The organism is Microbispora sitophila, from assembly GCF_014892245.1.
GTDB lineage: Bacteria > Actinomycetota > Actinomycetes > Streptosporangiales > Streptosporangiaceae > Microbispora > Microbispora siamensis.
This window is the reverse complement of the sequence record NZ_JADBGC010000011.1, coordinates 170,927-225,625: the sequence shown is the minus strand read 5'-3', so window position 1 is coordinate 225,625 and position 54,699 is coordinate 170,927. Positions and strand designations below refer to the sequence as shown.

The window sequence follows — 54,699 nt, the reverse complement described above, 5'->3', positions numbered from 1 at the left end:
GCGCTCCAGTAGGTCCACCGCGTGCGGGCCGAGAGCCGGGCGCGTGACGACCAGGGCCGGAAGCCAAGGGTGCGGCGCATGATCTGCCGGGCCTGGCGGGCGACGGCGAGCAGATCGGCGTGCCAGTCCCCATCCGGCTGCGGCAGGTCGTACTCCGCTCCTCGGCAGGCGGTCGGCTGGAACGACCTGCAGTCGCTCACCAAGACCGGCAAGTACGCCCTCGGCCAGTACTACTCGGTCGACCTCAGCACGTCGGGCCGCAGCGGCCGGGCCGTGGTCTACACGATCTGGCAGGCCTCGCACATGGACCAGACGTTCTTCTTCTGCAGCGACGTGAACTTCACGGGCTGAACCACGGAGGCGGGCCCCGCCGGACGACGTCCGGCGGGGCCCGCGCGTACGGCTACCGCATGGGATTCACTGAGTGGACGTGCCGTGCGCCTCGCCCACGTGGGCCGCGGCGGCAGCCGCAGTGGTGCGCGCGGCGGCCGCGGTGGTGCGGTTGTCCGGACCGGGCAGGTCGCGGCTGAAGGCGTAGACGGCCGCGGCGGTGGCGATCGCGCCGGTGTTCAGCGCGAGCGCCTTGTCGTTGATGTTGGCGATGGTGTCGCAGGCCTGGTGGTAGCAGGAGTCGTACGCCTGGCCGGCGGTGCCGCCGAACATCGCCTGCTCCTCGGGCGTCTTGACGCCCTCGGCGCCGGTGAACGTCCCGCCGGCCGGGATCCCGGCGTCGATGAACGGCCCGTAGTCCGACCGCCCGTCGAAGTCGGTGCCGTTGTGGCCCTGACGGAGCGTGTCGAAGTACTTCTCGAAGAGCTTCTCGATCTCGTCGGAGCCCGCCGGGCCGGGACCGGCGCCGGTGGCGTCGGAGTCGTCACCGTCGTAGATCTTCAAGGCGTAGTTGGGCGAGGCGACCATGTCGAAGTTCAGATACAGCTTGATCTTCGCCAGGTCGGCGGGGGACAGGCTCGCGACGTAGTGCTCGGAGCCGAGCAGGCCGAGCTCTTCCGCACTCCAGAAGGAGAAGCGCAGCTTGTTCCTGGTCGGGATCTTGCCGAACGCGGTGGCGACCTCCAGGATCGCGGCGCTGCCGGAGCCGTTGTCGTTGATGCCGGGCCCCGCCAGCACGCTGTCCAGGTGCGCCCCGAGCTGCACCACCTTGTTCGGGTCGCCCCACCGCGAGTCGGCGATGACGTTGTGGGTCTTACGGATCTCGCTGGTGGTGTCCGTCTTCACCCGTACGGACGTCCCGGCGGCGGACAGTTCCTGGCCGACCGCGAAGCTCACGCCCACGGCGGGGATGTGCACGGTGGGCTCGCCCAGCGTGCCCTGCAGGGTGTCGGTGCGCCCGGGCTGGCCCTCGTTCATGATGATCACCGCGGACGCGCCCGCGGCCTGCGCGTTCTCGGCCTTCACCTGGAAGGTGCAGGTGCCGCGCTGCACCAGCGCGACGGCGCCCGCCGGGAAGCCGGCGAAGTCGGCGGCCTCGCAGCCGGAGGTCGACGTGCTGGGCGTGGGGCCGGGGGGAAGCACGAGGTCGACGTTCCGGACGGCCGCCGTGACGTCTCCCGACCCGGAGTAGGTCATCGTGGCGAAGTCACCGACGCTGCTGCCGTCCGGCGGGGTGGCCGCGTACGTCTTGGGGGAGGGCGCGGTCCGCTGCAGGACCGCGGTGGAGTTCTCCTTGAAGAACGGGAAGTCGAACTCCTGCAGGGTCACCGTGTAGCCGGCCTTCTTCAGCACCCCGGCGACGTAGTCGCGGGAGGCCGCGAAACCGGGGGTGCCGGCGGCGCGGGTGCCGCCGCTGGCGTTCGCGATGTCCTGCAGCTTGCGCAGGTGCTTCTTCACCGCCGACGCGACCACCGTCTGCGCGATGGCGGCGGGGTCGGGGTCGGCGTTGGCCGGTGCGGCCGGCAGGAGGGGAAGCACGAGGGCGGACGCCGCGGTGGCGACGGCGGCCCGCATGCCGAGCGAGGCGCGCATTGGGCTCTCCTTCGGGTCCAATGACGGTCCGAACGGTCCAGTGGTCAGTCAGCCCCCCGATGAACACTGATCGGGAACCTAACCGGGTTTGACCGATCCGGGAAGGCCCTGTTTTCTGGCCTGCCGGGGTATTGCGCGGGCCGCCCCCGCCGTACGCCTCAGCGGTCGGTCGCCCAGTCGAGCAGCGTCTCGGCGGTGTCCCAGCGGCGGCTGGCGACGTCCTCGCCGAGGATGATCCCGATCAGCCGGCGGCCGTCCCGGTCGGCCGCGAACGCCAGGCAGAACCCGGCGGCGTTGGTGGAGCCGGTCTTCACGCCGATCGCGCCCGGCAGGCCGAGCATGTGGTTGGTGTTGTACCAGTCGTAGCGGCCGTCCTCGGTCGAGTGCTCGCTGGTCGAGGTGATCTCCTTGAAGACCGGGTTCCGCAGCGCGATCTCCGCGAGCCTGGCCTGGTCGCGTGCGGTGGAGTAGCCGTCGCCGCGGGACGTCGGGAGCCCGTCGGCGTTCACGTACAGGGTGTCGTTCAATCCGAGTTCACGTGCGGTGGCGTTCATCTTGTCGACGAACCCGGGCACGCCGGGGCCGTACACGCGGGCCAGGGCGTGCGCCGCGTCCGCGCCCGAGGGGAGCAGCAGGGCGTACAGCAGTTCGCGGACCGGCAGGGTGTCGCCGGGTTCGAGGTCGGCGGTCGAGCCGTCGTTGTCCCAGGCGTACTCGACGTCCTCGCGCTTGATCCTGACCTCGTCGTCGAGGTTCGCCTCCCGCAGGACGATGTACGCGGTCATCATCTTGGTCAGGCTGGCGACGGGCATGCGCTCACCGGCGTGCTTGTCCAGCAGTTCCTGCCCCGTCGTGGCGTCCAGCAGATAGACGGCCCGCCCATGCACGTGCGGCGCCGCGTACGCGTGCGCGGAAAGGTCCTGTGTCAGGCCGGAAGCGGCCAGGGCGGGAGGGGCGAGACTTGGCGACGCCACCCCCGTGACCAGGGCAAAGGCGGCCATGGAGACACCAAGAGAAAGCTTCCGAGCGAACATGCGAATCAGCGTGCCATGACTATTCGGGCTTTTTTGGCGAAAATACGCAAAATCTCAGCAAAGCGCCCGGACTTATGTGACTAAAGAGGTTTGGAGTGGCTCGTCTGGTAACCGGCACGCGGCCTCTTTCCGGCTCCGCCGCCGGTTCCGCTGACTGGGACCGCGCTCCGCCGAGCGCGGGGCGGGGGCCACCATGACGCCGACACCCCTGTACGAGAACGGGAGAGCGCATGGGAACTCCGGTCATCGTCGATGCCGCGCGGACGCCGTTCGGGCGCCGGGGCGGATGGCTTTCCGGGCTGCACGCGGCCGAGTTGCTCGGCGTGGCGCAGCGCGGGGCGCTGGAGCGCCTCGGCCTCGACCCGCACCTGGTCGAGCAGGTCATCGGAGGCTGCGTCACCCAGGCGGGGGAGCAGTCCGGCAGCGTCACGCGTACGGCCTGGCTGCACGCCGGCCTCCCGGAGGAGACCGGGGTCACCACCATCGACAGCCAGTGCGGGTCGGCCCAGCAGGCGGTGCACCTGATCGCCGCGCAGATCGCGGCGGGGGTGATCGACGTCGGCTTGGCCTGCGGCATCGAGATGATGTCCCGGGTGCCGCTGATGGCCAACGTCGGCGAGGGCGTCGGCAGGCCCCGGCCCGACTCCTGGGACCGCGACATGCCCGCCCAGTACGTTGCCGCCGACCGGATCGCCCGCCGCCGGGGCTTCACGCGCGAGGGAATCGACGCGTTCGGGCTCCGTTCCCAGGAGCGGGCCGGGCGGGCGTGGGCGGAGGGCAGGTTCGACGGGCACATCATCCCGGTGACGGTGCCCGTCGACCTGCCCGGCGACGACGGGCCCGCGACCGTCACGAGGGACCAGGGGCTGCGCGAGACCAGCATGGAGGCGCTGGCCGGTCTCAAGCCGATCCTGGAGGGCGGCCTGCACACGGCGGGCACCGCCTCGCAGATCTCCGACGGCGCGAGCGCGGCCGTGCTGATGGACGAGGAGCGGGCCCGTGAGCTCGGGATTCGCCCGCGCGCCCGCATCCTGGCCCAATGCCTGGTCGGCGCGGAGCCCGAGTTCCTGCTCGACGGCCCGGTCAGGGCGGCGGAGAAGCTGCTCGCCCGCACCGGCATGAAGATCGCCGACATCGACCTGTTCGAGGTCAACGAGGCGTTCGCCTCGGTCCCCATGTCGTTCGCGCAGGTCCACGGCGTCGATCCGGACCGGCTCAACGTCAACGGCGGCGCGATCGCGATCGGTCACCCCGTCGGGGCGACCGGCATCCGCCTGATCGCCGCCGCGATCGCCGAACTGGAGCGGCGTGACCTGGAGACGGCGATGGTCGCCATCTGCGCCGGCGGCGCGCTGGCCACCGGCGCGATCATCCAGCGCGTGTGAGGACGCGATGACCCTGCCCCACCAGGGCCTATACCTCGGATATACCGGCGTCTTCGATGCTCGGGCGAGCCCGCAACGAGAAGAGAAGGTGACCATGCGCCGGGGGCTGCCGGGGCAGGGCATGGCCGGGGAGGAGCCGGCGGGCACCTCGGCCGAGCGAAGCCTCGCCACGGCGACCGGCCTCGCGAGGGGTGACGGTGTTCGAGTTCGACGTTCTCGGGCCGCTGCGAGTGAGCCGCGACGGGGTGCCCGTTCCGCTGGGCGCGGCGATGCTGCGACGCCTGCTGGCGGCCCTGCTGTGTACGCCGGGCAGGCCGGTGGCGGTGCCGGCGCTGATCGAGGCCCTGTGGGGGAACACGCCGCCGCGCAGCGCGCACAAGACCCTTCAGATATACGTGCTGCGGCTGAGGCAGGCGATGGGCGAGCGCGACCGCGTCGTGCACGGCACCGGCGGCTATGCCGCCGCCGTATTGCCGGCGGAGCTGGACGCGCTGCGCTTCCAGGAGCTCACGGCGGCGGGACGGGCCGCCAGGAGGAACGCGGATCCAGCGAAGGCGCGCATGCTGTTCGAGCGTGCGCTCGGCCTGTGGCGGGGGCCCGCCTACGCCGACATCGGGGACGTGGCGCCGGTGGCCGACGAGGCCCGGCGGCTTGAGGAGGAGCGGCTGCTGACCTGTGAGGAGCTGGCCGTCGTCGACCTGGCCCTCGGCCGCCACACGGAGCTGGTCCCCGGCCTGATCGAGATGACCGAGCTGCATCCGTACCGGGAGCGGTTGCACGCCTGCCTGATGCTGGCCCTGAGCCGGGCCGGGCGCCAGGCCGAGGCGTTGCAGGTCTACCAGCGGACGCGAACCGTGCTCGGCGAGGAACTCGGCGTGGAACCCGGCCGGATGCTGCGGCGGGTTCACGAGGCGATCCTGCGGGATGAGGCGACCGGCCCGTTCGTCGACGAGATCCTCGCGCCGGAGGGGGCGGCCCGCGCGGACGAGCGCGCCGCGCGCCTCGAAGCCCAGAACGTCGCCGGGAACACCGCCGGGCCTGCGATGACCGTGCCGTGCCATCTGCCACCGGACATCGCGGACTTCACCGGCCGCCAGGACACGGCGGAGTCGATACGGCTGTGGCTGACCGGCGGAGACGGACACTCCGCCGCGACGCCGGTCGTGGCGCTGTACGGCGGGGCGGGCACCGGCAAGACGACGCTCGCGGTCCACGTCGCGCACCGCCTGCGGGAGACGTTCACCGGCGGCCGGCTCTACATCGACCTGCGCGGGACCTGCCCGCGGCCGATCGACCCGGCCGAGGTGCTGGCGCGGTTCCTGATCGCCCTCGGGGTGGATACGCGGGCGATGCCCGACGGGGCCGAGGAGCGCGGGAAGCTGTTCCGTACCGTCCTGGCCGATCGCCGCGTGCTGGTCGTGCTGGACGACGCCGCGGGCGAGGAGCAGGTCAGGCCGCTCCTGCCGGGCGGCGCGGGCTGCGCCGTCCTGGTGACGAGCAGGCGCGGGATCGCCGGGTTGAGCGCCCGCTCGGTGCGCGTCGGTCCGCTCGACCCGGCATCCGCGTCCGAGCTGCTCGGGCGGATCGCCGGGCCGGATCGGGTGGCGGCGCGGCCCACGGTCGCGGCCGAGATCGTCCGGCTCTGCGGTCACCTGCCCCTGGCGATACGAATCGCCGGGGCGAAACTGGCGCTGCGCGAGCACTGGCACCTCGAACACCTGGCAGACCGCCTGCGAGCGGAGCAACGGCGCTTGGACGAGCTCGTCGTCGGCGACCTGTCGGTACGGGCGGGGCCGGCCGCCGACTACGACAGGCTCGACGAGACCGCCCGGCGGGCGCTGCGGATGCTCGGCCTGCTCGACGTCCCCGACTTCGCCGCCTGGGTGCTCGCGGCGGCCCTCGACGTGACGGTGCGCGAGGCCGAGACGTACGCCGATCTGCTCGTCGACGCCCAGCTCCTGAGCTGCGAGGGCAGCGACGGGAACGGGCAGTTCCGCTACCGCTTCCCTGATTTCGTACGGCCCTTCGCGCGGGAACGCGCCGGGCTGGAGGAGACCGCCGGCGAACGGGAGAAGGCGATCGTCCGTGTGCTCGGCGCGCTGCTCGCGATGGCCGAGTCCGCGGAGCGCGGCCTGCCGGAACGCGTGGCCTCCGACATCCGTGGCACGGCCCCTCGCTGGTACGCCGACCCCGTCACCACCCGGACCCTGGTCCGCAACCCTCTGGCCTGGTTCGACAGCGAGCGGCTGACCCTGCTGGCGGGGGTGGCGCAAGCCTGCCGGCTCGGTCTGGACGAGGTGGCCTGGGAGCTGTGCGCCAAGGCGGTCGGTTACTACGCCTTTCGCGGCCACTACCGGGACTGGTCCTCCTCGCACGATATGGCACTGCGGGCATGCGCGCTGGCCGGCAACCATTGGGGCGAGGCGGTGATGGCACGCAACCTCGGCTACCTGCGCACGATCGGAGTGGAGGGCACGGTCCCGGAGAAGACCGAGGCGGCCCTCGCGGTGTTCCGCGCGGCGGGGGAACGGCACGGGGCGGTCGACCAGTTGTGCCTGCGGGCGTTCGCGCTGCGACGTGCGGGCGACCCCGACCAGGCCCGTGCGGTGGCGGACGAGGCCATGGCCGCGGCCGAGGAGATCGGCTACGAGCTCGCCCAGGGCCGTCTCTGGCACTTCCGCGCCGTCACGCACCGGGAGCAGGGAGACCACAGGGCGGCGGCCGCCTGCGCGGAACGCTCGCTCCGCCTGGCGATCCGCGGGGGCAGCGTCATGGCCAGAACCCTCGCCCTGCGGGAAGTGGCCGCCGCCTGCCGCGACGACACCGCGTTGACGCGCATCTCCCATCAGCTGTGGGAGGGACTGCAGACATGCCGGCGGCGGAGCGAGCCGCTGCTCGAGGCGTACCTCCTGCTCGCCCTCGGCGACCTGTCCCTGCGGTTCGGGCGCCGGAACCCGGCCAAGCTGATCGAGCAGGCGCTGGCCGTGTTCGACGAGTTCGGGGTCCCTTTCGGACAGGCCGCCGCGCTCCGCGTCCTGGGTGAGTCCCACCGTCTCGGCGGCCTGGCGGACCAGGCGGTACGCACGCTCGGCGACGCGGTGCGCGCGGCGCGCGGACTGCACGACCTCCACGAGCAGGCGCTCGCGCTGAGGGCCCTCGGCTGGGCCCAGCACGACCGCGGCGACCAGGGGGCGGCCGCGCGGTCCTGGTCGGCGGCCCGCCGGCTGTTCCAACGGCTCGGCAACACCGCCGAAGTCGCCCATCACGACAACCTGCGGATGACCACGCCCAGCACCTCGCTCGCCGGCAGGTAGCCCCAGTGCCGCGAGTCCCGGCTGGTGGGTCCGTCGCCGAGGACCACCAGCCGGCCGGCCGGGACCACGTCGCCCGGCGCGGCCCGCACGCCCGGCGCGACCTGGTCGGGCACCGTGTCGCCCGGCATCGCGGCGACCCGCTTGATCAGCCACGGCGTCCCGCGCAGTCCGGCCGGCCGTCCCGACCGGCCCACGCCGTCCGGCGGAAGGCGCCGGAAGACCACCACCTGGCCGCGCCGCAGGGCCGGGCGCCCGCCGCGCCGTACGAGCACCCGGTCTCCCGGCTGGTACGTCGGAACCATGCTCATCCCGGCCACCCGTACCACGACGAAGCGTCGCCGGGCCGCGACCATCCCCGCGGCCACGGCCAGCGACAGCAACAGAATGACGAAATATCGCATGATCAACCCTTCGGCCTGGTCAGCCGATCGCGATTCTGAACGGCTCCGGTTGCGCCGTGGTAGCGCGACGCCTGCGGCATATCGCGCAACCGGGCGCAACCGCGGCGAAGGTCGCGCCAAGCATCCTCACAAAGCGGGCGGCCTCAACGCCCGAACCCAGTGAAGGGAAAACGCATGATCAGCAAGCTGAACCGCCTGGGAGACCGGCTGCTCGACAAGCTCCTCCCCGGCGCCGAAGCCCAGGCCGACACGTGTTACTCGGCCGGCCGTGACAGCCTCGGCTGCTACTACAACTGCTACCCCAACCCGAACGGCAGCATCTGCGTGCGATACCGCGACTCGAGCTGCCACGGCTACAGCTGGGTCAACGTCGGCAGTTGCTGACGCGGAGCAAGGAGTAACAGGTCCCATGGTTTATGCCGTGCTGACCGCCCGGCTCGTGCTGATGGGGGTCTTCCTGGTCTCCGCACTCACGAAGCTGCGGACGCGGCAGGCTTTCGGCGAATTCACCATGGCGGTACGGCGACTCGGCGGCCTTCCCGCGCCTCTCGGGGTGCCCGCCGCCGTGGTCGTCGTCACCGCCGAGGCCGGAACCGTCGTCATGCTGGCGGCGCCCGGTCTCGACGGCGACGGCAGGGCGGGCCTCCTGCTCGCGGCGGGCCTGCTCCTCGGGTTCGCCGTGGTCCTGTTCGCAGCGCTGCGACGGGGAACGGCCGAACCGTGCCGGTGCTTCGGCGGATCGGACGAGCCGATCAGCCGCCGGCACGTGGCCCGCAACGCCGTGCTCGCGGCCGGCGCGGTGGCCGGGGCCGCCATGACCTCCGCGGCGGGCGACACGCCCGTCGCACTGCCCGTCGCCGCGCTCTGCCTGGTCGGGGCTTCGGTCGCCGTCGGCGCCGTCGTGCTCCTCGACGACCTGCTCCATCTCCTCCGCTGACTCTCTCGAACCGAAGGGAACGCCCATGGCCGTCCTGGTCGCCGCCGTCATCCTCCTCGGCGGGCTCGTCCTGGTGAACCTGCTCCTCACGACGGCGATCATCCGGAAACTGCGAACGCTCGGCAAGGCCTCGCCCCCCGGCGGGGAAGTTCCCGCGCCCGGACTCGCCGTGGGCGCCGAGGTTCCCGCCTTCTCCGCGCTCACGGTCGCGGACACGAAGGTCGACTCGGACGGCTTCGCGGGGGAGCGTACCCTCGTCGGGTTCTTCAGCACCGACTGCAGGCATTGCCTTCCCAAGGCGCCCGCCTTCCTCGCGACCGCCCGCGACGCCGCCGCCGACGGCGTACGGACCCTGGCGGTGGTCGTCGCCGGCAGCGAGGGACCCGCGAAGCTGCTCGCCGCGCTGACGGACGACGTGAGCGTGGTCGTGGAGGACGAGGGCGGGGCGATGGCGGACGCGTTCGCGATCTCGGGCTTCCCGGTGTTCTTCCTGGTCGGCCCCGACGCCACCGTGGCCGCCAGCGGCCATGAGCCGGAGCGGCTGCTGGCCGCGTCGTCCCGCATCTGACCGGGGTGAGGTCACGGCTCGGGCCACTGCGGCTCACCCTGGCGCTCGTCTGGCGCGCCGGACCCGTACTCGCCCTGTCGCAGCTCGCCTTGGCGATCCTGAACGGCGCCTTCCCCGTCGCGATCGCATGGCTCACCAAACTCCTGATCGATCGCCTGACCATCGGGTCGGGCCCGTCGACGACAGCGCCCGCCGCCGCGCTGGCGGTGCTCGGAGCGCTGACCGCGCTGCTGCCCCACCTGTCCGGGTACGTCCAGAGGGAACAGCAGCGCCGCATCGCCTGGCACACCAGCGACGAACTGTTCACCGCGGTGTGCCGCATGCAGGGACTGACCAGGCTGGAGAACCCCCGGTTCCACGACCGGCTCCAGATGGCCCAGCAGTCCGCCCAGACCACCCCGCAACTCGTCACGGAGTCGGCGCTCGGGGTGGTGCGCAGCGGTATCACCATCGCCGGGCTCCTCGGCGCGCTCGCCACGCTCAGCCCGCTCCTGGCCGCCGTCGTAGCCGCCGCCACCGTGCCCGAACTGATCATCCAGCTCCGGCTCAGCCGTCACCGCGCACACCTGCTCTGGGAGATAGCCCCAGCGGATCGCCGCCGGGTGTTCTACCAGATGCTGATGCTCAACCACCAGGCCGCCAAGGAGATCAGGCTCTTCGACATCGGCGGCTTCCTGCGCCGGCGGATGCTTGGCGAACTGGGCGCCGCGCAGCGGGCGGAACGCCGGGTGGACATGACCGCCATCCGCTACAACGGCGCGCTGACCGTCCTCAGCACGATTATCGCGGGCGCCGCACTGATCATGACGGTCTCCCGGATAGCGGCGGGCGAGGCCGGCATCGGCGACCTGGCCATCCTCACCGCCGCCGTGGCGGGCACGCAGTCCTCCCTCTCCGGCGTGGTGATCCAGCTGGCCCACCTGAACGAGGCACTCGTCCTGGCCGGCCACTACGCCCACGTCGTCACCGTCGGACCCGACCTGCAGGAACCCGCCACCGGCGGCGACGTGCCACCACTACGGCACGGCATCGAACTCCGCGACGTGTGGTTCCGGTACGACGCCGACCACCCGTACGTGCTGCGCGGTCTGAACCTGACCATCCCGTACGGCCGGAGCGTGGCCCTGGTCGGCCTGAACGGCGCGGGCAAGAGCACCGTCGTCAAGCTCCTGTGCCGCCTGTACGACCCCGAGCGCGGCAGCGTCCGCTGGGACGGCGCCGACCTGCGCGAGTTGCGCGTCGACGACCTGCGCCGCCGGATCGGAGCCGTGTTCCAGGACTACATGGCCTACGACCTCACCGCGGCCGAGAACGTCGCCGTCGGCGACCTGGCCTCCCTCGGCCGGCCGGAGCGGATCCACGAGGCGGCCCGCCGGGCGGACGTCCACGAGACGCTGGCGAGGCTTCCCCGCGGCTACGACACCGTCCTGTCGCGGTTCTTCGCCGACGAACAGGGCGAGGACCCCGGCCAGGGTGTGCTCCTGTCCGGGGGGCAGTGGCAGCGCGTCGCCCTCGCCCGCGCCCTCCTCCGCGCGGACACCGCCGACCTGCTCATCCTGGACGAGCCCAGCTCGGGACTCGACCCCGATGCCGAGTACGCCATCCACCAGCGGCTCCGCGACTACCGCGGCGGCCGTACGAGCCTTCTCATCTCGCACCGTCTCAACACGGTGCGCGGCGCGGACCACATCGTCGTCCTCGCCGGCGGCCGGATAGCCGAACAGGGCACCCACGACGAGCTGATGGCCCTCGGCGGCGAGTACGCCCGCCTGTTCACCCGCCAGGCAGCCGATTTCCAGCTCAGCCGCCGAGCACGGCGGGAGCGAGGCGGGCCCGGTGCCAGGCGGCGTCGCCGAACAGCTTGGCCGCCGAGTGGGCCCGCTTGAAGTACAGATGCGCATCGTGCTCCCAGGTGAAGCCGATGCCGCCGTGCAGCTGGATGGTCTCGGCCGCCACCGTGGAGAACGCCTCGGCGCAGTACGCCTGCGCCGCCGCGGCCCGCACCGGCAGGTCGGCGGCGTCCTCGGCGAGCGCGCGGGCCGCGTCGTAGCTGACCGACCTGGCCGACTCGACCAGCACGTACAGATCGGCCAGCCGGTGCTTGACCGCCTGGAACGAGCCGATCGGACGGCCGAACTGCTCCCTGGTCTTCACGTACTCCAGCGTCGTCTCCAGGCAGCGCGACGCGCCGCCGAGCTGTTCGGCGCTCAGCGCGGTCGCGGCCACGGCGAGCAGGCGCTCCAGCACGCGGTGCCCGTCGGCGGTCAGGAGCCGTGCCGGGGCGTCGTCGAAGACCACGCGCGCCTGCGGCCGGGTCCGGTCCAGCGTGACCAGCGGCTCGACTTCGACGCCCCCCTCCGCCATGTCCCGGGCGCCGGCTTCGACGGCGTACAGGCCGAGACCGCCCTCGGGGGTGGCGGCGGGCACGACGAACAGGTCGGCGCGCGCGCCGTCGAGCACGTGCTCCTTGACGCCCGTCAGCCGTCCGTCCGCCACGCGGGCGCGGATCGCCGCCGGGTCCCACGTCCCGCTCTCGGCCCAGGCCAGCGCGCCGACGCGGGTGCCGTCGGCGATGCCGGGCAGGTCGCCGGTCGCGCCGCACGCCATCAGCGCGTCGGCGGCGAGGACGGCCGAGCCCAGGTAGGGCACCGCGGCGAGCGTGCGGCCCAGTTCCTCGCACACCACGTGGGTCTCGGCGTAGGAGAAGCCCGCCCCGCCGTGCTCCTCGGGTACGGCCAGGCCGAAGGCGCCCACCTGGTCGGCGAGCAGCCGCCAGACGGTCTCGTCGTACTCCGGCGTCGCGTCGGGCGCCGGGCGGGCCGGGGGATTGCGCTCGAGCAGGGCGCGGACGGTGCGCCGCAGCTCCTCCTGCTCCTCGGTGGTGAACATAGCTTCATTCTAACAACTGTTTGGTAGAGTGCTAGTTGTGAACAGGAGCGAGACGTTCAGGGCAGAGGTGCGGGCCTGGCTGGAGGACAACCTGTCGGGCGAGTTCGCCGGCGCGCGGGGGTTGGGCGGGCCCGGCCGCGAGCACGAGGCGTTCGACGTACGGCTGGCCTGGGAGCGGCACATGGCCGAGGCCGGCTGGACCTGTCTGGGCTGGCCCGAGCAGTACGGCGGGCGGGGGGCGAGCGTCGAGGAGCAGGTCGTCTTCCACGAAGAGTACGCGCTGGCCGGCGCGCCCGCCCGGGTCGGCCACATCGGCGAGAACCTGCTCGGCCCGACGATCATCGCGTTCGGCACCGACGAGCAGCGCGCCCGCTTCCTGCCGCCGATCGTGGCCGCCCGGGAGCTGTGGTGCCAGGGCTACTCCGAGCCGAACGCCGGCTCCGACCTGGCCAACGTGCAGACCCGCGCCGAGCTGGTCGGCGACCGCTGGCGGGTCACCGGTCAGAAGGTGTGGACCTCCCTGGCCATGGAGGCCGACTGGTGCTTCGTGGTCTGCCGCACCGAGCCGGGCTCGGCGCGCCATCACGGCCTGTCCTACCTGCTCGTGCCGATGCGGCAGGACGGGGTGGAGATCCGGCCCATCGTCCAGATGACCGGGACGAGCGAGTTCAACGAGGTGTTCTTCGACGCCGCGGTGACGGACGCCGCGAACATCGTGGGCGCGCCCGGCGACGGCTGGAAGATCGCCATGGCGACGCTGGGCTTCGAGCGCGGCGTGGCCACGCTCGGCCAGCAGGTGGGCTTCCGCCGCGAACTGGAGGCGATCATCGCGCTGGCCCGCAGGACGGGCGCCGTGGACGACCCTCTGCTGCGCGACCGGCTCGTCCGCTCCTGGATCGGCCTGGAGGTCATGCGGCTCAACGCCGTCCGCACGATGGCCGGCATCGCGGCGGGCGCGCCCGGCCCGGAGTCGTCCATCTCCAAACTCGTGTGGGGCGTGTGGCACCGCGAGCTCGGCGAGCTGGCCATGGACGTGCTCGGCGCGGCCGGCATGGTCGCCGACGGGCCGCCGTACGACCTGGGCGACGAGCAGCGGCTCTACCTGTTCTCCCGGTCCGACACCATCTACGCGGGCTCCAACGAGATCCAGCGCAACATCATCGGCGAGCGCGTGCTGGGCCTGCCCCGCGAACCCCGGTAGCGGATACGTATTCCTGCCGATGTGCCGGACGGGCCGCGGTCTCTACCGTCGAGGGCGCCGACGAGACCCCGAGGTGAGCCATGCGCGTGCTGACCGCGTTCCTGTCCGCCCTTCTGATGACCTCATCCCTCACCGTCACCTCCACGGCCGCCGAGGCCGTGACCAAACCCCCGCCGTCCGCCGTCGACGTCGTCTACCAACGGGCCCACTTCGGCCCCGGCCTGCGGGAGGGCGTGAAGGCGGGCAACACCCTGTCCTTCGCCGCCCCCGTGGGCACGATCTCCTACACCGACGCGCTCGGCACGAAGACCTGGGAGTACGCCCGGTGGACCGGCCCCGAGCGGCCCATCGGGTTCGCCGCCACCGAGCTGGTGGCCTCCTGGAACGCCGACGTACCCGCCGGGAGCTGGCTGCAGGTCGAGATGCGCGGCCGCCACGCCGCCGGGCAGACGAAGTGGTACGTGCTCGGCCGCTGGGCGTACGGCGACGAGGACATCCGCCGCACGTCGCTGTCCGGGCAGCGGGACGCCGACGGCACCGTCTCGGTCGACACGTTCGTGGCCGCGGCGGGCAAGGCGATCACCTCCTATCAGCTGCGCGTCACCCTGTACCGCGCACCGGGCTCGGCGGTGACGCCGGTCGTGCGCGAGCTCGGCGCGATGGCCTCCGCGGTGCCCGACCGGGCGACCGTCCCGGTCAGCCCCGGCGGCATCGCCTGGGGCGTCGAACTGCCGGTGCCCCGCCGCTCGCAGAACGTCCACGAGGGCCACTACCCCGAGTGGGACGGCGGGGGAGAGGCGTGGTGCAGCCCGACCTCGACCACCATGGTCCTCGGCTACTGGGGCAAGTGGCCCAGCAAGCAGGACACCTCCTGGGTGGACCCCTCCGACCCCAACCCCGAGGTCGACTACGCGGCCCGGTACACGTACGACTACGCGTACGAGGGGGCGGGCAACTGGCCGTTCAACGCGGCCTACGCGGGACGGTACGGGCTTGAGGGGTTCGTCACCCGGCTCCGCTCGCTGACCGAGCTCGAGCGGCTGATCCGGGCCGGCATCCCGGTCGTCACCTCCCAGTCGTTCAAGGCCGAGGAACTGCCCGGCGCGGGATACAGCACCAACGGCCACCTCATGGTCATCATCGGCTTCACCGCCGGCGGTGACGTGATCGCCAACGACCCCGCCTCACCGGACAACGACGCGGTCCGCCACGTCTACCCGCGGGCCAACTTCGAGAACGTCTGGCTGCGCAGCACCGGCAGCGGCGGGATCGTGTACGTCATCCACCCGAAGAACCACCCCCTGCCGCCCACCACCCCGGGGCTGCCGGCGAACTGGTGAAGGTCGGGCCGGGCCCAGCGGTGTACGGCCGCGGGCTCGGCCCTCCTATAGTTAGTCAGGTGACTGACTCGACGAGTGCCCGGGTGAAGGCCGCGAGCGCCAAGCGGCAGCGGCTCATGGCCGCCGCCGCACAGGTGGTGCACCAGCAGGGCGCGGAACGCACCACCATCGCCGACATCGCCCGCGCCGCCGACGTCCCGGTGGGCAACGTCTACTACTACTTCAAGACCAAGGACGAGCTCGTCGCCGCCGCGCTGGCCGAGCACGCCCGCCACCTGCGGGATCTCACCGAACGGCTGGAGCGGCTGCCGGACCCCCGGGAGCGGCTCAAGGGCCTCGTGGAGACGTGGGTCGGCCAGCGCGACCTCGCGGCCCGGTACGGCTGCCCGACCGGCACGCTCGCCGCCGAGCTGGACAAACGCGACGAGGGCGGCCTGGACACGGAGGCGGGCAAGGTCATCAGGCTGCTGCTCGACTGGGTCGAGCAGCAGTTCCGCGAGCTCGGCCTGCCCGAGCCCGACGGCCTCGCCCTGACCCTGGTGGGCGCCTACCAGGGCATGTCGCTGCTGGCCAACGCCCTGCGCGACCCCCAGATCATGACGCGTGAGGGAGACCGGCTGATCGGCTGGCTCGACTCACTGTGCGGTTCATCGGGCGCCTGACCCGGACGGGTGCGGCGCGAGCAGCGTGGTCAGCGCAGCGGTCCGCGCGTCGTCCCATCCGTCCGGCGGCGCGATCCGCGCCCACGCGGCGATCACCTCGCCGTCGTAGTCGTGGCCGTGCCCGGGCGGCGCGTCGAGCGAGAACACCAGGTCGGCGGTGATCTGCCAGAACGTCACGAACGGATACCACCGGATCCAGGGCAGCACGTCGTGGCCGCGCCGCTCCTCCAGCCAGTCGGGCCGGGCGAGGACGAGCCGGGGCGTCCACCACACGATCGGGTCGGAGGGATGCTGGAGGTAGACGACCCGAGGCGTGTTCCACGGTGACGCGGGCACGTCCAGGTCGGAGGGGCGGTTGGCGAAGCGCACGGTCTCACCGTCCCGGTAGACGGGCAACGCCTCCCTGCTGCCCGCGTCGCGGCCGTCGACCAGCCGCCGCCACAGCGCGCTGCTGTCCGGCGGCCCGACGAACAGCGCGCCGTCGGTGCGCTCGCGCAGGTCCCGGTCGCCGCCGAACGCCGACTCCGCGCCGAACGCCCCCAGGCTCTCCCCGAAGACCAGCAGCTTGGGCCGGTGACCGGCGGGCAGCGCCGACCAGCGGGCGTACACCTGGTCGAACAGCTCGCGCCCGGCCGCCCTGGCCCGCTCGCGGTCCACCAGGAACGACAGCCAGCTCGGCAGGTAGGAGTACTGAATGGAGACCAGCGCGGTGTCGCCGCCGTACATGAACTCCAGGGCGGCGGCCGCCTGCGGGTCCACCCAGCCGGTGCCGGTCGTCGTGATCACGCAGAGCACGTCGCGGCCGAACGCGCCGGTCCGCTCCAGTTCCCGTACGGCCAGGGCGGCCCTTTCTCGTGTGGTCGCGGCGGAGTCGAGCCCCGCGTAGACCCGGATCGGGGCGACGGCGGGCCGCCCGCTGAAGCGGCTCAGCTCGCCCACGGCCGGCGCGCCCGCGACGAAGGCGCGGCCCTCCAGACCGAGGGACGCCCAGGAGACCAGCGAGGAGGGGCTGCCCGACAGCGTGGCCCCCGTCGGCGGGGTGATGCCGGGGGCCGTCTCGGTGTTGATCGCGGCGAAGCTGCGGTCGGCACCCTTGAGGAGGGCCTCGGTGAGGATGCCGTCGGTCAGGAAGACGGCCAGCACGCCCACCCCGATCCCCGCGGCGAACTGCGCGGCCGTCGCGGGGAACCATCGCCCGAGGAGGCGGCCCAGCGCCCGCGCCGCGATCCGCAGCGCCCGGGCGGCGGCCAGCAGGGCCAGGAACAGGGCCGCCGCGATCAGCGGGACGCCCAGGTAGCCGAGCCGCTCCGGCGGGTCCAGTCCCATCAGCACGTAGATGTCTCGCTGTGCGCGCACGCCCAGGACCAGCGAGGCGGCGCCGAGACCGCAGCCGAACGTCGCGACCAGGCGCCGGACCCGCCGCCTTCCCTTGCGATTCCACGCCGCGCGCCACCTCGCCGGGAGCCATGCCGCGGCCGGGCGTACGAGTGCGCTGACGCTCACTCCCACCAGATATCCGGTGGCGGTGAGCACGCCCGCGATGATCCCCTGCAGCGTCCAGGGACGGGGCAGCAGTGACGGCGTGAGGGACAGGGAGAAGAAGGTGGCGGCGAGGACGATCCCGGCCGTGTCCAGCGGCGCGTTGACACGCAGCCGCCGTCTTTCCCCCATCAGGTCCCCGATCCGCTCCGCTCGCCTAGGAGCAGGCAGGCTATCAAGGTAACGAACGGGTAACGGCGCGGGTGGGGGGAACGTCCCGGTCATCGGGAGCGGTCCGATCCGGCCCCGGGTCGCGCCGATAGCGTCCCCGCGTGAGCGGAGCGATGAAATACGCCGTGCTGGCACCCGTGGCGGCGAACACGACCGCCGACCCCGGGTGGATCGCCGGCTTCGCCCGGCACGCCGAGGCGTGCGGGTTCGAGTCCGTCGTGGTGGTCGAGCACACGGTGGTGATGAGCCGCTACTCCAGCGTCTATCCCTACGACAGCTCCGGCCGGATGGAACTGCCGGACGACTGCGACATCCCGGACCCGCTTGACCTGCTCGCCTTCCTGGCCGGCCGTACGAGCGAGATCGGCCTGGCCACCGGAGTTCTGGTGCTGCCCAACCATCATCCGGTCGTGCTGGCCAAGCGCCTGGCGACCGTGGACGCGCTGTCCCGGGGCCGCCTGCGGGTCTGCGTGGGCATGGGCTGGATGAAGGAGGAGATCGAGGCCTGCGGCGCCGGCTTCGCCACCCGTGGCCGCCGGGCCGACGAGCAGATCCGCGTGATGCGCGCGCTGTGGGCGGGCGGCGGCCCGGACGGGGTCAGCCACCACGGCGAGTTCTTCGACTTCGACGGCGCGATGACCTATCCCAAGCCGGTCCGCGGCGCGGTGCCCCTCCACATCGGAGGGCACAGCGTCGCGGCGGCCCGCCGTGCCGGACGCCTGGGCGACGGCTTCCAGCCGCTTGGCGTTGTGGGAGACGACCTGCGCCGGCTGCTCGGTGTGATGCGCGCCGAGGCGGAGGCGTGCGGCCGTGACCCCGAGGCGCTGGAACTCACCCTCGGGCACATGGTCTCCCGCATCACTCCGGAGAAGTCCGCCTCGCTGGCCGCGCTGGGAGCGAACCGGATCCTGCTGTCGCCCACCCCCACGGCCGACCTCGCGGCGGCCACGGAGGAACTGTCCGCCTGTGCCGCCCGCCTTGGGCTGAAGGCGAGATGAACGGCGTGACGGCGGCCGACGCCGCCGCGCTGACCGACCTCGTGGCGCGGTACGCGTTGTACGCCGACGAGCGCGACATCGCGCGCCTGACCGGCCTGTTCACCCCGGACGGGGTGCTCGTGCTGCCGGACCCGCCGCGCGCGCTCGGCCCGGTTCTCATCCGCACGGGCCACGAGGAGATCGCCGCCGCGATGACCGCGTTGGAGAGCCTCACGACGACCTTCCACGCGCTCGCCGGGCAGGTCTTCGACCCCGGGCCGGAGCCCGGCACCGCCACGGGCGCGGTGGCCTGCGTTGCCCACCACCTGTCCGAACGCGCTGACGGGCCATCCGACCTGGTGTGGCACCTGCGGTACGCCGACACCTACCGGCGCCACGACGGCGCCTGGCGCATCGCCCGCCGTGAGGTGCGGATCGACTGGATCGAGACCAGGCCGGTGCGGCGCGTACGCGGCCGGGAGGGGGAACGATGACCGTCTCCGTGGTGACCGTCTCTGTGGTGACCGGCGGCGCGCTGGGCATCGGCGGCGCGGTCAGCCGCAGGCTCGCCCGCCGGGGCGACCTGGTGGTGCTCAACGACATCGACGCCGAGGCGGCCGAGGAGACCCGCCGCGCGATCGAGGCCGTTGGCGGGCGCTGCGTCACGGTGATCGGCGACGCCAGCGACGAGCAGACGGCCGACCGTGTACGGGACGCCGCGCTCGACGCGGGCGGCGGCCGGGTGGACGTGCTGGTCAACAACGTGGGCGACTTCCGCCCGGCGTCCAGGACGTTCCTGCGCAGCACTCCCGCGCAGTGGCAGCGGCTGTACGAGCTGAACCTGCGGCACGTGTTCACGCTGACCCACGCCATCCTTCCGGTGATGGTCGAGCAGGGCTCCGGCTGCGTGGTGAACAACTCCACCGTGGAGGCCTTCCGCGGCATCCCCGGCCATGCCGTCTACTCCGCGTACAACGCGGGGGTGTCGGCCTTCACCAAGAGCCTCGCCGTGGAGGTCGGCCGTCATGGCGTGCGGGTCAACGCGATCGCCCCCGACCTGGCCGACACGGAGCAGACCCCGGCGAGCGCGATGCTGCGGGGGCGCGACCCCGGGCTGATCCCGCTGTGGGTGCCGCTCGGCCGGTTCGGCGAGCCCGACGACTACGCCGCCGTCGTGGAGTTCCTCGCCTCCGACGAGGCGCGGTTCGTCACCGGCCACACCATTGCGGTGGACGGCGGCACGCTCGCCGCCTCCGGCTGGTACGGCCGCGCCGACGGCAAGGGCTGGACCAACATGCCCGACCGCCCCTAGATCTATGGGCTCAGATCTATGGGCTCAGATCTAGGGGCTCAGCCGGGCTGGAGGACCCCGAAGTCGCCGACCGCCATCGTCATGTCGAACACCCGGGACGCGAGCAGCCAGCCCTCGGGCGTGCGCTCCCATCGGTCGTCGTACTCGCCGAAGCACTCGTAGAAGCGGCCCTCGTACGCCCCGGCGCCCTGGTGGTACACCCGCGCGTACGTCAGTGACCTGGCGCGGTCGCCGTCGATGTCGACGCGGTGGTTGCCCAGCAGGTGCTGGGAGGGGCCGCAGCCGCCGAGGTGCGCCCGGATGGTGGCGACGATTTCCGCCCGGCCCGTGCGGCGGTAGCCGGTGGCGTCCGGGGTGAAGGCGGCGGCGACGGCGTCCCAGTCGCGCCGGTCCAGCGCCGCGGCGAACGCCGCGAGCCGCTCGACGATCTGCCGCCGGTCGTCGTCCGTCATGCCCGCTCTCCGCTCGCAACAGGAGCGCAGACGCCGCTCGCGAGCAGAGCGGGGGACTCGGGGCGTCCGTCGAGCACCCGGGCGGTGCGGGTGACGATCCGCCAGCCGCTGTCCGCGCGGTGCAGCGTCCAGTGGTTGGCCGTCGCCCGGCGGAGCGCGAAGCCCCCGTCCCCGTGCGTGACCATCAGCGAGTAGGAGACCGCCGTCGCGTCGTCGCCCGTGACGGTCACATGCGGCGGGCCGACGAAATGCGCGCACCCGCCCGCGATCCAGCCCTGGTGGGCGTCGGAGCGCACCATGGCCGCGATCTGGGCCCGCCCGCGCATGAGCAGTTCGTCCACGTCGTACACGCCGTCCGCGTCCCACAGCCCGGCGACGGCGTCCGCGCTGCCGCTGTCCACCAGCGGGCCGTACGACAGGATGAGCCGGGTCACCTCCCGCTCGTCCTCCAGCGCGCGGGTGCGTTCCTCAAGGCGGGCCAGCCGCCGTTCGAGGTCGGTCCCGGTAGTCGTTGTGTCAGTCATCGGTCCTCCCGAAGTCCACGCCCATCGCGGAGGCGAGGTCGCGCAGCGCCTCCAACTGCTCCCGGTAGTGGTCCGCCGAGGTCGCGGCGACGGTGACGCCGGCGACGGTCGCGCCGGCGTCGCGCACCCGCTCCAGCGCGCGCCGCGCGGCGTCCGGGGCTGCCTGGGGATCCACCGGCCGGCCCGCGGCCAGCACGACGTCGAAGGCGTCCGGCAGGTCCGCCTCGCGGACCATCGACGCGAGCGTCTCCAGGGGCAGTCCGAACGGCACCCACCCGTCGCCGTACGTCGCGGCGCGGCGCAGCGAGCGCGGGGTGCGTCCGCCGATCCACAACGGCACCCGGGTCTGTACGGCGTGCGGCTCCACCACGAACCCGGAGAAGTCGTAGAACTCGCCGTGGAACTCCGGCTCCCGCCGTGACAGCGCGGCGCGCAGCGCGGGGATCGCCTCGTCGGCCCGCGCCCCCCGGCCCTCGAACGGCACGCCGAGCAGGTCGAACTCCTCCTTGAGGCTGCCCACGCCGAGGCCCAGCGTGAGCCGCCCGCCGCTGACGCGGTCGAGCGTGCCGTACCGCTTGGCGATGGCGAGGGGATGGTGGTAGCCCAGCACCAGCACCTGCGTGACCAGCCGGATCCGCCGGGTGCGCGCCGCGAGGTAGCCGAAGGTCGCCAGCGGATCCCAGTAGACGGCGCCGCGCTCGGCGGCGATGCCGGCCGGGACGGCCACGTGCTCACTGCAGGTGAGGTGGTGGTAGCCCAGCCGGTCGGCGGTCTCCGCGATGCGGGCCAGTTCGTCCACGCCGGCCTCGCGTTCCCACTCGGAGTGGACTCCGGGCAGCCGGACCACGACAGGACTGACGATGCCGATCCGCACCGGCGTACCTCCACATCAGGAACATGCTTCGCAGAAATCTTTCTAGTGGAGGCCGACACCGCGGCCGCCGCTCGTCCCGCTGACCGGAACCGGACACGAGGCGGCAGAACGGGATGTCTCTTCCCCTCTTCCCAGGGGCTGGATGCGTTGCTACATTCCGAGGCAAGAATTCATTTCAGTTTTTGGGAGGTGTGATGACCGCTCTCCGTGCCGAGCACGAGGCGACGGCGCCCGCTCGACGAGAGCTGCCGCCGTCGATGGTCGAACGGATGACGCTGATCATGGACGCGTTCACCGGTCGCTCCACCCGTCTCACGCTCGAGGATGTGGCCCGCTGCACGCACCTCCCGCGCTCGACGGCTCATCGCATCCTCGACCAGCTCGTACGGCTGAACTGGTTGGATCACACGTCGTTCGGTTACAGCCTGGGCAAGCGGGCACTCGGGCTCGGCGGCCGGGACGGCAGCCACGGCGAGATCCGGGAGGCCGCCGCGCCGCTGCTGCACAACCTGCAGATCAGGACCGGGATGGTCGTCCACCTCGCCGTGCTCGACGGCGCCGAGGTGTTCTACCTCGACAAGGTCGGCGGCCGGTTCGCCCTGTCGGTGCCCTCCCGCGTCGGCGGCCGGGCCCCGGCCCACTGCACCGCGCTCGGCAAGGCGATCCTCGCCTGGCTGGAGCCCGAGCAGGTCGAGGCGCTCATCGACGGGCACATCAGCCGCCTGACCAACCGGACGATCGGCGACATCGGCACGCTGCACCAGGAGCTCAACCGCATCCGGCAGCGCCGCGGGCTCGCCTTCGAGCGGGGGGAGTGCTTCCCCGACATCTCCTGCGTCGCCGCGGCCGTGCGCGGTCACGAGGGGCCGGTGGCCAGCATCTCCCTGGTGGGCGACGCCCGCACGCCGCTGGAGAAGGTGGCCCCGCTCGTGGTCGACGCCGCGCGGCAGGTCTCGCTCGCCCTCTTCCCCGACCTCGACTCCCAGCGCAGGTCCCGGGCCGTCCACCGCGTGCCGGACCGCACCTGGTCCCCGGAGACCATGAACCGCCTGCTCGCCGTCGGCCAGAACGGCGACTGGCTCTGAAGCGGCCCACGCGCCACCCGCTGAAGTGATCGACCACGTTCGGCCTGGTCGCATCTAAACTCGCAGCCGCGTGATGTGGGCTGGGTGGTAGGTGAAGGCCCAGCGGTCGGTGCCGATCTTGTGGCGGGTGTAGCGGTCGGGGTGGCGGTAGCGGTCGCGGTTGTGGAACTGGCAGGCCGGTCCGAGGAGTTTCAGGTCGGTCAGGCCGCCGGTGCTCCAGTTGTCGGCGTGGTCGATCTGGCACATCGTGGCCGGGACGGGGCAGCCGTCGATCCAGCAGGTGGCGTAGCGGGCGAAGACGGCCCGTCGTTGGGCGGGGGTGGCCAGGCGGACCTTGCGGCCCATGTCCAGCACCTGCCCCTCGGCGTCCATCACCAGGCGCACCAGCGTGGAGGTGCGGGCAAGGCGATGCACGCTGGAGACGGGCAGCATCTGCCCGGTCGCCAGTAACAACCCCGGCGCCGTCCCCAGCAACCCATAGCGCACGTCGCCGTGGTCCTCGTGCGTGCCCTGCGCATGCCGGCAGTCCCCCGCAGGCCGATGCCCGGCGCGGGTGTGATGTCCAGGTGCGTCCTCGGGAGGAGGATCCGGCTGGGCTGTGTTCGCAGGCGCTGTGTTCGCAGGCGCAGTGTTCGCAGGCGCTGCGGTCGGAGGCGCTGCGGTCGGAGGCGCTGTGTGCGGGTGCGCGCTACCGCCGTGTGCAGGGCACGTTGATGCGCGTCTGGCGTGTATAGATCCAGCCTGGACCGCACCACGATCGCAGTCTCCGCCCGTGGCCTGCGCGGTGTTGTCGCCCTCGGCAGAGGCGGTGCTCGCGGTGCCGAGATCGCCGGGGCCGCCGGGGCTGTCGGCGTCGCTGGAGACGGTGTCTTCGTTGTCGCCGGAGTGGGCGGTGCTTCCGGTGTCGCTCGGGGTGCAGCCGCCGGTGTCTTCGGGGTGTTCGGTGGGTTCGGGGTCGGTGGGGAGGGATTCGGCGTTGACCAGGACCAGGAGCTCGGTGGCGATCTCCCGCTCCAGCAACGCGATGAACGCATCGGCGTTACGCACGCTTAGCGGGCGGTCATCACCCTCCGCGCGGGGTTTGGCGTAGGCGTCCAGCAAAGCCCGCAACCGGGCGGCCGCCTCCCGCGGCAGATAGAACTCCCCCTCCAGGCCCCCACCCTTACCCGGGCGGACCCGCAGGAAACGGCGCGCGTAATCGGCCTGCTCATCACGCTCCTCCCCATCGGGGTCGAGCACCGCGCGCAGGTAGCGGCCCGCTTTGGCCACCTCCGCCGGGCCCGCCTTGCCCGCCAGCTCCAGCAAAATCGGCTCCGCCAACCCCGCCTGCTCGTCATTCAACTGGACGGTGGCGGTGCAGATCGCCTCCACCACCCCCGCCGCCAAACCTCCCTGGGCGAACGCCTCGCGCACCCGGGGCAGGCGTGCCAGCTCCACCGCCACGGTCAGCAGCCGGCCCGCACCCGCCACACTCATCCCCCCGGCGGTGCGCAGCCAACTACGGGTCGAGGCATGCCCATGCCGCTTGGCCTGCCCCGCACGATGCACCCGACCCACGCGGTCCGCCAGCGTGGAGGTGATCCGATCCCGGGCGACCATCAACTCCTCGGCCTCGGACACACAAGTGTCCACATCGTCCGGAAGCGGAGTCAGCGCCAACTCCTGCGCCGACTCCCGAAGAGAACCCACCAACACCCACGACGACCGGGCCTTGTCCCGACCGGCACCGGGCGCGCCGTCGCTCGGGTCCTGGCTCGCGTCCTGCCGCAGTCCGCAGTCGTTGATCGGAAAGTGCTCGCGGGCGAGCGAACCTTCGGACGACCACAGCGGGGAATCGGCCGTCAGCTGATCCCACCAGCCGCCGTCGGCATTATTCGAACGACGAGGGTGATCAGGACCATGATCGAACAGATCCATCGCACCCCCTCGATTAATTCGAAAACCTGTATTAATTTTCCCATCGCCGCACGTCGTCGAGCAACCGGACGGAGCGATTAGCTGGAGTTACAGGTGGGAGGCGAGGATGAGGTCAGGGCCAGGTCCTGGCGGTTGCGGCGAAGGCATCCGGGTCGCTCGCCACCGGGAGGACGCAGACCAGCTGGCCGCCGGGTACGCGCAGCACGTGGCAATCCAGCCACCGCGCCACCTGTGTGGCGCCGAGAGCGGTCAGTCGTGCGGTCTCCGCCTCGACGTCATCGGTCTCGATGTCCAGGTGGTATCGGGGTGCGCCGTCGATCGCCTGTACGGCGACGGTGAGCCCCGGAATCGCCTCGTGCAACGAGACGAACTGCGGCTCCTGAGGGTCGGTCCGGGTGGGGACGCCGAGGGCGGCGGACCAGAAGGCCGCGGCCTCGGCGGCATCGCCCGCCGGGGAGTCGATCAGGATGGCGTAGACGCGGCTCCGATGCATCCCCACACCCTAGGGCAGCTTGATCGGGCCACGGCGGGGCATGATGATCCCCCCGAAGGGGATCGCGGTAGGGGGAGGCCGGGTCTCAGCCCCAGTGGTCGCCCCAGCCCCACAGGTTGGGGCCGAGGGCGGCGGCCTGGTCGTCCTGGTCCACTCCGAACCGGCCGCGGAAGAACAGCATCGGGCGCTGCTCGATGTCGACAGGTTCGAGCTCGCGCACGTGGCCGATGATCACGTCGTGGTCGCCGGCGACGTGCACGTCGCGCACCTCGCCGTGGACGCGCAGCAGCACCTGCCGCAACGCGGGGGTGCTCCATCGCGACAGGTCCCAGTCGAGTCCCGCGAACTTGGCGCCCTTGCTGGAGCCGAACCGGCCGCAGATGTCGACCTGGTCCTCGCCGAGGACGTTCACGCAGAAGCGGCCCGACTTCCTGATCCGCGGCCAGGCGCGGCCCTTGTGGTCGGCACAGAAGAGGATCAGCGGCGGTTCGAGGGACACCGACGCGAACGACTGACAGGCGAAGCCCACCGGTTCGCCGTCGTCGAGGCCCGTGACCACGGTCACGCCGGTCGCGAACATGCCCAACGCGCGCCGGAACTCGGCCGGCGTCGGCGGCGCCGCCTCGGTGAACTCGGGGTCGGCGGGTGCAGCGGTCATGGACTCACCTCGCGTGCGTGTCGGTGCCTCAGGTAACGAACTTACAAACCCCCTCTCGGGCAGATCGCACGGGGATCCCGGTCAATGGAAGCCGCGTACGGGCGGCGTCACGGTCCGAGCAGGTCACCGGGCCCGCCCGCCCCGGTCTCGCTCATCGGGATGATCGCCCTGTTCACGGCGTCTGTCCAGTTAGCGTCACGGAATCCGACACTCCTGCGATTCGGGACGGACGATGACGGAGCTGACCTACGAGTCGACCCTGCGGGAACTCGCGACCGACCAGGGCGTGCTGCGCTACCACGAGGCCGGACAGGGCCCGCCGCTGCTGCTTCTGCACGGATCGGGACCCGGGGTGACCGGCTGGCGTAACTATCGCGGCAACCTGGCGACGTTCGCCGAGCATTTCCGCTGCCTGGTGCTTGAGTTCCCCGGATTCGGGGTCAGCGACCCGACCGACCAGCATCCGATGCTGGCGGCGAACGGCGCGGTGATCCGCTTCCTCGACGGGCTCGGGCTCCAGCAGGTCGACGTGATCGGCAATTCGATGGGCGGGATCGTGGGCACCCAGGTGGCGCTCGCCCATCCCGACCGGATCCGCCGCCTCGTGACAATCGGCGGCATCGGCCGCAACGTCTTCAGCCCCTCGCCGGGCGAGGGCATCAAGCTCCTGATGGAGTTCACCGAGGAGCCCACCCGCGAGCGGCTCATCCAGTGGCTGCACTCCATGGTGTACGACCCGGCCCTCGTCACCGAGGAGCTGATCGAGGAGCGCTGGGCGCTGGCCACCGAGCCGGAGACGCTCGCCGCCGCGCGGCGGATGTACGGCAAGGCCGCCTTCGCCGCCGGTCAGAAGGCAGCCGCGAAGTCGGACGCCCCGCCCTACTGGGCGATGCTGCACAAGTTGAAGGCCAGGACGCTGATCACCTGGGGCCGCGACGACCGGGTCAGCCCCGTCGACATGGCGCTCCTGCCGATGCGGACGATCCCCGAGGTCGAGGTCCACGTGTTCCCCAACTGCGGCCACTGGGTGATGATCGAGCAGAAAGCCGCGTGGGAGAGCGTGGTGCTGGCCTTCCTCACCAGGAAGGACGAACGGTGACCGGCTGGGATGAGGAGTTCGACCTCGTCGTCGTCGGCAGCGGCGGCGGAGGCATGGCCGCCGCGCTGACCGCGCACGACAGCGGGCTGTCGTGCGTCGTGGTCGAGAAGGGTTCCAAGTTCGGCGGCAGCACCGGCATATCCGGCGGCGGGATCTGGATCCCCAACAACCCGACCCTGCGGGCCAAGGGGCACGACGACAGCCGCGAGTCGATCCGCCGCTACCTCGACCTGCTCACCGAGGGCCGTGTCCCCGCCGCCCGGCTCGACGCGTACGTCGACAACGGCCCGGCGGCGATGGAACTGCTCGGAAAGAGCACGTGGATGCGCTTCTTCTGGGTGAAGGGCTACGCCGACTACCACCCGGAGTACGAGGGCGGCCGGCCGCTCGGCCGGTCGATCGAGGCCCTGCCGTTCGACACCCGCAAGCTGGGCGAGGACGAGAAGTATCAGCGGCCGAACACCATGAAGGGCCCGCTCGGCCTGTGGATCACCGCGAAGGACTATCACGACCTGGCCATGGTCAAGCGCACCTGGCGCGGCCGCTGGGCCTCGGTCGTCGCGGCCTGGCGGGTGTCGTCGAACGTGATCCGCCGTCGTCACATGGCCACCGGCGGGCGCGCGCTGGTCGCGCGGCTGCGGATGGCGCTCAAGGACGCGGGCGTCCCGCTCTGGCTGAAGACCCCGATGACGGACCTCGTCACCGACGACAACGGTGTGGTCACCGGCATCGTGGCCCAGCGCGAGGGCAGGACGATCCGGGTCCGCGGCCGGTACGGCGTGCTGCTCGCGACCGGCGGCTTCGACCACAACCCGCAGTTGCGTGAGAGGTATCTGCCGGAGGGCGCCAAGCCCGACTTCGGCATGGGCGCCAGGGAGAACACCGGCGACGGCATCCTGGCCGGCGAGCGCGTCGGCGCCGCCCTCGACCTGATGGACGACGCCTGGTGGATGCCGGCCGTACGGCATCCGGCCGGGGCGACGATCCCGCTGGTGTCCGAGCGGTGCATCCCGCCGTCGGTCATCGTGTCGCGGGACGGGCGTCGATTCACCAACGAGTCCGCGCCGTACGTGAACTTCGTGCACGAGCAACTGGCCGGCGGCCACGTCCCGGCCTGGTTCGTGATGGACGCCAAGGCGCGGGCGCGTTATCCGTTCGCCCAGATCCTGCCGGGCATGCCGATTCCCCAGGAGTTCTACGAGCAGGGCATCGCGTTCCGGGCCGCCACGATCGCCGAACTGGCGGAGAAGATCGGCGTCCCGGCGGACGCGCTGGCCGAGACCGTCGAGCGCTTCAACGGCTTCGCCCGCGCGGGCAAGGACCTGGACTTCGGCCGCGGCGACAGCGCCTACGACCGCTACTACGGCGACCCCACGCTGAAGAACCCCAACATCGACGTGATCGACAAGGCGCCCTACTACGCGTTCCGGCTCGAGGTCGGCGACCTCGGCACCAAGGGCGGCCTGGTGTGCGACGAGCACAGCCGGGTGCTGCGGGCCGACGGCGCGCCCATCGAGGGCCTGTACGCCACGGGCAACACCTCGGCGTCGGTGATGGGCAACGAGTACGCGGGCCCGGGGGCCACGATCGGCCCGTCCATCGTCTTCGGCTACATCGCCGCACGGCACGCGGCCCTGCGGGCGCGTACGACGAGCACGGCCAGGACGTGACCGCGGTGGCAGAGACGACCGCGGGAGAGACGACGCAGCCGGGCCCGCTCAGGGTGCGGGTGGTGGAGGTGATCCGCGAAACCGCCGACGCCCATTCGCTCGTGCTGGAACCCGCCGGGGGAGACGCGGCCAGGCTCACCTACAAACCCGGCCAGTTCCTGACGATCCGGGTGCCCACCACGCGGCCCGAGGGCGTGGCGCGCTGCTACTCGCTCAGCAGTTCGCCCCTCTGCGACGACAAGCTCAAGGTGACGGTGAAGCGCACTCTGGGCGGCTACGGGTCGAACTGGATCTGCGACAACGTCGCTGAGGGCGACGTGCTGGAGGTGCTGCGGCCCTCGGGGCTGTTCACCCCCGCCTCGCTCGACGAGGACCTGCTGCTGCTCGCGGGCGGCAGCGGCGTCACGCCGGTGATGTCGATACTCAAGTCGTGCCTGCGCGGCGGGACCGGCTCGGTCGTGCTCGTCTACGCCAACCGGGACGAGAGCTCGGTGATCTTCCGGGACGAGCTGGTCGCGCTGGCCGCCGAGCACGGCGACCGGCTGACGGTGATCCACTGGCTGGAGTCGGTGCAGGGCCTGCCGACCGCGGCGGGCCTGGCCGGTCTGACCCGGCCGTACGCCGGGCGGGAGGCGTTCGTGTGCGGCCCCGGGCCGTTCATGGACCTGGCCGTGGACGTCCTGACCCGGCACGGCACGCCGCGCGAGCGCGTCCACGTCGAGAAGTTCGAGTCGCTGACCACCGACCCGTTCGCGGAGACCGAGGTGGTGCTCGACTCGGCGGGCCCGGCCGGCACGGTCGAGGTCGAACTCGACGGCGAGACGCGGACCCTGGCCTGGCCGCGAGGCAACAAGCTGCTCGACGTGCTGCTGCAGGCCGGCCTGGACGCGCCGTACTCCTGCCGCGAGGGCTCGTGCAGCGCGTGCGCGTGCGTGCTGCTGGAGGGCGAGGTCGAGCTGGAGCACAACACGGTGCTCGACCGGCAGGACCTCGCCGACGGCCTGATCCTGGCCTGCCAGGCGATCCCGCTGAGCGACCGGCTCAAGGTCACCTACGACGGCTGACCTCGGGCAGAGCCCCACCGCTCCCACTCAGCGGGAGACGGACGGGCGGCGCGGCGGCCGTGACGCGACCCTTTGACCATCAGTAGGAAACGAGGGAGGACCCCGATGCTGGACGAGGCGCTGCGGGCGGACGCGGCCGGGCGGCTGCGGGCGGCCGAGCGGGACCGGGCGCCGATCGAGCCGCTGACCGACACCTACCCGGACATCGACGTGGTGGACGCCTACGAGATCCAGCTCGCGAACATCCGCGGGCGTCTGGCGGCCGGAGCCCGCGTGTACGGGCACAAGGTGGGGCTGTCCTCCCCGGTGATGCAGCGCATGATGGGCGTGGACGAGCCCGACTACGGCCACCTGCTCGACGAGATGGTGCTGTCGCAGGACGAGCCGATTAAGGCGGGACGCTACTGCTACCCCCGCATCGAGGTCGAGATCGGCTACGTGCTCGGGGCGAGCCTGCCCGGCGAGGGCTGCACCGAGGAGGACGTGCTCGCCGCGACCGAGTACGTCGTGCCGAGCATCGAGCTGATCGACAGCCGCATCAGGGACTGGCGGATCCGCCTGGCCGACACCATCGCCGACAACGCGTCCTCCGCCGGGGTGATCCTCGGCGACGCCCGGGTCAACCCGAAGGGGATGGACCTGGCCGACATCGAGGCCGTGCTGTATTCCGGGGACACGGAGATCGCCCGGGGCAACACGAGCGCGGTGCTCGGGAACCCCACCACCGCCGTGGCCTGGCTGGCCAGGAAGGTCGCCTCGTTCGGGGTCAAGCTCGAGGCCGGGCACGTCATCCTCCCCGGGTCCTGCACCAGGGCCGTGGACGTGCGCCCCGGCGACGTCTTCCGCGCCGAGTTCGCCGGGCTCGGCTCCGTGTCCGCTCGCTTCGAATAAGAGGACTTCCATGAGTAAGGCGACCGCCGCGATCGTCGGCTCGGGCAACATCGGTACCGACCTGATGTACAAGCTGCTGCGCTCGGCGCACATCGAGCCGCGCTGGATGATCGGCGTCGACCCCGACAGCCCCGGGCTGAAGCGGGCCGCCGACAAGGGGCTGATCACCTCGGCCGAGGGCGTGGACTGGCTCCTGGCGCAGGACGAACGGCCCGACATCGTCTTCGAGGCGACCTCGGCGTACGTGCACAGGGAGAACGCGCAGAAATACCGCGAGCTGGGCATCCAGGCGGTCGACCTGACCCCCGCCGCGCTCGGGCCCGCCGTGGTGCCCGCCGTCAACCTCGGCGCCCACCTCGACGCCCCCAACGTCAGCCTGATCACCTGCGGCGGCCAGGCGACGATCCCGATCGTCCACGCCGTCTCGCGGGTCACCGAGGTCGCGTACGCGGAGATCGTGGCCAGCGTGGCCTCTCCGTCGGCCGGTCCCGGCACCCGCGCCAACATCGACGAGTTCACCAAGACGACCGCGCGCGGCATCGAGACGATCGGCGGCGCCGCGAAGGGCAAGGCGATCATCATCCTCAACCCGGCCGAGCCGCCGATGCTCATGCAGGACACGATCTTCTGCTCGATCCCCGTCGACGCCGACCGGAACGCCGTCGCGGCCTCGATCAAGGAGGTCGCCGCCGAGGTCGCGTCGTACGTGCCCGGATACCGGCTGCGGACCGAGCCCCAATTCGACGACCCGACGGCCGTCAGCGGCGGGCTCGCCCGCGTCGCCGTGTTCGTCGAGGTCGAGGGCGCGGGCGACTTCCTGCCGCCCTACTCCGGCAACCTCGACATCATGACGGCCGCCGCCACCAAGGTCGGCGAGGGCTTCGCGCAGCGCATCCACGCATAAGGAGATGACCATGCCCTACAGCGCCGACCTCGACATCAGGGTCACCGACTCGTGTCTGCGGGACGGCTCGCACGCCAAGCAGCACCAGTTCACCGTCGAGCACGTACGGTCGATCGTGGCCGCGCTGGACGACGCGGGCGTGCCGGTCATCGAGGTGACGCACGGCGACGGCCTCGGCGGCTCGTCGTTCAACTACGGATTCAGCCACACCCCCGAGCAGGAGCTGATCAAGGCTGCGGTGGCCACCGCCAAGCGTGCGAAGATCGCGTTCCTGATGCTGCCCGGCGTCGGCGTCAAGGACGACATCCGCGAGGCCGCCGACAACGGCGCGAGCATCTGCAGGATCGCCACCCACTGCACCGAGGCCGACGTCTCGATCCAGCACTTCGGCCTGGCCAGGGAGCTCGGCCTGGAGACGGTCGGGTTCCTGATGATGTCGCACAGCCGGCCGCCGGAGGTCCTGGCCGAGCAGGCCCGGATCATGGCCGACGCCGGCTGCCAGTGCGTGTACGTCGTCGACTCGGCCGGGGCGCTGATCATGGAGCAGACGAGCGACCGGATCGCCGCGCTCGTGGCCGAGCTGGGGGACGACGCCCAGGTCGGCTTCCACGGCCACGAGAACCTCGGGCTCGGGGTGGCCAACTCGATCCTCGCCGTACGGGCCGGGGCGAAGCAGATCGACGGCTCGGTGCGGCGGTTCGGCGCCGGCGCCGGCAACACGCCGCTGGAGGCCTTCGCCGCCGTCACCGACAAGCTCGGCATCCGCACCGGCATCGACACCCTCAAGATCATCGACGCCGCCGAGGACGTGGTCCGTCCGATCATGGACGGCGAGTGCCTGCTCGACCGGCTGACCCTGACCATGGGCTACGCGGGCGTCTACTCCAGCTTCCTCAAGCACGCCGACCGACAGGCGAGGAAGTACGGCGTGTCCGGCGCCGAGATCCTCATGGAGGCCGGCCGCCGCAAGCTCATCGGCGGACAGGAAGACCAGCTCATCGAAATCGCAGTCGCCCTCGCGGCGAAGAAGTGAGAAAAGCCATGGCCAACCCGGTACTCGAAGCGATCACACAGCGGGCCGACGAGATCAGCGCGCTCGCCCCCTCCAACGAGGCGCTGTGCCGGCTGGACGACCAAGCGGCCAAGGTGCTGCGGGAGGCGGGCGTCATCCGGATGCTCCAGCCGAAGACCCACGGCGGCTTCGAGTTCCACCCGCGCGACTACGCCGAGACGATCATGAAGCTGGCCAGTCTCGACGGATCGACCGGCTGGGTGGCGGGCGTCGTGGGCGTGCACCCCTGGGAGATGGCGTTCGCCGACCCCCGCGTCCAGCAGGAGATCTGGGGCGATAACCAGGACACGTGGATCGCCTCGCCGTACGCGCCGATGGGCATCGCCCGGCCGGTCGACGGCGGCTACATCTTCAACGGCCGCTGGCAGTTCTCCTCGGGCACCGACCACTGCGACTGGATCTTCCTCGGCGGCATGCTCGGCGACGCCGAGGGCAAGATGGCCCAGCCGCCGACCTCGCTGCACCTCATCCTGCCCAGGTCCGACTACGAGATCGTCGAGGACTCCTGGAACGTCGTCGGCCTGCGCGGCACCGGCAGCAAGGACGTCATCGTCAAGGACGCGTTCGTCCCCGACTACCGGGTCATCCCGTACAACAAGGTCGTGGACGGCAGCCAGGCCAAGGAGGCGGGGCTGACCAACCCGCTGTACCACCTGCCGTTCTCCGCGGCGTTCCCGCTCGGGATCACCGCCTCGGTCATCGGGATCGCCGAGGGCGCGCTCGCGCAGCACATGGCGTACCAGAAGGGCCGCGTGCAGATCACCGGCACCAGGATCAAGGACGACCCCTACGTCCTGTACGCGATCAGCGAGGCGGCGGCCGAGATCGCGGCGGCGCGGGCGGCCCTGCTCGACAACGCCTCACGGATGTACGACATCGTGGCCTCCGGCCGCGAGGTGACCTTCGACGAGCGGGCCGTGGGCCGCCGCACCCAGGTCCAGGCGGCCTGGCGCGCGGTGCGGGCGATGGACGAGATCGTGGCGCGGTCGGGCGGCAACGCGATGCGCGTGGACAACCCGATCCAGCGCTTCTGGCGGGACGCCCACGTCGGGCTGGCCCACGCGATCCACGTGCCCGGCTCGGTCTTCCACGTCTCCGCGCTGACGCAGCTCGGCATCGAGCCGCCGCACGGGCCGATGCGCTCGATGATCTAGTGCCTGACCCGGCGTGCGCCGGCGAGCGGGCCGGAGGCGATGCCGTCAGGACTGGGCGAACATCTGGTCGTACACGCCGGAGTGGCGGCGGCCCGCCATGAAGCCCAGGAACCGGCGGACGAACTCGCCCCGGGTCAGTCGCTCGCCGGCGTCGCCGCCGCCCGGGTCGTGGTCGAACGCCGTGCGGAAGAGAGCCTGGTACTCCCGCGCGTCGATGACCTGGTCGTCGTCCGTGTCGGTGACGTCGAACAGGACCTCGGCGATCCTGATGAGGGCGGAGCCGGCCATGGCGGCGGTGGCCGCGGCGTACTCATGGCCGGTGATGCGGCCGTCGCCGTCGGTGTCCAGTTCTTTCTGCAGCTCGCGCCACCAGTCGGCGAAGGCGGAGAACAAGCGGTCCTCGTCCTGGGCGTCCAGGTCGAGACGGGTGGCGATCTCCCGGGCCATCGCGGCGAGGTCGGGCCAGTCGAGGTGGCCGTCGCCGGTCTGGTCCAGGACCTCGGAAAAGAATCGCGAGGCGGAGCGCACCGTCGAGTCGCCCGCGGCCGCCGTCTCCGGATCGGGCGTGAGGAGGCGCAGGAGCGCCCCCGCCTTCGCCGCGCCACGGCGGAGCCCTTCCAGCACGGGCGGTCCGGCCGGCGCGTCGCCGTTTCGCTGCGGGGCGTACGCCGGGTCGAGCATGGTCATGACCGTGTCGAGCCGCGTCCACGCCTCCGGCAGCACCCGGGTCGCGAGCCGGGTGGACAGGTAGGCGGCGTGCATCAGCGTGCGCGTGCCCGGCAACTCGGCGAGCCCCAGGCGTGCGCGGAGCGACTCGGGCAGCGACGCCACGATGATCGCGGTGGCCGCGGGACCGGCGAGCGCCCTGCCCGCCGCCCACACGGCCGGCCGGTCGCGGAGCAGCGGGGGAGCGGGCACCTGCGCGAACAGGCGGTCGAGGATGACGTGGACCGCTTCGGTGTTCTCCAGCCGATCCTCCACCACGGACGCGTAGTAGCGCCAGAACTCCCGGACTGTGGGCGGAAGCTTGCCCCCGTAGGGGTCCATCAGGGCGAGGAACGACTGGAACTCGGCGTACAGCCGGTCCAAGGTGGGGCCGTCGACGGACTCGCCGCTCAGCCGGCACATCGTGACCGTGGACTCGAAGAGCGTCGCCACCACCCAGGCGCGCGCCTCGGAATCCGCGGCGTTGAACGGGCGGCCCTCGGCATCGGTGCCGGTGATGCGGGCGTGCAGGCGGTTGAGCCGGGCTGCTTCCCGCTGCCGGACCCGCGCGTCGGGGTCGACCATCCGCTGTGAGCTGAGCACCGTGTTGCGCAGCCGTCGCCACGGGTGCGCGACGAAGGTCGAGTTGGTGATCAGCGCGGCGCCGATCTGCGGGTGCGCCGCCTCCAGGACGATGGCCCGGGTCGCCACCAGCCCCCAGCGTGTCTGCCGGGTCAACCGGTGGAGCATCGATCCCGGGCCGAGCGGATCGGCGTCGGTTCCGGCTGCTGCTGCGTCGCTCATCGACATCCCTTTCCTGTAGGAGCCGGTGCCTGTACGCCGCCGAACCGGCGGTCGCGCCGTCGGTAGACCTCCAGGCATTCCCAGAAGTGCTCGGCCCGGAAGTCGGGCCACAGCACCCGGGGAAAGACCCATTCGGCGTAGGCCACCTGCCAGAGCATGAAGTTGGAGATCCGCTGTTCACCGGAGGTGCGGATGACCAGGTCCACCTCCGGCATGTCGGGGTGGGGCAGACGGCGGGCGAAACTCTCCTCGGTGACCTGCTCGGGCGGCACCCCGTCGCGGATCAGCGACCGGGCGGCCTCGACGATGTCGCGGCGACCGCCGTGATCGAACGCCACCGTCAACGTCATCCGCCGGTTGTCGCGGGTCAGCGCCATCAGGTCGGCGATGTCCCTGGCCAGCGCGGGCGGGATCCGCGAGTCGGTGACCCCGAGGAACCGGCAGCGGATCCCGCGTGTGTGCAGTGCCAGGGCGTGTTTCCGGATGGCGCGCCGCACCAGTCGGAGCAGGACGTCGACCTCGGCGGCCGGCCGCCGCCAGTTCTCCGTGGAGAAGGCGTACAGGCTCAGCCACTCGACGCCGGCCGTATGGGCCGCCTCGATGACGTCGATCACAGCGGCCTCGGCCGCCCGATGCCCCGCGGTGCGGGGCAGCGACCGCTGTGCGGCCCACCGGCCGTTCCCGTCCATGACACAGGCGACGTGATGAGGGATGCCTCTCACCCCACCCGCCCTACCGAAGTGACGCAGACCCCCAAGTGAATCCCTCCGAGGACGGACTCTTTCACAGATTGTGACGCGACGAACACTTACCGTTGGTAATCGCAGCCCTTACTTGCCTGGCGGTGGCGGCCCGAGGTGGTATCGGGCCAGGTAAAGACATGTTTTGTCCTGTTTACACCATTCTTGTCGTGTGTGTACCTTTAGTGCACACGGCATGGGTACGGAGCGAATTCCGCCGTCCTATCCCCTTGCCGTGTCGTTGCCCGGACCGCGCGATCATCGCGCGGCCGCCGAATCCGCGTCACGTGGAGCCGGGGACCCACTCTCTTCGGGGTGAATCGGCGCGTAGGCCCCCCAGATGCGCCCGTAGGGCACTTCCTGCCCGAACCCGTCAGCTAACCCGGTAGGCGGCATGGAAGCAAGGAGTCAACCCCGTCATGTCCAGCCATCGGCTCTCCCTCGGGAGCCGGCCCTTCCGCCGGCGCCTGCGCTCCGCCCTCGCGGCGGCGACCCTCGCGGTCTCGGCCGCCACGGCCACCGTCACTGCGGCCGTCGTCCTGCCCGCCCCGGCCTACGCGAACCCGCACACGTACGGCCAGGACGTCTCCGGCTACGAGGCCGACCACGACTGGATGAACAGCCGCGCGCAGTTCGGCTTCATCAAGGCCACCGAGGGGACCTCGTGGACCGACTCGTCCTTCCCCCGCCACTGGCGGGAGCTGGAGAAGAAGGGCATTGTCCGCGGCGTCTACCACTACGGCCATCCCTCCAATGACCCCATCGCCGAGGCCGACCACTTCCTCGAGGTGGTGAACGCGCAGCCGAGCAAGCCCGGCGACATCCTGGTGCTCGACCTGGAGACCACCGACGGCGAGTCCGTCGAGCACGTCAACCAGTGGGCCAAGACCTGGCTGGAGTACGTGACGGCCAAGACCGGGACCAAGCCGATGTTCTACAGCGGCTGGAACTTCGCCAACGAGTACGGCCACGGCCTCGGCCAGTACCCGCTGTGGGTGGCCCACTACAGCAAGGCCCCGGGCGACATCACGCCGCCCGCCGACTGGAAGTCCTGGGCGATCCACCAGTACACCGACTCGCCCATCGATCAGAACGTCTCCGCACTGACGCCCCTCCAGTTGCGCGCGCTCGGCCGTCCGTAGCCGTACGGACCCCGGGGCGGGCAGTCCCGCCCCGGGGCCCAGGCCGGCCGATCAGACCAGGCCGGCCGATCAGATCGGTCAGACCACGGCGCCGGAGCCGTCGCGCCGCACGGGCCTGGCACGCGGGGCGGCGGGAGCCGGCGGCGGCTGCGAGTTGCGCCTTTCCAGCGCGATCGCCGCCGGCCCGGCAACGAACGACGACGACAGCGTCCCCACGATGATGCCGATCAGCAGGGCGACGGCGAAGTCGCGCAGCGAGTCGCCGCCGAACACCGCCAGCGCCGCCAGGATGAACAGCGCCCCGAGCCCGGTGTTGACCGTGCGCGGCACGGTCTGCAGGATCGCGCTGTTCACCACGCGGCCGAACGGTTCCCCGCGCCGCACCGGCCACAGCTCGCGCACCCGGTCGAACAGCACGACCTTGTCGTTGACCGAATAGCCGATGATCGTGAGCATCGCGGCCAGGAACACCCCGTCGATCGGCTTGCCCATCCAGGCGAACGCTCCGACGACGACGGCCGCGTCCACGAACAGCGCCGCCACGGCCGCCGTGCCGAACGTCCACCGGAACCGGAACGCCAGGTAGACGAGCTGCGCGGCGAGCGCGACGGCGAGCGCGATGAGCGCGTTGCGGCGCAACTCCTCGCCGAGGCTCGGCCCGATGAGCTCGTCACGCTGCTTGGTGACCTCGCCCACGCGCCGGTCCAGCGCCTCCTCCATGCGGACCACGTCGTCGGCGCTGATCTGCCCGGTGCGCACCGAGATCGCGTCGTCCGATCGCTGCACGACGGCCGAGGGGAACCCGGCGTCCGCCACCGCCTGTCTCGCCGCCGTGACGTCGACGGGCCTGCTCGTGCCGAACTCGACGATCCGGCCGCCGGTGAACTCGACGCCGTAGTTCAGCCCGCGGGTGACCAGTCCGGCTCCCGCGAGCACGAGCAGTCCGGCCGCGACGCCGAGCCACAGCCGCCTGCCGCGCATCAGGTCGGGGTCGCGCCGGGTCAGCCAGGTCCTGACCCGGCCGATCGAGCCGATGCCGGAGGCCCGGGGGCCGATCCTGCCGATCAGGGCGGCGGCGAGCACCCGGGTGATCAGCATCGCCGAGATCAGCGAGGCGAGCACGCCGATGGCCAGCGTCACGCCGAAGCCCTTCACGGGCCCGGAGGCGAGCCAGAACAGCAGCCCCGCGGCGAGCAGGGTGGTGATGTTGGAGTCGGCGATCGCGCTCCAGGCGTTCTTGAAGCCCCGGTCGAGGGCCGCCTTGAGGCCCCGGCGGGGCGCCTCGCCGTACTCCTCCCTGGCCCGTTCGAAGACCAGCACGTTGGCGTCCACCGCCATGCCGATCGCGAGGACGAACCCGGCCAGGCCGGGCAGCGTGAGCGTGGCTCCCATGGCCACGAGCCCGGCGTACGAGATCAGGCCGTAGCAGGCGAGCGCGACCGCGGCCAGCACGCCCACCAGCCGGTAGACGACGCCGATGAACACCGCGGTCAGGATCACCCCGACGACGCCGGCCTTGGCGCTCGCCGCGATGGCGTCGGCGCCGAGGGTCGGGCCGACCGTCCGCTGCTCGACCACCTCCAGCGGCACCGGGAGCGAGCCGCCCTTGATCAGCACCGCGAGGTTCTGCGCCTCCTCGGGCGTGAACGACCCGGTGATCTGCGTGGTGCCGCCGGAGATCCCCGCGTCGCAGGCCACCGAGTCGGCCACCTGCGGCGAGGAGATGATCTCGTTGTCGAGGACGATGGCGACGCGGCGCTTGTGGTCGCCGACCGGAGCGCAGGCCGCCTTCCCGGTCAGCTCCCGCCAGGGGCCGGGCTCCTTGAAGTCGATCGTGACGAACCAGCCGGGCCCCATCTGGGGGTCGCTGCGCGCGGCGGCGTCGGTGACGCCGGCCCCGCTGAGGGCGACCGGGCCGAGCTTCAGCTTCTGGCCGCTCTCGTCGGCGACCGCGTCCTTGTCGCCGTCCTCGGCGGGACCGAGCACCGGATGGAAGTTGAGCTGAGCGGTCTTGCCGATGACCGCGGCGGCCTCGCGCGGGTCGAGCACGCCGGGCAGTTCGACGATGATCCGCCTTTCGCCGGAGCGGACCAGGGTGGGGTCGACGACTCCGAGGGCGTCCGCCCTGCGCCGGAGCACGTCGAGGGCACGGTCGGTGGCGTCGGCGTCCGCCTTGACCGTGGAAGAGTCCTTCGTCTCGAAGACGAGCTGGGTGCCGCCGCGCAGGTCGAGACCGAGACGCGGGGCCATGGTGAGGGCGAGCAGCAGTGAGGTCGCGATGACGGCGAGCGCCGCCACCGCGCGCCACAGGGGCGCACGGGACATGAAGCCTCCACAGGCGTACGAGTGGGAAAGGTCTCAGTACGCCGTGGAGGGAGGAGCGCGCGCCGAGGCGGCCCGGCGCGGGCACTGTGCGGGCGGGCCGTCGTGGTGCGGCCCGGCCCGGGTGACCCGGGTGCCGCCGCGCGGCGTCGCCGGGTTGGGCAGCACGACCGGACCGCCGGACGCGCCGGGGCCGCCCGCGCCCGCCTGGACCCGGGGCGGGTCGCCCTGGGCCGGCCGCGTGGCGTGCGCCGGAGGGCAGTTCCGCGTGTCGGTGAGCCGGGCGCCGTCACGCGCCGGAGACCAGGCGCGGGCCGCCTGACGTACGGCGAGGTGGGAGCCCGCGGTGTGAAGGGCTGCGGCGTGAAGGGCTGCGGTGTGAAGGCCCGCTGTTTGGAGGCCCGCGGCGCGTTGTGGCGCCTCCCACGCGGACGCGGATGCGGACGCGGGCACTCCGCCGGCGGTCAGGAAGATCGCGTGCAGCAGGAGCAGCAGCACGGCGGTCAGCCTGCGTCGCACGAGCCTTCCCTCCCTCCGGCACGGCTCGGCCCTCCCTCACGAAGGCCCGGTCTTCCGGCCACCGTAGCGACTTCCGCGCGCGGGTGCCGCATCCGGCGCGGGTGAGAAGGGGAGCCGGGGGAAACGGAAAACGCACCCGGGCGGACGGGAATGGTTTCCGAGAACGGGTACGCACAACGAATGGCGGAAATCGGGCCCGGGCAGATCGGGAGAAACGGGCAACGGGAAACGCAGATGACCGTTTCGCGAAGGTGGGTTATGGTCGGTCTCATGGCGACCTCACGACGTGGCACGTGCGGGTCCACCGCCTTCACGTTGGTGGTGGGCCTGCTGATGCTTGCCCTCGCGCTGGTCGCATCCACGCCCGCCTGGTACGGCGGCGATCCCGCCCAGCGCGCACCGCAGGCCGCCGCCGAGGTGTGGACCCCGGGGGCGTGGACGCCGCAGTCGGCGACCCTGCCCACGGGCGCCGCCGGTCCCGAGCATCTGCCGTTCCCGTTCCGGCCGCGCACCGCGGCGGCCGCACCGGCGGCTCCCGTCTCCGCATCGGTGCACGCCCGGCACCACGAGGACATCGTCCTCAGCCCCCAACAGACCGGGCACCGCACCGCCGGCTCGCGCAGCCCACCACAGGCCCTGTGACGCGAGCTCGCTCGGGGCGCGCCGGAACCGCGGCACCGTCCCGGTTCTCGTCGTCGCGCGCCTGACCCGTCCCCGGCCACGCCGGCCCGGCGCGTCAGGCGGCCGGCGACGCGACCGGTGACCCGGTGCTCGCTTTGGCGCACCCGCACTCTGCCGTCCCGCCTCGGCCGCCCAGGCGGGCGGTCGTCGCGCGCTCCGGTTTCGCGGGGCCGCCTTGCCCTTGACCACCATCACGCGGGCCCACCCGCGTACTCGTCTCGCGCACCGGCACCGGTGCGTCGATGGCGCGCGTGCTCGCGCGCCGACCTCATCCCTCACCTGGAGTGATGCCGCTTATGGCAGAGATCAGGTCGCCGGGCCTCCTCATGGAGGAGTGCCGGCGGTACACCGCGCAGCTGTCCGAGCTGCGCATGCTGCTCGAGGAGCGGCTCCACGCCGCCCGGGCCGAGCTGGCCCGGTTGTGCGATCTGCACGACGCGTGCGACGTGGCGCCGTCCGCCGCGCGCGTACGGCAGGCGTGTCTCGACGTCGCCGCGATCGAGGCGGCGCTGGAGCGGATGGATCGGGGCCTCTACGGCACCTGTGTCCGATGCGAGGCGTTCCTGCCGCTCGACCGGCTCCGGCTCGCGCCGCACGTGCAGCAGTGCGCCTCCTGCGCCGGTGAAACCCGGATGACGGCATGACGGTGATGACCGGCATGACGGGTGTCAACGGGAGGAGGGGCGGGGGAGCGGCCCTGGCCCTCGACCTCGGCACCGCGCGGACCCGGCTGATGCTGTCCGGCAGCACGGCGATCAAGGAACGGCCCTCGGCGTGCGGCGGTCCGGGGACGGCCCGCCAGTGGCCCGTGCGGCACGGCATGGTCGCCGACATGCCGGGTTGCGCCCGGCTGGTCCGCACGGCGCTGAGCGACGCCGTGACCGAGCGGCACCCGCCCCTCGACCTCGTCCTGCTCGGCGTGCCCGTCGCGGCCTCCCGGCTGGACCGGCGAGCGGCGCACGCGGCGGTCAGCAGCGCCGCCCGCTGCCGGGTGAGGATCGTCGAGGAGCCGCTGGCCGCGGCGGTCGGCTGCGGCGTGGACATCGCCGACCCGAGGCCCCGGCTCCTGCTCGACGCGGGGGCGGGAATCGCCGAGGCCGTCGTCATCCGCGCCGGCGAGATCGCCGACGCGGGCGCCGTACAGGTCGCCGCGGGCGACCCGGCCGAGGGCACCGGCTGCCCGCCGTACGCGCGGGAACGGGTCGTGGCGATGGTCGCCGACCTGATCGCGCGCGTTCCCGCCGCCCTGCGGGCGACCGCCCGGCAACAGGGCCTGCTGATCACGGGCGGCGGCGCCCGCGACCCCGAGCTGGCCCGCAAGCTCTGCGCGGAGCTGCGGATCACCGTCAGTCCCGCGGCCGATCCCGCCAACGCGACCGTCAGAGGGCTGGCCTGCCTGCTGTCCACGGTCGAGCACCGCACTCCCGGCACCTCTGCCATCGCACGAAAGGACGTCGACGATGACCACCAGTGACGAGTTCACCGCCATCAGCGAGCCGCAGACGCAGGCGATGCGCGCCGACCTGGAGGAGCAGCTCCAGTGGCGTGAGCTGCAGCTGAGCGACCTGCGGGCCGCCGTCGACGGCGGCAACGACGACACTGCCAGGCTCGCCCTGCTCGCCGACGTCGCCGCCACCGAGCGGGCGGTCGCCGAGCTGCGCAAGGCGCTGGAGCGGATCGAGGAGGGAAGCTACGGCCGGTGCGCCGACTGCACCGCGGTCATCCCGTTCGGCCGGCTGAAGATCCGGCCCATGGCCCGTTACTGCATCGCCTGCCAGCGGCGCCACGAGGCCCGCTGACGCCGGCGCGCCCGCTCCGCCACCGCCCACCGGTGCGGAGCGGGCACGCCCGCGGGTTTCAGGGGGCGTCGAGGTCGGGCGCCCACACCACGCCGTTGATGTGCGCGCCGCCGTCCACGAACAGCGTGTTGCCGGTCAGGTAGCGGGCGTCCTCGCCGGCCAGGAACAGCACGACCGGAGCGATGTCCCGCTCGGGGTCGCCCATCCGGCCCATCGGGTTGGACCGGCCGGCCGCCGCCTCGAGCTCGGGGTTCTCGGCCATCCTGCGGGCGAAGGCAGCGCTCTTCGCGCCCGGGCAGACCGCGTTCACCACCACGCCGGTCGGCGCCCACTCCCGGGCCGCCGTACGGGTGAGCGTGCGCAGCGCCTCCTTGGCGGAGTTGTACTCCAGCGTGCCCATGTGGGCGTTGACGCCGTTCAGCGAGCACATGTTGACGACCCGGCCCCAGCCCTGCCGCTTCATGTGCGGGAACGCGGCACGCATCGCCCAGAACGGGCCGTAGTAGCCCATGGCGAAGCCACGGTCGAGTTGCTCGTCGGTCTTGTGCTCCACCCGGCCCATCGGCCCTACGCTGCCCCAGGCGTTGTTGACCAGGACGTCGATCCGTCCCCACGCCTCGGCGGCGGCCTCGACCATCGCCTCGACCTGGGCCCGGTCGGTGACGTCGGTGCGGACGAACCTGGCGTCGGCCCCGAACTCGGCGGCCAGTTCCCGGGCGGTCCGCGTGCCGGTCTCCTCGTCGATCTCCGCCACCAGCACCTTCGCGCCCTCGGCGGCGAAGCGGCGGGCCACGCCCCTGCCGATCCCGTCGCCCGCGCCCGTGATGATGGCCGTCCGCCCGGCCAGCCGCCCGTCGCCCATGTGCCCGCCCTTCCCACGCCGGAAACGCGGAGAGGTTAGCCGCCCGCGCCGCCGCGAGCCGGGCCGCTTCCGATCAGTGGGACGTCCGGTCAGCTCGTCAGGTCGAGGTCCCGGACGAGCCTGGGGGTCCAGATGACCCGGCCGAGGAAGCGACGGCCGTACGGCCGCGCGCCCGCCGGGGACTCTCACTCAGCGGGAGGGCGGGGGCGGCCGGGCGCGGGGTCTGTCACGGTGGGGATCGACGCTCGGCCCCCCGACCGGCAGATTGGATTGAGCACAAGTGACGCAGATCCGAGGACTCGGCTACCTCAAGGTCCAGACGCGTGACATCGGGCGCTGGCGCGAACTCCTCATCGACGGGCTCGGCTTCGCCGAGGGGTCCGGGCCGGTCCCGGACGGTCTGTACCTGCGCATGGACGAGCGCCGTGCGCGCCTCATCGTGCTGCCCGGCGACACCGACCGGGTGCTCGCGGTCGGCTGGGAGGTGCGCGACCAGTTCGCGCTCGCCGCCGTCGGCCGGGCCGTCGAGGCGTCCGGCACGCCGGTGAAGGTGCTGTCGGAGGAGGAGTCCGCCGAGCGCGACGCCGAGGCGGTCATCGCCTTCACCGACCCCGCGGGCGTTCCCGTCGAGGTCTTCTTCGGCCCCGTGCTCGACCACAGCCCGGTCGTGACCGGCCTGGGCCAGCGCTTCGTGACCGGCGCGCAGGGGATGGGCCACGTCGTGGTGCCGACCACCGCGATGGACGAGACCGTCTCCTTCTACACCGAGGTGCTCGGTTTCCTGCCCCGGGGCGCCATCAAGATGGGCGGCGGGAAGCCGCCGTACCGCCGGGTGCGCTTCATGGGCGTCAACCAGCGCCACCACAGCCTCGCGGTCTGCCCCGCCGGGTACGCCGGCGACCCCGGCCTGGTGCACCTGATGGTCGAGGTGGACAGCCTCGACGCGGTGGGCATGGCGCTCGACCGGGTGCGCACGTCGGGCTTCTCGATCTCCTCCACGCTCGGCCGGCACACCAACGACAAGATGGTCTCCTTCTACGTCCGTGCCCCCGGCGGCTGGGACATCGAGTACGGCACCGAGGGCATGCTCGTCGACGAGACGTACTACACGGCCGAGGAGATCACCGCCGACAGCTACTGGGGTCACGACTGGTCGGGCTCCGAGCCGCTGGCCACCTTCGTGCCGAAGAAGTGAGTGAGCCGCCGATGACTCCCCGGCCGTCGGTCGAGCCCGTTCCCGCGGCCTCCGTCGCCGCGTTCGACCACGAGTGCGACGTGCTCGTCGTCGGCTTCGGCTGCGCCGGCGCGGGCGCCGCGTACGAGGCCGCCGCGGCGGGCGCGGACGTGCTGGTGCTGGAGCGCGCGGGCGGGCCGGGCGGCTCGTCCGCGATGTCCGGCGGCGAGCTGTACCTCGGCGGCGGCACCTCCGTGCAGCGGGCCTGCGGCTTCGAGGACGACCCGGACAACATGTTCGCCTACCTCGCGGCGGCGCTCGGCCCGCACGCCGACGAGGAGAAGCTGCGGCTCTACTGCGAGGGCAGCGTCGAGCACTTCGAGTGGTTCCGGGCCAGGGGCGTGCCGTTCAACGAGTCGTTCTTCGACGCGCCGAGCTGGATGCCCCCGACGACCGACGGCCTGATGTGGCTCGGGGAGAACGCCTGGCCGTACAACACCGTCGCGCGGCCGGTGCCGCGCGGCCACCGCCCCGCCGTCGAGAGCTGGGGCGGCCGGCTGCTGATGGACACGCTGGTGGAGGCGGCGCGGGCGGCCGGAGCCGCCTGCCACGCCGACACCCGCGCCACCAACCTCGTGGTCGACGGCGACGGCCGGGTCACCGGGGTCGTGGCCCGCCGGTACGGCGAGGAGGTGACCTACCGCGCCCGCAGGGGAGTGGTGCTGACCACCGGCGGGTTCGTCGACAACGAGGAGATGCTCGCCGACCACGCTCCCGTGCTGCTCGGGCACGGCAAGGTCAGCGACGGCCTGGACGACGGCGGCGGCATCCGCATGGCCACCGCGCTCGGCGCGGCCACCCGCCGCATGGGCGAGGTCGAGATCGCGATGACCGCGCTGCCCGCGATGCTGGTGCGCGGCATGCTCGTGAACGGGCTCGGCCGGCGCTTCATCAACGAGGACGTCTATCCCGGCCTGTTCAGCGTCGCCGCCGTACGGCACCAGCCCGGGCCGTACTGGGCGATCATCGACGAGGAGGGCTACGAGGACATCCCCGCGCGGGACCTGTGGGGCGTGCGCCCGGTCTTCGTGGCCGAGACCCTCGCCGAGCTGGAGGAGTCGCTCGGCATGCCGCCGGGGGCGCTGGAGGACACCGTCGCGGTGTACAACCGGCACGCCGAGCGCGGCGAGGACCCCTACTTCCACAAGGACCCGAAGTGGCTGCGCCCGCTGAAGGGGCCGTTCGCCGCAGCCGATCCGCGCCTGGGATTCGGCATGGGCGACCGCGACAGCGCGGGCAAGGGGACCGGCGCCGCCGGCTTCACGCTCGGCGGCCTGCGCACGACGGTGGACGGCGAGGTGCTGAACCAGTCCGGGCGGCCGATCCCCGGCCTGTACGCCGCGGGACGCGCCTCCTCCGGCATCCACGGCGAGGGATACGTCAGCGGCACCTCTCTCGGCGACGGCACCTTCTTCGGCCGCCGGGCCGGCCGCGCAGCCGCAAAGGAGGCGTGATGAACCGGTTCGACGGCAAGAACGTGCTGCTCACCGGGGCGGCGTCGGGCATCGGGCGGGCCACCGCCGTACGGCTGCTGGCCGAGGGCGCCACGGTGTTCGCGGTGGACCGGGACGAGGACGGGCTCGCGGAGACCGGGAAACTCGCGAGGACGGACCGGTTCATCCCCCACCGGGCGGACCTGGCGGAGGAGACGGCGGTGGTGTCGGCCGCCGCCGCGGCCGCCGCCCGCCTGGGCCGGGTGGACGTGGTGGCCAACGTCGCCGGAGTGCTGCGGGTCACCCCGATGGAGTCGGTGGGGCTCGACGACTACCGGGACATCTTCGCGGTCAACGTGTTCGCCCCGGTCCTGCTCTGCCGGGAGGTGCTGCCGCACATACCGGACGGCACCGGGGTCATCGTGAACGTCACCTCGACGGCGGCGACGAAGGCGCACCCGTGGATGACCGGCTACGCCGCGTCCAAGGGGGCGCTGCTGTCGTTCTCGATCAGCCTCGCCGCCGAACTGGCGTCGCGGCGGATCCGCGTCGTCCCGGTCTCGCCCGGCGGGGTCGCCACGCCGCTGACCGCCAACCGGGAGACGTTCGCCGGCGTGGACACGTCCTGGTACGCGCGCACCTATCCTCTCTGGGGCAGGCCCGGCCGCCCGGAGGACATCGCCGGGACCATCGCGTACGTGGCCTCGGCGGACGGCGCCTACCTCAACGGCGTCGAGGTCCGCGTGGACGGCGGCTCGCACAGCTGACCGCCGTCCCGCTCCGGTCGCGCCGGTCATGTCCGGTCGTACCAGGTGACGGTGACGCCGTTGCCGAAGGAACGGCCCGCGTGTACGAACGGCTGGTGCCGGACGAGGCGACCATCGCGAGGAGCCTGGAGGGGCCGAGGGACCGGGCCAGGGTCGCCGAGCTGATGCACGAGCTGGTCGACCGGGTCAGCACCTACCGCACGGGCTATCTGGCCCTGCTGGAGCTGCGCCTGGAGGCGGCCCGCAGGCCGGGCCTGCGGGCCGTGCTCACCGAGCGGATCAGGGCGGACGTCGACGCCAACGTCCGCTACCACCTCGAATCCGGCCTGCCGGGAGACGCCACCGCCGTGGAACTGCTCTACCTGGCGATGAACTGGCTGATCCTGGAACGGCTCGCGCTACCCGGCGTGTTCCCCGAGGCCCGGCTGCACGAGCTCGTCGAGCAGGCGGTGGAGCGCCTGGTCCCGGATACGAAAGGCGGCAACGGCGGCCCGCGTTGACGGACCGCCGTTGCCGCGTCAGCTCGCGGGCACCGGGTCCGGCGCTGCGGGCTGGGCCCCGGTGAGCTGAGCCCCGGTGAGTTGAGCACGGTACAGGCGGGCGTACGCGCCGCCTGCCGTCAGCAACTGGTCGTGCGTGCCCTGCTCGACGATCCGCCCCTCGTCCATCACGAGGATCAGGTCGGCGTTCCTGATGGTCGACAGCCGGTGCGCGATGACGAAACCGGTGCGCCCGGCCCGCAGCGAGGTCATGGCCCGCTGCACCAGCACCTCGGTGCGGGTGTCGAGCGCGCTGGTGGCCTCGTCGAGCACCAGGATCGGGGGATCGGCCAGGAACGCGCGGGCGATGGTGACGAGCTGGCGCTCGCCCGCGCTCAGCCCCTCGCCGTCGTCGTCGACCACCGTGTCGTACCCGTCGGGCAGCGTGCGCACGAGGTGGTCGACGCCGGTGGCCCTGGCCACCTCGACGATCCGCTCGCGCGGCACGTCGCCGGCGCCGTACGCGATGTTGTCGGCGATCGTGCCGTGCCGCAGCCAGGTGTCCTGCAGCACCATGCCGATCCTGGCGCGCAGCTCCTGCCTGGGCACCCGGGCGATGTCCACCCCGTCCACCGTGATCCGCCCGCCCGTGACGTCGTAGAAGCGCATGAGCAGGTTGATCAGCGTGGTCTTGCCCGCGCCGGTCGGGCCGACGATCGCGACGGTCCGCCCCGGCTCCGCGACCAGGGACAGGCCCTCGATCAGGGGACGGTCCTGCGCGTACCGGAACGAGACGTTCTCGAACGTCACCCGCCCGGTGGCCGCGGCCGGAAGGTGGACGGGATCGGCGACGGGCTCCTCCTCGTCCTCGTCGAGCAGTTCGAAGATTCGCCCGGCCGAGGCGAGCACCGACTGCAGGAGGGTGGACATCGACGTGACCTGGTTCACCGGCTGCCCGAACTGCAGGCAGTACTGGATGAACGCCTGCACGTCGCCGACCGACAGCGCGCCGGCCGCCACCCGCATGCCGCCGATCACCGCGACGAGCACGTAGTTGAGGTTCATGACGAGCGACATCGACGGGCCGATCAGACTGGACAGCAGCTGCGCCCGGAACCCCGCGCGGAACACCGCGTCGTTGCGCTCGCCGAACTCCCGTACGGCCTCGCGCCGCCGGCCGAAGACCCTGACCAGGGCGTGCCCGGTGTAGGTCTCCTCGATGTGCGCGTTGAGCCGGCCCGTGGCCGCGAACTGCTCGGCGAACCTCGGCTGCGCCCGCCTGCCGACCGCCCTGGCCGCCACGACGGACAGCGGCACCATGACCACCGAGACCAGGGCGAGCAGCGGAGAGGTCCACACCATCATCACCAGCACGCCGACGAGTGTGAGCAGCGCGGTGACCGCCACGCTGAGCACCTGCTGCAGCGTCTGGCCGACGTTGTCGACGTCGTTGGTGGCGCGGGAGAGCACGTCGCCCCGCTGCCGGCCGTCGAAATAGGCCAGCGGCAGCCGCGCGAGCTTGGCCTGGGTCCGCTCCCGCAGCCGGAAGACCAGCCGCTGCGCGATGGTCGCGGTCGTCCGCTGCTGGACGAAGGAGAGGAGGAACGCGGCCAGGTAGCAGGCGAGGGCGCCCAGCAGGACCCGGCCGGTCGCGGTGAAGTCCACCCGGCGGTGCCCGGACACGGCCGACAGCACCAGGTCGGTGGCCGCGCCGAGCAACCGGGGGACGGCCACGGTCAGGGCCACCGCCCCGGCCGCGCAGGCCAGGGCGGCCACGGCGAGCGGGAGTTCGGGGCGGGCGGTCTCCAGCAGACGCCGGACGGCGCCTCGCTTCCGGGCTGTCATGCGGCCACCTCCTGGCCTGTCTGGGAGAAGACGATCTCGCGGTAGGCGGGGCACGAGGCCAACAGCTCCTCGTGGGTTCCGGACCCGGCGACGCGGCCCTCGTCGAGCACCACCACCCGGTCGGCGTGCCGGATCGAGGAGATCCGCTGGGCGACCAGGACGACGGCGACGTCGCGGGTCTCCCGCGCCAGCGCGTCGGCGAGCGCCCGCTCGGTGACCGGGTCGAGCGCGGAGAACGGGTCGTCCAGCAGCAGCACCCGGGGACGGGCGACCAGCGCCCGCGCCACGGTCAGGCGCTGCCGCTGGCCGCCGGACAGCGAGGTGCCCCCCTGCCCGAGCGGCGTCTCCAGGCCCTCCGGCAGCGCCTCCACGAAGTCGCGCGCCTGCGCGACCTCCAGCGCGTGCCACAGTTCGGCGTCCGTGGCCTCGGGCCTGCCGTACCTGAGGTTGCCGGCGATGGTCCCGGAGAACAGATACGGCCGCTGCGGCACCAGCGCGACGACGCCGGCCGGCTCCTCCGGGGGCAGCGACGCGACGTCCGTCCCGTCGATGAGCACCCGCCCGCCGGTCGGGTCGAGCAGCCGGGCCACGAGGTTCAGCAGGGTCGTCTTGCCCGAGCCGGTGGAGCCGACGACCGCGACGGTCTCGCCGGGGCGGACGAGGAGGTGCACACCCCGCAGCACCGGCTCTTCGGCTCCCGGATAGCGCACGTACGCGTCGCGGACCTCCACCTCGCCCTTCCAAATCCGGCCCCGCCGGGTCCGATCGGCGCCGGCCGGCGACGCCGGCGGTTCCGTCCCGGTCTCCAGCACCTCGCGCACCCGGAGTGCGGAGACCCGGGCGCGCGGCGCGGCCAGGACGGTGAAGGTCGCGAGCAGGGCGGACCCCAGGATCACGGCCAGGTAGTTCAGGAACGCCACCAGCGAGCCCACCTGGGTGACGCCGTCGTCGACGAGGTGCCCGCCATACCAGACGACCGCCACGCCGCACAGGTTGCCGATCAGCATCCCGGCGGGATACATCACGGCCGCCAGCCGCGCCGCGCGTACGGCGGAGTCCAGCAGCGCGCCGTTGGCCGCGGCGAACCTGGCGCGCTCGCGGTCCTCCGCGGCGAACGCCCGGACGACCCGGACCCCGGCGATCTGCTCGCGCACGAGCCGGTTGACCTTGTCGACGCCGCGCTGCGTCGCCTGCGACAGCGGGGTGAGCCGGTGCAGGATCGCCCACAGGACGGCCGACAGCGCCGGCAGCGCGACCAGCAGCAGCGTGGACAGGCGCAGGTCCTGCCGCAGCGCCATGACCACCCCGCCGAGGAAGATCATGGGCGTGGCGGCCAGGCCGGTCAGCCCCATGAAGACCAGCGTCTGCACCTGCTGCACGTCGCCGACCGTGCGGGTGATCAGGGACGGCACCCCGAAGCGGCCCACCTCCCGCGAGGAGAACGCCTGGACCTTCGCATAGACGGCCGCGCGCAGCTCGTGACCGACGGCGGCGGTGGTCCTGGCGGCGAGCACGCCCACCACGGCCGAGCACAGGACCTGTGCCAGCGTCCCGGCCACCATGACACCGCCCAGACGCAGGATCAGCCCGGTGTCGCCGTGCAGCACGCCGTCGTCGATGAGCGTGGCGTTGAACGTGGGCAGCAGGAGGGCGGCGAGCGCCTGCGCGATCTGAAGCACGGCGATCAGGGCGACGGCGCCGCGACGGGGACGCAGGCTGGAGCGGAGCAGGGAGCCCATTTCAGCCCCCGTACGGCCGTGCCGCCCGCGCGTCGCGCAGGGCCCGGCCGAACCAGACGAGCTCGTCGAGCATGACCTTGGCGGCGCCCTCCGGGCCCGCGGGGTCCTTCGGCCAGTTGCCCTCCGCGTCGAACAGCGTCCACGGGCTCCGGAAGGCGACGGAGTCGCGGACCGTCACGGCGTGCAGCTCGGCGAAGACCAGCCGGAGCTGCTCGACGGCCCGCAGACCGCTGGACATGCCGCCGTAGCAGACGAACCCGACGGGCTTGGCCGCCCACTCTCGGTGGTAGCTGTCGATCATCAGTTTGAGCGCGGCGGGGAAGCTGCGGTTGTACTCGGGGGTCACGACGACGAAGGCGTCCGCCGCTTCCACCCGGGGCCGCAGCCCGACGACCTCCTCCGGCTTCTCGCCGCCGAAGTGCCCGAGCAGCCCGTCGGGGAGCCGGGTCTCGGCCAGGTCGATCACGTCGAGCGCGACGTCGTCGCGCCGCTCGGCCTGACCGGCGAACCAGTTCGCGACGAGGGGCGCGACCCTCCCGTCCCGGACGCTGCCGATGATCAGTCCCACATTGAGCCGGTCTTCTCCGGACATGGTTCCTCCACGAGGTGAGTACGCCGTACGCAACGAGTACACCGTACGCGCCAATGCGTACGGTGTACAAGTCCGAGTACGATGTACACAGCGAACCGGGAGGAGCATGACGATGGCCGGGAAGAAAGCGGACGACGCGGACGATGTGGCCCACGAGTCCATCTGGCAGCGGATGGAGCGCCCCGCCCGGCCTCCCCGCGCGGCGCTGACCCACGCGCAGATCGGCGCGGCGGCCGTGGAGATCGCGGACGCCGAGGGGCTCGACGCGGTCTCCATGCGCCGGCTGGCCGAGCGGCTCGGCGTCGCCACGATGGGCCTCTACCGCTACGTGCGCGGCAAGGACGACGTGATCGAGCTGATGGTGGACGCGGTCTACGGCGAGGAGGAGCGGGCCGGAGAGGGCCGCGACTGGCGGGAGGTCCTGCGCGTGGCAGCCCTGCGGCTGCGCGCCCTCATCCTGCGCCATCCGTGGCTGGTGGAGACCACGGCTCATTCCGGGCTGCTGACCCCCAACTTCGTCGCGCGCACCGACCGGCTGCTCGCGTCGATGGACGGCCTCGGCCTCGACGCCGACACGGCGATGACCGTCATCGGCACGGTCAGCGCGTTCGTCACCGGGGCGACCACCGCCCGGATCAGGACGGACAGACTGATGCGCAAGGAGGGCGCGGAGAAGATGGACGACCTGCGCACCCTCTACTCGTCCCGGATGAGGTGGCTGCTGGAGTCGGGCCGCTATCCCGCGTTCGAGCGTTACATCCGCCAGGGCGTCAGGAAGGACGACGACGACTGGCAGTTCGAGCTCGGGCTGGACAGCATCCTTGACGGCATCGCCGCACGGTTGAAGATCTGAGACGAGAAAGGCGGCCACCCCGGATGGGTGACCGCCTGTCGTCGAAGAGCGCTCAGGAGCTGGGCGGGGGGATCATCCGCTTCGTCGCCTCGTGGGCCCTGCGGACCATCTCGGCCCGGGGGAAGCCGCTCCGCTTGCGGGCCGTCTCCTCGTTGCCGCCCGCGATCCAGACCGGGCCGTCGGCGAGGTGCTCCAGGCCCTCGCGCGCCACGTCGTCGGGCTCGGCCACGTTGAGCCCGGGCAGGTCCATCCGCAGCCCCGCCCGCTCCATCGCCGGAGTGCGGGTGACGCCGAGGACGAGTTCGAGCACGTGCACGCCGTGCTCGCCCAGCTCCAGCCACAGTCCCTCGGCGAAGACGCGGCTGAACGCCTTGACTGCCGAGTAGACGCCGATCTGCGCCTGGCCCATGTATCCGGCGAGCGAGCCGACCAGGATGATGCCGCCGCGGCGGCGCTCCCGCATCAGCGCGCCGAAGTGATGGGTGAGGGCGAGCTGGGCGGTGATGTTGAGGTCGATGACTCCCCGCACCCGGTCGAGGTCGCCGGTCACGAACTCGTGGCCGTAGCTGTTGGCGCCCGCGTTGAAGATCAGCAGGCCCACCTCGACGTCGTCGGTCACCGAGCGGACGGCCTTGACCGCGCCCGGGTCGGTCAAGTCGAGCTCCAGCGTGCGCACCTCGACGCCCTTGGCCCTGACCTGCTCGGCCGTCTCGGCCAGCGGGCCGGGCTTGCGGGCGATGAGCACGAGGTTGAGCCCGGCGTCGGCGAGCCGATGGGCGAACGACGCCCCCACTCCCTCGGATCCGCCCGCGACGACGGCCCAGGGGCCGTACACATCCTTGTCGATCACGATTCCTCCGGTACGGCGATCTCGCCGTCGAGCGCGGCCTGGACGATGGAGTCCCGCAGCGCCGCGCAGCCGGGGAAGACCCCAGGCCCGGCGGCGCGGCGCTCCTGGCAGGCGCCGGCCGCGTCGGCGTTCCACTGGACGCTGGTCTGGTGCCAGCTCGCCTTGCGCACCTCCACGCCGGCGCCGCACCGCCTGCAGGTCAGCGGCTGCATGGGCGCGTCGAGCAGCCGGTTGTCGGGGCGGACCGTCATGCGGGCCGGCCCGTGCTTGCCGAAAGCTCCGCGGCCTTGCGGGCGAGGTTCTCCTCGACCTCCTTCTTCCACGCCTCGACCGGGCGGGCGGTGTCGAGCTCGAACTCGAAGCGCTCCACCATCTCCGGCCTGACGTCGGCGACGTCCACGTAGAACTGCTCGTACCAGCGGCGCAGCTGGTAGACCGGCCCGTCCTCCTCGCACAGCAGCGGGTTGTCGATGCGGGCCTTGTTCTTCCAGATCTGCACGTCCTGGTCGAAGCCCTTGAGGATGAAGGAGCTCATCTTCCTGGCCATCTCGTCGGCCGCGGGCCCGGAGAGCCTGTCGGTGCGCTGCACGATGATCCCCGAGTGCAGCACGAACGAGTTCGCGTCGATCGGGTAGTGCGCGTTGATCAGGACCGAGTCGATGTCCATGGTGTCGTAGTGGTACGTCAACTCGTCGATCATGAACGACGGCCCGTGGTACGACGCCACCGAGTCGTTGCCGAGCAGCCTCGGCTCGCCGTCCTTCGCGGGCGGGCGGGTGTCCTGGCGGCCGCTGCCCTTCATGATCTGCGTGGCGACGTGGCCCTCGAAGATGTTCTTGAAGTACGTCGGGAACGAGTAGTGGACGTAGAAGAAGTGCGCCATGTCGACGACGTTGTCCACGACCTCGCGGCAGTTGGTGTTCACGACGGTCTCGGTCCAGACCCAGTCGGTCCAGTCGTCCCGCGTCGCGCCCTCGATCCGGGGGATCGTGACCTCCGGCGGCGGCGGGTTGCCCTCCGGGTCGTTCCACACGAACAACAGGCCGTCCTGGTCCATGGTGGTCCAGGCCGCGGTGCGGGCCCGCAGCGGGACGCGGCGCGAGTAGGGGATCTTCTTGCAGCGACCGTCGCCGCCCCAGCGCCAGTCGTGGAACGGGCAGGCGATCTCGTCGCCCTTGATCGTGCCCTGCGACAGATCCCCGCCCATGTGCCGGCAGTAGGCGTCGAGCACGTTGATCCTGCCGTCGCCGCTCTGGAAGACCACGAGCTTCTGGCCGAAGGCGTTGACCGTGTGCGGCTTGCCGTCCTTGAACTTCTCCGACAGCCCCAGGCAGTGCCAGCCCCGGGCGAATCGAGTGGGCACCGCCTCCGCCTCGATTCTGCGGATGTCGTCGTTCCCGGCTTCTACTGCAGTCACCTTGATCCGACCCTTCAGGACGCACGTTCTCTCAGTCGGCCAACGTAGGAGCTGTGGCGGCCCGCCGGACGGCGAGTCCCATTGGCCGGGAGTGTCCTGACATGCGGTCATCGGCTCCACGCACCATCATGGACGGCATCTGACCGACGAGCGTGACACGGAGGACTCCCAGATGAGCAACGAGGTCCTGGACGCGGTTCGGGCGCTGCTGCCGAAGATCGCCGAACGGGCCCGGTCCACCGACGAGGACCGGCGGGTCCCGGCGGAGTCGATCAGGGAGCTGGTCCAGGCCGGGGTCTTCCGGATGCTGCAGCCCAAGAGGTACGGCGGCGTGGAAAGCGACCCG

Annotated in this window: 55 protein-coding genes and 1 riboswitch (2 of these 56 only partly in view); of the genes, 32 read left to right on the top strand and 23 right to left on the bottom strand. The window is 72.1% G+C overall.

Annotated features, from left to right (window positions below; translation table 11 throughout):
- Window positions 1–18 carry the start of a hypothetical protein gene (locus IL992_RS21890; RefSeq protein ID WP_193205223.1) on the bottom strand. 276 nt of this gene lie to the left of the window's left edge, so the window shows 18 of its 294 coding nt (coding positions 1–18); its start codon is at window positions 16–18; its stop codon lies beyond the left edge, outside the window.
- 60 nt (window positions 19–78) lie between these two features.
- Here IL992_RS21890 and IL992_RS21885 point away from each other — a divergent pair, with 60 nt between their 5' ends.
- Window positions 79–351, top strand: a complete 273-nt coding sequence (locus IL992_RS21885; protein ID WP_193205222.1) for a lytic polysaccharide monooxygenase — start codon at window positions 79–81, stop codon at window positions 349–351.
- 66 nt (window positions 352–417) lie between these two features.
- Here the strand turns inward: IL992_RS21885 and IL992_RS21880 are convergent, their stop codons facing one another.
- Window positions 418–1,983, bottom strand: a complete 1,566-nt coding sequence (locus IL992_RS21880; protein WP_193205221.1) for a M28 family metallopeptidase — start codon at window positions 1,981–1,983, stop codon at window positions 418–420.
- Window positions 1,984–2,141: 158 nt separating this feature from the next.
- Window positions 2,142–2,984 carry a D-alanyl-D-alanine carboxypeptidase family protein gene (locus IL992_RS21875; RefSeq protein WP_226873513.1) on the bottom strand — a complete coding sequence of 281 codons (843 nt, stop codon included), beginning with the start codon at window positions 2,982–2,984 and terminating at the stop codon, window positions 2,142–2,144.
- A gap of 263 nt (window positions 2,985–3,247) precedes the next feature.
- On the opposite strand from IL992_RS21875, the gene IL992_RS21870 reads away from it, so the two are divergent.
- Complete coding sequence (locus IL992_RS21870; RefSeq protein WP_193205219.1) at window positions 3,248–4,402, top strand: steroid 3-ketoacyl-CoA thiolase; 1,155 nt, start codon at window positions 3,248–3,250, stop codon at window positions 4,400–4,402.
- 197 nt (window positions 4,403–4,599) lie between these two features.
- Window positions 4,600–7,716, top strand: coding sequence for an AfsR/SARP family transcriptional regulator (locus IL992_RS21865; protein ID WP_193205218.1), 3,117 nt, complete (start codon window positions 4,600–4,602; stop codon window positions 7,714–7,716).
- On the opposite strand, the gene IL992_RS21860 is transcribed toward IL992_RS21865, so the two are convergent.
- Window positions 7,665–8,117, bottom strand: a complete 453-nt coding sequence (locus tag IL992_RS21860) for a S26 family signal peptidase (protein ID WP_193205217.1) — start codon at window positions 8,115–8,117, stop codon at window positions 7,665–7,667. The two genes, IL992_RS21865 and IL992_RS21860, sit on opposite strands and share 52 nt — an antisense overlap.
- A 174-nt stretch (window positions 8,118–8,291) precedes the next feature.
- Between IL992_RS21860 and IL992_RS21855 the strand changes: the two genes are divergently transcribed.
- The 4 genes from IL992_RS21855 to IL992_RS48445 are packed head-to-tail and all read left to right on the top strand — an operon-like array spanning window position 8,292 to window position 11,508.
- A complete protein-coding gene (locus tag IL992_RS21855; RefSeq protein WP_193205216.1) occupies window positions 8,292–8,501 on the top strand; it encodes a hypothetical protein in 210 nt (69 codons plus the stop codon).
- 25 nt (window positions 8,502–8,526) lie between these two features.
- The gene (locus tag IL992_RS21850; protein ID WP_193205215.1) at window positions 8,527–9,054 is read left to right on the top strand and encodes a MauE/DoxX family redox-associated membrane protein; all 528 of its coding nucleotides are present in this window, start codon (window positions 8,527–8,529) and stop codon (window positions 9,052–9,054) included.
- Between the two features lie 25 nt (window positions 9,055–9,079).
- Window positions 9,080–9,622: a TlpA disulfide reductase family protein gene (locus IL992_RS21845; RefSeq protein WP_193205214.1), complete on the top strand. Its 543-nt coding sequence runs from the start codon at window positions 9,080–9,082 to the stop codon at window positions 9,620–9,622.
- 5 nt (window positions 9,623–9,627) lie between these two features.
- A complete protein-coding gene (locus tag IL992_RS48445) occupies window positions 9,628–11,508 on the top strand; it encodes an ABC transporter ATP-binding protein (RefSeq protein WP_319018718.1) in 1,881 nt (626 codons plus the stop codon).
- Here IL992_RS48445 and IL992_RS21835 read toward each other — a convergent pair.
- A complete protein-coding gene (locus IL992_RS21835; protein ID WP_193205213.1) occupies window positions 11,423–12,511 on the bottom strand; it encodes an acyl-CoA dehydrogenase family protein in 1,089 nt (362 codons plus the stop codon). The two genes, IL992_RS48445 and IL992_RS21835, sit on opposite strands and share 86 nt — an antisense overlap.
- A gap of 37 nt (window positions 12,512–12,548) precedes the next feature.
- On the opposite strand from IL992_RS21835, the gene IL992_RS21830 reads away from it, so the two are divergent.
- The 3 genes from IL992_RS21830 (at window position 12,549) to IL992_RS21820 (ending at window position 15,714) form a co-directional block, all read left to right on the top strand.
- Window positions 12,549–13,712: an acyl-CoA dehydrogenase family protein gene (locus IL992_RS21830; RefSeq protein WP_193205212.1), complete on the top strand. Its 1,164-nt coding sequence runs from the start codon at window positions 12,549–12,551 to the stop codon at window positions 13,710–13,712.
- Window positions 13,713–13,792: 80 nt separating this feature from the next.
- Window positions 13,793–15,052, top strand: coding sequence for a C39 family peptidase (locus tag IL992_RS21825; protein WP_193205211.1), 1,260 nt, complete (start codon window positions 13,793–13,795; stop codon window positions 15,050–15,052).
- A 59-nt stretch (window positions 15,053–15,111) separates the two neighbouring features.
- On the top strand, window positions 15,112–15,714 hold the full coding sequence (locus IL992_RS21820; protein ID WP_193205210.1) for a TetR/AcrR family transcriptional regulator: 603 nt from the start codon (window positions 15,112–15,114) through the stop codon (window positions 15,712–15,714).
- Here IL992_RS21820 and IL992_RS21815 read toward each other — a convergent pair.
- Window positions 15,700–17,385, bottom strand: a complete 1,686-nt coding sequence (locus IL992_RS21815) for an alpha/beta hydrolase (RefSeq protein ID WP_193205209.1) — start codon at window positions 17,383–17,385, stop codon at window positions 15,700–15,702. The genes IL992_RS21820 and IL992_RS21815 overlap by 15 nt on opposite strands.
- A gap of 140 nt (window positions 17,386–17,525) precedes the next feature.
- Here IL992_RS21815 and IL992_RS21810 point away from each other — a divergent pair, with 140 nt between their 5' ends.
- The 3 genes from IL992_RS21810 to IL992_RS21800 are packed head-to-tail and all read left to right on the top strand — an operon-like array spanning window position 17,526 to window position 19,713.
- Entirely contained in the window at window positions 17,526–18,422 is an 897-nt protein-coding gene (locus IL992_RS21810) for an LLM class F420-dependent oxidoreductase (RefSeq protein ID WP_319018717.1), read from the top strand.
- A complete protein-coding gene (locus IL992_RS21805) occupies window positions 18,419–18,895 on the top strand; it encodes a nuclear transport factor 2 family protein (RefSeq protein ID WP_193205208.1) in 477 nt (158 codons plus the stop codon). Before IL992_RS21810 ends, IL992_RS21805 begins: the two co-directional genes overlap by 4 nt.
- On the top strand, window positions 18,892–19,713 hold the full coding sequence (locus IL992_RS21800; protein WP_193205207.1) for an SDR family NAD(P)-dependent oxidoreductase: 822 nt from the start codon (window positions 18,892–18,894) through the stop codon (window positions 19,711–19,713). Before IL992_RS21805 ends, IL992_RS21800 begins: the two co-directional genes overlap by 4 nt.
- A gap of 38 nt (window positions 19,714–19,751) precedes the next feature.
- On the opposite strand, the gene IL992_RS21795 is transcribed toward IL992_RS21800, so the two are convergent.
- From IL992_RS21795 to IL992_RS21785, 3 genes are read right to left on the bottom strand one after another with little or no spacing between them, the layout of a single operon-like run.
- The gene (locus IL992_RS21795; RefSeq protein ID WP_193205206.1) at window positions 19,752–20,165 is read right to left on the bottom strand and encodes a nuclear transport factor 2 family protein; all 414 of its coding nucleotides are present in this window, start codon (window positions 20,163–20,165) and stop codon (window positions 19,752–19,754) included.
- A complete protein-coding gene (locus tag IL992_RS21790; protein WP_193205205.1) occupies window positions 20,162–20,689 on the bottom strand; it encodes a nuclear transport factor 2 family protein in 528 nt (175 codons plus the stop codon). Before IL992_RS21790 ends, IL992_RS21795 begins: the two co-directional genes overlap by 4 nt.
- The gene (locus tag IL992_RS21785; RefSeq protein WP_193205204.1) at window positions 20,682–21,563 is read right to left on the bottom strand and encodes an LLM class F420-dependent oxidoreductase; all 882 of its coding nucleotides are present in this window, start codon (window positions 21,561–21,563) and stop codon (window positions 20,682–20,684) included. Before IL992_RS21785 ends, IL992_RS21790 begins: the two co-directional genes overlap by 8 nt.
- 194 nt (window positions 21,564–21,757) lie before the next feature.
- Between IL992_RS21785 and IL992_RS21780 the strand changes: the two genes are divergently transcribed.
- Window positions 21,758–22,648, top strand: a complete 891-nt coding sequence (locus tag IL992_RS21780) for an IclR family transcriptional regulator (RefSeq protein WP_204053160.1) — start codon at window positions 21,758–21,760, stop codon at window positions 22,646–22,648.
- Window positions 22,649–22,702: 54 nt separating this feature from the next.
- On the opposite strand, the gene IL992_RS21775 is transcribed toward IL992_RS21780, so the two are convergent.
- The 3 genes from IL992_RS21775 to IL992_RS21765 form a co-directional block, all read right to left on the bottom strand.
- Window positions 22,703–24,565, bottom strand: a complete 1,863-nt coding sequence (locus IL992_RS21775) for an HNH endonuclease signature motif containing protein (protein WP_193205203.1) — start codon at window positions 24,563–24,565, stop codon at window positions 22,703–22,705.
- Window positions 24,566–24,677: 112 nt separating this feature from the next.
- The gene (locus IL992_RS21770) at window positions 24,678–25,058 is read right to left on the bottom strand and encodes a VOC family protein (RefSeq protein WP_193205202.1); all 381 of its coding nucleotides are present in this window, start codon (window positions 25,056–25,058) and stop codon (window positions 24,678–24,680) included.
- Between the two features lie 85 nt (window positions 25,059–25,143).
- Window positions 25,144–25,716 carry a flavin reductase family protein gene (locus IL992_RS21765; RefSeq protein ID WP_193205201.1) on the bottom strand — a complete coding sequence of 191 codons (573 nt, stop codon included), beginning with the start codon at window positions 25,714–25,716 and terminating at the stop codon, window positions 25,144–25,146.
- Window positions 25,717–25,948: 232 nt separating this feature from the next.
- Here IL992_RS21765 and IL992_RS21760 point away from each other — a divergent pair, with 232 nt between their 5' ends.
- The 7 genes from IL992_RS21760 to IL992_RS21730 all read left to right on the top strand — a co-directional run bounded on the left by IL992_RS21760 (window position 25,949) and on the right by IL992_RS21730 (window position 33,570).
- On the top strand, window positions 25,949–26,815 hold the full coding sequence (locus tag IL992_RS21760; protein WP_193205200.1) for an alpha/beta fold hydrolase: 867 nt from the start codon (window positions 25,949–25,951) through the stop codon (window positions 26,813–26,815).
- Window positions 26,812–28,485: an FAD-binding protein gene (locus IL992_RS21755; RefSeq protein WP_193205199.1), complete on the top strand. Its 1,674-nt coding sequence runs from the start codon at window positions 26,812–26,814 to the stop codon at window positions 28,483–28,485. The genes IL992_RS21760 and IL992_RS21755 overlap by 4 nt, the downstream gene beginning before the upstream one ends.
- A 5-nt stretch (window positions 28,486–28,490) precedes the next feature.
- Complete coding sequence (locus IL992_RS48440) at window positions 28,491–29,549, top strand: 2Fe-2S iron-sulfur cluster-binding protein (RefSeq protein WP_193205198.1); 1,059 nt, start codon at window positions 28,491–28,493, stop codon at window positions 29,547–29,549.
- Between the two features lie 105 nt (window positions 29,550–29,654).
- Window positions 29,655–30,440, top strand: a complete 786-nt coding sequence (locus IL992_RS21745) for a 2-keto-4-pentenoate hydratase (RefSeq protein WP_193205197.1) — start codon at window positions 29,655–29,657, stop codon at window positions 30,438–30,440.
- 10 nt (window positions 30,441–30,450) lie between these two features.
- Window positions 30,451–31,344 carry an acetaldehyde dehydrogenase (acetylating) gene (locus IL992_RS21740; RefSeq protein ID WP_193205196.1) on the top strand — a complete coding sequence of 298 codons (894 nt, stop codon included), beginning with the start codon at window positions 30,451–30,453 and terminating at the stop codon, window positions 31,342–31,344.
- 10 nt (window positions 31,345–31,354) lie between these two features.
- Window positions 31,355–32,377 carry a 4-hydroxy-2-oxovalerate aldolase gene (dmpG, locus tag IL992_RS21735; RefSeq protein ID WP_193205195.1) on the top strand — a complete coding sequence of 341 codons (1,023 nt, stop codon included), beginning with the start codon at window positions 31,355–31,357 and terminating at the stop codon, window positions 32,375–32,377.
- Window positions 32,378–32,385: 8 nt separating this feature from the next.
- Entirely contained in the window at window positions 32,386–33,570 is a 1,185-nt protein-coding gene (locus tag IL992_RS21730; protein WP_193205194.1) for an acyl-CoA dehydrogenase family protein, read from the top strand.
- Between the two features lie 45 nt (window positions 33,571–33,615).
- On the opposite strand, the gene IL992_RS21725 is transcribed toward IL992_RS21730, so the two are convergent.
- Together IL992_RS21725 and uppS are read right to left on the bottom strand one after the other, a co-directional pair.
- Window positions 33,616–35,079, bottom strand: coding sequence for an oxygenase MpaB family protein (locus IL992_RS21725; RefSeq protein ID WP_193205193.1), 1,464 nt, complete (start codon window positions 35,077–35,079; stop codon window positions 33,616–33,618).
- Complete coding sequence (gene uppS / locus IL992_RS21720) at window positions 35,076–35,801, bottom strand: polyprenyl diphosphate synthase (RefSeq protein WP_193205192.1); 726 nt, start codon at window positions 35,799–35,801, stop codon at window positions 35,076–35,078. The genes IL992_RS21725 and uppS overlap by 4 nt, the downstream gene beginning before the upstream one ends.
- 278 nt (window positions 35,802–36,079) lie before the next feature.
- Window positions 36,080–36,226, top strand: a riboswitch (cyclic di-AMP (ydaO/yuaA leader).
- Between the two features lie 12 nt (window positions 36,227–36,238).
- On the opposite strand from uppS, the gene IL992_RS21715 reads away from it, so the two are divergent.
- Window positions 36,239–36,961: a glycoside hydrolase family 25 protein gene (locus IL992_RS21715; protein WP_193205191.1), complete on the top strand. Its 723-nt coding sequence runs from the start codon at window positions 36,239–36,241 to the stop codon at window positions 36,959–36,961.
- 78 nt (window positions 36,962–37,039) lie between these two features.
- Here IL992_RS21715 and secD read toward each other — a convergent pair whose 3' ends face one another.
- Together secD and IL992_RS21705 are read right to left on the bottom strand one after the other, a co-directional pair.
- On the bottom strand, window positions 37,040–39,286 hold the full coding sequence (gene secD, locus IL992_RS21710; protein WP_193205190.1) for a protein translocase subunit SecD: 2,247 nt from the start codon (window positions 39,284–39,286) through the stop codon (window positions 37,040–37,042).
- Between the two features lie 33 nt (window positions 39,287–39,319).
- Window positions 39,320–39,802, bottom strand: a complete 483-nt coding sequence (locus IL992_RS21705) for a hypothetical protein (protein ID WP_193205189.1) — start codon at window positions 39,800–39,802, stop codon at window positions 39,320–39,322.
- A gap of 270 nt (window positions 39,803–40,072) precedes the next feature.
- On the opposite strand from IL992_RS21705, the gene IL992_RS21700 reads away from it, so the two are divergent.
- The 4 genes from IL992_RS21700 (at window position 40,073) to IL992_RS21685 (ending at window position 42,282) form a co-directional block, all read left to right on the top strand.
- Entirely contained in the window at window positions 40,073–40,444 is a 372-nt protein-coding gene (locus IL992_RS21700; protein WP_193205188.1) for a hypothetical protein, read from the top strand.
- A 335-nt stretch (window positions 40,445–40,779) separates the two neighbouring features.
- The gene (locus tag IL992_RS21695) at window positions 40,780–41,127 is read left to right on the top strand and encodes a TraR/DksA family transcriptional regulator (RefSeq protein ID WP_193205187.1); all 348 of its coding nucleotides are present in this window, start codon (window positions 40,780–40,782) and stop codon (window positions 41,125–41,127) included.
- Window positions 41,124–41,957 carry a rod shape-determining protein gene (locus tag IL992_RS21690; protein WP_193205186.1) on the top strand — a complete coding sequence of 278 codons (834 nt, stop codon included), beginning with the start codon at window positions 41,124–41,126 and terminating at the stop codon, window positions 41,955–41,957. The genes IL992_RS21695 and IL992_RS21690 overlap by 4 nt, the downstream gene beginning before the upstream one ends.
- The gene (locus IL992_RS21685) at window positions 41,944–42,282 is read left to right on the top strand and encodes a TraR/DksA family transcriptional regulator (RefSeq protein ID WP_193205185.1); all 339 of its coding nucleotides are present in this window, start codon (window positions 41,944–41,946) and stop codon (window positions 42,280–42,282) included. Before IL992_RS21690 ends, IL992_RS21685 begins: the two co-directional genes overlap by 14 nt.
- Window positions 42,283–42,340: 58 nt before the next feature.
- On the opposite strand, the gene IL992_RS21680 is transcribed toward IL992_RS21685, so the two are convergent.
- A complete protein-coding gene (locus IL992_RS21680; protein ID WP_193205184.1) occupies window positions 42,341–43,144 on the bottom strand; it encodes an SDR family NAD(P)-dependent oxidoreductase in 804 nt (267 codons plus the stop codon).
- Between the two features lie 280 nt (window positions 43,145–43,424).
- Here IL992_RS21680 and IL992_RS48435 point away from each other — a divergent pair, with 280 nt between their 5' ends.
- The 4 genes from IL992_RS48435 (at window position 43,425) to IL992_RS21660 (ending at window position 47,078) form a co-directional block, all read left to right on the top strand.
- On the top strand, window positions 43,425–44,339 hold the full coding sequence (locus tag IL992_RS48435; RefSeq protein ID WP_193205183.1) for a VOC family protein: 915 nt from the start codon (window positions 43,425–43,427) through the stop codon (window positions 44,337–44,339).
- An 11-nt stretch (window positions 44,340–44,350) separates the two neighbouring features.
- Window positions 44,351–45,832, top strand: coding sequence for an FAD-dependent oxidoreductase (locus IL992_RS21670; protein ID WP_193205182.1), 1,482 nt, complete (start codon window positions 44,351–44,353; stop codon window positions 45,830–45,832).
- Entirely contained in the window at window positions 45,832–46,578 is a 747-nt protein-coding gene (locus IL992_RS21665) for an SDR family NAD(P)-dependent oxidoreductase (RefSeq protein WP_193205181.1), read from the top strand. The genes IL992_RS21670 and IL992_RS21665 overlap by 1 nt, the downstream gene beginning before the upstream one ends.
- A gap of 80 nt (window positions 46,579–46,658) precedes the next feature.
- Window positions 46,659–47,078: a TetR/AcrR family transcriptional regulator gene (locus tag IL992_RS21660; protein WP_319018716.1), complete on the top strand. Its 420-nt coding sequence runs from the start codon at window positions 46,659–46,661 to the stop codon at window positions 47,076–47,078.
- Window positions 47,079–47,096: 18 nt separating this feature from the next.
- Here the strand turns inward: IL992_RS21660 and IL992_RS21655 are convergent, their stop codons facing one another.
- The 3 genes from IL992_RS21655 to IL992_RS21645 are packed head-to-tail and all read right to left on the bottom strand — an operon-like array spanning window position 47,097 to window position 51,233.
- Window positions 47,097–48,902 (bottom strand): ABC transporter ATP-binding protein, encoded by a 1,806-nt coding sequence (locus IL992_RS21655; RefSeq protein ID WP_193205180.1) that lies wholly within the window; start codon window positions 48,900–48,902, stop codon window positions 47,097–47,099.
- The gene (locus tag IL992_RS21650; protein ID WP_193205179.1) at window positions 48,899–50,641 is read right to left on the bottom strand and encodes an ABC transporter ATP-binding protein; all 1,743 of its coding nucleotides are present in this window, start codon (window positions 50,639–50,641) and stop codon (window positions 48,899–48,901) included. The genes IL992_RS21655 and IL992_RS21650 overlap by 4 nt, the downstream gene beginning before the upstream one ends.
- A gap of 1 nt (window position 50,642) precedes the next feature.
- Window positions 50,643–51,233: an NADPH-dependent FMN reductase gene (locus IL992_RS21645; protein ID WP_193205178.1), complete on the bottom strand. Its 591-nt coding sequence runs from the start codon at window positions 51,231–51,233 to the stop codon at window positions 50,643–50,645.
- Window positions 51,234–51,345: 112 nt separating this feature from the next.
- On the opposite strand from IL992_RS21645, the gene IL992_RS21640 reads away from it, so the two are divergent.
- Window positions 51,346–52,086: a TetR/AcrR family transcriptional regulator gene (locus IL992_RS21640; RefSeq protein ID WP_193205177.1), complete on the top strand. Its 741-nt coding sequence runs from the start codon at window positions 51,346–51,348 to the stop codon at window positions 52,084–52,086.
- 52 nt (window positions 52,087–52,138) lie between these two features.
- Here IL992_RS21640 and IL992_RS21635 read toward each other — a convergent pair whose 3' ends face one another.
- Genes IL992_RS21635 through IL992_RS21625 form a run of 3 tightly spaced genes read right to left on the bottom strand, consistent with a single transcriptional unit; the run spans window position 52,139 to window position 54,353 of the window.
- On the bottom strand, window positions 52,139–52,936 hold the full coding sequence (locus IL992_RS21635; protein ID WP_193205176.1) for an SDR family NAD(P)-dependent oxidoreductase: 798 nt from the start codon (window positions 52,934–52,936) through the stop codon (window positions 52,139–52,141).
- On the bottom strand, window positions 52,933–53,187 hold the full coding sequence (locus IL992_RS21630; protein ID WP_193205175.1) for a ferredoxin: 255 nt from the start codon (window positions 53,185–53,187) through the stop codon (window positions 52,933–52,935). The genes IL992_RS21635 and IL992_RS21630 overlap by 4 nt, the downstream gene beginning before the upstream one ends.
- Window positions 53,184–54,353 carry a Rieske 2Fe-2S domain-containing protein gene (locus IL992_RS21625; protein WP_319018715.1) on the bottom strand — a complete coding sequence of 390 codons (1,170 nt, stop codon included), beginning with the start codon at window positions 54,351–54,353 and terminating at the stop codon, window positions 53,184–53,186. The genes IL992_RS21630 and IL992_RS21625 overlap by 4 nt, the downstream gene beginning before the upstream one ends.
- Before the next feature lie 172 nt (window positions 54,354–54,525).
- Between IL992_RS21625 and hsaA the strand changes: the two genes are divergently transcribed.
- Window positions 54,526–54,699, top strand: partial view of a 3-hydroxy-9,10-secoandrosta-1,3,5(10)-triene-9,17-dione monooxygenase oxygenase subunit gene (hsaA, locus tag IL992_RS21620; protein WP_193205173.1) — the 5' end (the start) only. Its footprint extends 993 nt past the window's final position; 174 of the gene's 1,167 nt are visible here — the first part of the coding sequence; the start codon lies at window positions 54,526–54,528; the stop codon falls past the right edge of the window.

Bases quoted from the DNA above. Each gene is read 5' to 3' on its own strand.
- IL992_RS21885 (WP_193205222.1), top strand. From the start codon at position 79: ATGATCTGCCGGGCCTGGCGGGCGACGGCGAGCAGATCGGCGTGCCAG.
- IL992_RS21880 (WP_193205221.1), bottom strand. From the start codon at position 1,983: ATGCGCGCCTCGCTCGGCATGCGGGCCGCCGTCGCCACCGCGGCGTCC.
- IL992_RS21875 (WP_226873513.1), bottom strand. From the start codon at position 2,984: ATGGCCGCCTTTGCCCTGGTCACGGGGGTGGCGTCGCCAAGTCTCGCC.
- IL992_RS21870 (WP_193205219.1), top strand. From the start codon at position 3,248: ATGGGAACTCCGGTCATCGTCGATGCCGCGCGGACGCCGTTCGGGCGC.
- IL992_RS21860 (WP_193205217.1), bottom strand. From the start codon at position 8,117: ATGCGATATTTCGTCATTCTGTTGCTGTCGCTGGCCGTGGCCGCGGGG.
- IL992_RS21855 (WP_193205216.1), top strand. From the start codon at position 8,292: ATGATCAGCAAGCTGAACCGCCTGGGAGACCGGCTGCTCGACAAGCTC.
- IL992_RS21850 (WP_193205215.1), top strand. From the start codon at position 8,527: ATGGTTTATGCCGTGCTGACCGCCCGGCTCGTGCTGATGGGGGTCTTC.
- IL992_RS21845 (WP_193205214.1), top strand. From the start codon at position 9,080: ATGGCCGTCCTGGTCGCCGCCGTCATCCTCCTCGGCGGGCTCGTCCTG.
- IL992_RS21835 (WP_193205213.1), bottom strand. From the start codon at position 12,511: ATGTTCACCACCGAGGAGCAGGAGGAGCTGCGGCGCACCGTCCGCGCC.
- IL992_RS21825 (WP_193205211.1), top strand. From the start codon at position 13,793: ATGCGCGTGCTGACCGCGTTCCTGTCCGCCCTTCTGATGACCTCATCC.
- IL992_RS21815 (WP_193205209.1), bottom strand. From the start codon at position 17,385: ATGGGGGAAAGACGGCGGCTGCGTGTCAACGCGCCGCTGGACACGGCC.
- IL992_RS21805 (WP_193205208.1), top strand. From the start codon at position 18,419: ATGAACGGCGTGACGGCGGCCGACGCCGCCGCGCTGACCGACCTCGTG.
- IL992_RS21800 (WP_193205207.1), top strand. From the start codon at position 18,892: ATGACCGTCTCCGTGGTGACCGTCTCTGTGGTGACCGGCGGCGCGCTG.
- IL992_RS21795 (WP_193205206.1), bottom strand. From the start codon at position 20,165: ATGACGGACGACGACCGGCGGCAGATCGTCGAGCGGCTCGCGGCGTTC.
- IL992_RS21790 (WP_193205205.1), bottom strand. From the start codon at position 20,689: ATGACTGACACAACGACTACCGGGACCGACCTCGAACGGCGGCTGGCC.
- IL992_RS21780 (WP_204053160.1), top strand. From the start codon at position 21,758: ATGACCGCTCTCCGTGCCGAGCACGAGGCGACGGCGCCCGCTCGACGA.
- IL992_RS21775 (WP_193205203.1), bottom strand. From the start codon at position 24,565: ATGGATCTGTTCGATCATGGTCCTGATCACCCTCGTCGTTCGAATAAT.
- IL992_RS21770 (WP_193205202.1), bottom strand. From the start codon at position 25,058: ATGCATCGGAGCCGCGTCTACGCCATCCTGATCGACTCCCCGGCGGGC.
- IL992_RS21765 (WP_193205201.1), bottom strand. From the start codon at position 25,716: ATGACCGCTGCACCCGCCGACCCCGAGTTCACCGAGGCGGCGCCGCCG.
- IL992_RS21760 (WP_193205200.1), top strand. From the start codon at position 25,949: ATGACGGAGCTGACCTACGAGTCGACCCTGCGGGAACTCGCGACCGAC.
- IL992_RS21745 (WP_193205197.1), top strand. From the start codon at position 29,655: ATGCTGGACGAGGCGCTGCGGGCGGACGCGGCCGGGCGGCTGCGGGCG.
- IL992_RS21740 (WP_193205196.1), top strand. From the start codon at position 30,451: ATGAGTAAGGCGACCGCCGCGATCGTCGGCTCGGGCAACATCGGTACC.
- dmpG (WP_193205195.1), top strand. From the start codon at position 31,355: ATGCCCTACAGCGCCGACCTCGACATCAGGGTCACCGACTCGTGTCTG.
- IL992_RS21730 (WP_193205194.1), top strand. From the start codon at position 32,386: ATGGCCAACCCGGTACTCGAAGCGATCACACAGCGGGCCGACGAGATC.
- IL992_RS21725 (WP_193205193.1), bottom strand. From the start codon at position 35,079: ATGAGCGACGCAGCAGCAGCCGGAACCGACGCCGATCCGCTCGGCCCG.
- IL992_RS21715 (WP_193205191.1), top strand. From the start codon at position 36,239: ATGTCCAGCCATCGGCTCTCCCTCGGGAGCCGGCCCTTCCGCCGGCGC.
- secD (WP_193205190.1), bottom strand. From the start codon at position 39,286: ATGTCCCGTGCGCCCCTGTGGCGCGCGGTGGCGGCGCTCGCCGTCATC.
- IL992_RS21700 (WP_193205188.1), top strand. From the start codon at position 40,073: ATGGCGACCTCACGACGTGGCACGTGCGGGTCCACCGCCTTCACGTTG.
- IL992_RS21695 (WP_193205187.1), top strand. From the start codon at position 40,780: ATGGCAGAGATCAGGTCGCCGGGCCTCCTCATGGAGGAGTGCCGGCGG.
- IL992_RS21690 (WP_193205186.1), top strand. From the start codon at position 41,124: ATGACGGTGATGACCGGCATGACGGGTGTCAACGGGAGGAGGGGCGGG.
- IL992_RS21685 (WP_193205185.1), top strand. From the start codon at position 41,944: ATGACCACCAGTGACGAGTTCACCGCCATCAGCGAGCCGCAGACGCAG.
- IL992_RS21680 (WP_193205184.1), bottom strand. From the start codon at position 43,144: ATGGGCGACGGGCGGCTGGCCGGGCGGACGGCCATCATCACGGGCGCG.
- IL992_RS21670 (WP_193205182.1), top strand. From the start codon at position 44,351: ATGACTCCCCGGCCGTCGGTCGAGCCCGTTCCCGCGGCCTCCGTCGCC.
- IL992_RS21665 (WP_193205181.1), top strand. From the start codon at position 45,832: ATGAACCGGTTCGACGGCAAGAACGTGCTGCTCACCGGGGCGGCGTCG.
- IL992_RS21655 (WP_193205180.1), bottom strand. From the start codon at position 48,902: ATGACAGCCCGGAAGCGAGGCGCCGTCCGGCGTCTGCTGGAGACCGCC.
- IL992_RS21650 (WP_193205179.1), bottom strand. From the start codon at position 50,641: ATGGGCTCCCTGCTCCGCTCCAGCCTGCGTCCCCGTCGCGGCGCCGTC.
- IL992_RS21645 (WP_193205178.1), bottom strand. From the start codon at position 51,233: ATGTCCGGAGAAGACCGGCTCAATGTGGGACTGATCATCGGCAGCGTC.
- IL992_RS21640 (WP_193205177.1), top strand. From the start codon at position 51,346: ATGGCCGGGAAGAAAGCGGACGACGCGGACGATGTGGCCCACGAGTCC.
- IL992_RS21630 (WP_193205175.1), bottom strand. From the start codon at position 53,187: ATGACGGTCCGCCCCGACAACCGGCTGCTCGACGCGCCCATGCAGCCG.